Consider the following 57671-nt stretch of genomic DNA (forward strand, 5'->3'; position numbering starts at 1 on the left):
TTAAGTGGTTTGCATCATCCATAAGCAATAGCGCCGAATCGATAGTCAACAACAAAGGGATACTTGGCCAGTTCTACCTGCCCAAGTGGATATTTGCCTGCTCAATCAATCTATCGATGCTCTTGAGGTTTATATGCGTCCTACCAATACTTTTTGGTGCGCTATGGCTCTCAGGATTTGCTCCGACAGCAGCATGGATCGGGCTTATCCCTGTTATTTTTTCACAGCTCATCATCAATTTGGGCTTGAGCCTGCTAGCTGCAGCAACAATCCCGTTGATACCCGACCTACGACACCTTGTACCTTTATGCGTGACCGGAGTGCTTTTCACCTCTGGCATTTTCTTTGATATCAGTAGCCGCCCATCAGAAGTTCAGGAGCTACTTCTACTCAACCCTTATGCTGAAATTTTTGATAGTTACAGAAAGGTCCTTTTAGAAAATCAAATACCTGAAATTGGAGATCTAGCCTACCCATTTATCATTGGTGCTATATCGCTTTTCTCTTCATTGGTATTGATTAAGATACTTGATAGAACTTATCCAAGAGTACTGCTATGAGTTCGCCAATATTAACATTCTCGAAAGTGGGGCTTGCCTACCGTGGAAAGTTGAGTTTATTCACAAAGCAGAATTGGGTACTAAAGGATATCTCCTTTGAGCTTCTCACAGGCGAAACACTTGGTATTGTCGGACGAAACGGTGCCGGCAAATCAAGCTTGCTTAAATTGCTCGCAGATATTATTGCTCCAAATACAGGAAAAATTCACAGGCAACCCCGAGTTAAATCACAGCTGCTATCACTTGGGTTGGGCTTCAATAAAAACTTGAGCGGTATTGATAATGCCCTTATGGCTCTGGTAACTCAGGGCAGCGGCATCCGACATGCTAAAGCTATGATCCCCGTTATCACAGAGTTTTCAGGCCTTGGCGACATAATTAAAGAACCAGTCGGCACTTTCTCTGCAGGACAAAAAGCTCGTCTCGGCTTCGCCACGGCAATTCATGCAACGCCTGATGTACTGCTACTAGACGAGATCCTCGGAGTCGGTGACAGGGAGTTTAAGCAGAAATCTGCAAAGGCTCTAAAGAACAAGGTGCAATCTAACCAAACTGTAGTTTTAGTGTCTCACTCCATCCAAACACTAAGGAAGTTATGTGACAGGGTCTTATGGATAGAGAGCGGAACAGTTAAGTCGATTGGTGAGGCGCAAGAAGTCTTAAGCATGTATGAGGCCGGGTAACACCAACATGAAAATCTACATTCATATTGGCTCAGATAAAACTGGATCAACTGCTATTCAAGCAGCCCTAAGTGAAAATCAAGCTGTACTCAGATCACAGGGGATTGAGTACCCGGTGCTCCTAAAGCAAGAAAATCATCACGAATGCCTGTTTCGAGAGATTCGATCAGGCAAAAAAGGCAAATGCTGGGCCGAACTAGAAAGAGTAATCTCCTCTCAGCCAGAGCACCTCATAATAAGCGCTGAAGCCTTATGTAGCCTAAAGGCCTCAGAGGTTGCCCTCTTCAAAAAATGGCTAAACCATTCTGATACCTATGTAATTGCATATATCCGTAGAGCCGATGAATATCTAGAGTCAGGAACCATGCAAAGACTCAAGAGTGCAAAATCATATGCAGCATTCAGGTGGCAGTATCTAGCGGCAAAATATATTCCAACAATTTTTGACCCCTATGTTTATCATGCAGCTTTTAAAACACTTTTTATCAAGCGCTGGAAAAAAGAGTATCCCAACAACATCATCGTACGCCCATATGATAAAAGCCAGTGGGATAGCCAGAATCTAATCCTCGACTTTTTTAGCAGCTTAGGCCTAACTAAGACTCAAAACTCTATCCGAGCCAGTAAAATCACTCGCAATGTCACCCCAAGCATTGCAGGCATCTATGCTACTTCAATTCTGACACGAAACAAGTTTTTCGGACTTCGCTACCAACTCTCTCAGCGTCTTGCAGAGGCCCCTCAACATCAAAAGAAAGGTGCGTTTTTAAGCTGGAATAAGCGAGCATCTGCTCGCCTAATATCCCGAGTGTATAACTGTTTCACAATTAGCTCCCGACAGATCACCTTCTCAAGCGAAAGAACTCCCAGATCTCTCGGATTACCGAGACTATCCGATGTGATAACCACCTCTGAAGATATTGTTGCGAACCAATTAGCTGAAATAAATAAAAGATGCATTAACCTTAGACAAAAACTAAACAATAGCTCACCGGCACACAATTGAATTGCGCATGCAAGGTAAATTTTCACGAAGGAGTTTACTCGTTTGATCTTGAACACTTCAAACAAATCAGCCTCAGCGCCAATCATTGAGATTGTGATTGTAACTTACAATCGAAAAGCGGACCTGCTTGACCAACTGAGACTATTAATGCATTTAGACTACCCAAAAGAATCTTACGGCATTACGATCGTTAATAACTGCAGCAACGACGATACTGCGTCTGCTGTAGATGAGTTTATAGCGCACAACGAAGACTCCAAAATATCAATCAGGGCGCTCAACCTGCCGGAGAACATTGGAGGCTCTGGCGGCTTTAGTAAAGGTATTGGGGCCGCAATATCCCAAAATAGCGCAGATTACATATGGCTACTAGATGACGATGCAACACCGCAAGAAAATACACTAAAACGATTAGTTGGTGGTGCAGAAAGAGAGGCAAGCAAAAGTATTATTGGAGGAGTAATTCTAGACAAGTCAAATGTCGAAAAGGTAACAGAGGCTGGCGCCAAGGTACGCTGGTGGAAAGCCAGACAAGAGTTACTTTTTAGCGGAGAAAAAGTAAACAATCTCCCTGAAGAGCGCTTCGAAAGTGAATATGCATCTGCAGCATGCATGCTAATTCCTATGGCAGCCGCAAAAGAACTCCAAGGATTCGCCAATTTCTTCCTTCATTTCGATGATGTAGAGTGGTGTCTAAGAGCAAAAAAAGCTGGCTATAAGACACTTATTGAGCCACAGGCGCGCGTCGCCCATCCCACAAAAAAAGAATTATATCGACCCGGGATCAAGTACTACGATGTTAGAAATTTTCTATATGTCGCAGCAAGACACTACAGCATAGCAACTCCTTACCTCTTCATTAGATTCCTTGTAAAGGCGACTATTTGCAGCCTCTCTCATCGGAAAAGAAACGAGAGTCTAGAAACCTTTAAAGCATTATTTGATTTTATGACCAAAACTCAGGGAAAATTGCAATGACTTCAACAACTAACTCCATCGCCATTGTCGGTGCTGGATTCTCTGGGGCCGTCATCGGCCGAGAGCTTGCAGAAGCCGGATATAAAATTGAAATTTTTGAAGCGCGAGAGCACATAGCAGGAAACTGCCACACTGAACGCGATACCGAGACTGGCGTAATGGTCCATAAGTATGGGCCACACATTTTTCACACTGCAGATCAAGAGGTTTGGGACTACATTAACAAGTATGCCGAGATGATGCCCTACAAAAACCGTGTCAAGGCAATCTACAAAGGTAACGTATATAGCTTGCCTATTAATCTGCACACCATAAATCAATTCTTCGGGAAAACATTATCTCCTAGCGAGGCCAAATCCTGGATTGAATCTCAGGCAGACCTCTCCATCGAAAACCCTAAAACCTTTGAGGAGCAGGCACTCCGCTTTGTTGGAAAGGATCTGTATGAAGCCTTCTTTAAAGGCTATACCCTAAAGCAGTGGGGGCTCCCCCCTTCCGAACTACCTGCTTCCATTCTTAAGCGCCTTCCTGTGCGTTTTAATTATGACGACAATTATTTCAATCATCCCTATCAAGGCATGCCAAAGAATGGCTATACCGAGATCGTAGCCAAGATTCTTGAGCATGAAAATATCACTGTCCACCTGAACAGCCTCTTCAATCCAGATGAAAGAAAAAACTACAAACATACTTTCTGGTCAGGCCCTCTCGATGCATTCTTTAATTATGAACATGGTCGACTTGGTTATAGAACCCTAGATTTTGAACGAAGCACTCAAGATGGAGATGCGCAAGGGAATGCTGTAATTAATTACACAGAAGAAAAGGTGCCCTACACAAGAATCACTGAACACAAGCATTTCGCCCCCTGGGAAGAACACAAAAAAACTATAATTTATCACGAGTTCTCTAGAGCTTGCGAAGAAAACGATACACCCTATTACCCAATCAGACTCGCTCAAGAAGTTGGCATTTTAAAGAAGTACGAAGAAGCTGCAGATAGAACAGAAAACGTTACTTTTGTAGGAAGATTGGGCACCTATCAATACTTGGATATGGATGTAACTATCAGGCAAGCCTTAAACACGGCAAGAGCATTCAAAGAAAATGAAACCAATAATTAAAAAAATCAAAGCGAAAGTCTTAGAGAAAAAGGATAGCTTGCGCTTCGAGTTAGCTCCCTTATTCTTGCGCCGCTATCAAGACCACTTAAACTCATCTCCCAAATACTTTAGGAGACTCCCCGCTGCGAGCATCCCCACCCCAAGCTTTAACTCAAAGGGGAATATAACTACACTAGCCAAAAGCCGGGTTCTTCACCTTGTTCACTGGTTCGAACTTGGAGGAGCAGAAAAGTTTGCCCTTGAATGTGCAGACTTTGTTAAAAAAAATGGAGGCGTATCATTTGCAATCTCCACCGTCCCATCTAAAAACAAGGATAAACCTGCATTCGAGGAAACATGCAGCGAAGTTATTGAGTTTGACAAAATAGGAGGGAAACCTGAGTTCCTATCATTCTTATTCGAATTTCTTCGGAGCAGAGAGATAACAACCCTTCACATTCATCACTCATCCCTAGGGTATTATCACTTACCTCTCATAAGAGCAATTTTTCCAGAGCTGAAGATTGTAGATTCCGCGCATGTACTTGAACACTTTACTGGCGGCTACATTGAAACCAGCATCTATTACTCTAAATATATAGATACTCATCACGTAATATCTAACAGTCTTAGAGAATACTACCTGAAAGAAAATGTTGCCCCCGACAACCTTCAGCTCTTGTATCTCTCTGGAACATCTCAACCCTTGAGTTCCAAAGCGACCAAAAGAAGTGGGAGTTTTAAAGTTGCCTTTTATGGCCGCTTTGAATGGCAAAAACAGCTGCACGTCACATCTGCAATAATTAAGCAATGCCACAAAAATAAATCGGAAGGTATTGAATTCCATCTCACAGGGCAAGGCTCTATGGAGCAACCCTTTAAAGATTCCCTTAAGGGCCTAATTAAGCAAGGGTACGTTACTTTCTATGAAAGAAACGACAATAAAGATGAAGTATTTAGTGATATCGATTTACTGCTGATCAACTCGGTAAATGAAGGCTTAACACTAACGGCTTTTGAGGCTATTAGCAGAGGTATACCTGTACTTTCCACCGATGTTGGCGCCCAAAGAGAGCTTCTGACAACAGAGGGAGTCGTTGATTTTTTAGACAGGAATCTTATCTCTAAAATGTCAAAGAAAATTTTATCACTCTCTGATTCCTCATTAGAGACAGAAAAACTTCACTCAGCCCAGCTTGAAAACTTCCTTAAAATGCAAGAGCAATCCTTTTGCGAAACTACACTAGGACAGCTTTATGACCAGTAAGATATTTGCTGTTATCGTTACGTATAACCGAAAGGAGCTGCTGGAGAATACGCTTAAGGCAGTACAGAGCCAGACAGAAAATATTTACAAGATTGTTGTAGTCAACAACTGCTCAACAGATGGCACACACCAGCTTCTGGAAAATGCATCTCAGGCAGATCCCAAGCTTCAGGTTCTAAACCTGAAAGAAAATATTGGCGGCGCCGGAGGGTTTTCCGAAGGCATTAAATATGCTTACAAGGACGGAGCAGATTTTGTTTGGATAATGGACGACGACTGCGAACCAAAGCCTAATGCTCTTAAGTCACTTACCACCAATTGGGATCTCCTGACCACCCAAAATATCGAGCCAGGATTCATATGTTCCAAAGTTATATGGAAAGATGACAGCATTTGCGAGATGAATCAACCCAGCCCAACTTGGGACTGGGCTAGACACCAAGACATCAGCAAATCTATAACCAAAGTAGACTGCTGCTCTTTTGTCTCTGTTCTATTCAGTAGGAACGCCATTCAGTCTGTTGGCCTACCTATCAGTGACTTTTTTATCTGGTACGATGACGTTGAGTACACAAAAAGAATATCCAAAAAATATCCATGCTTTATTGACAGCAATAGTATTGTTGCTCACTTAACTCCCGAAAATAAAGGCGTATGGTTTGCGCTAGTTAACGACGCAAATAAATGGAAATATATGCATGGAGCAAGAAACCAAGGATGGCACATTTGGCACCATGATGGTGGAAAGTTATCATGGCTAAGCTTTGTCATTGGACGCCTTCGTGATATGCGCATAGGCAAAGTCCCACTCACACTCCAAGCTAGAATGCTTGTTACACTCCTGAAATCTCCTCTATTTCGCCCAAGAATAGATAGTGACTTACATAAACACTAGAATCTTCAATAGGAGAGAATCAAATGACAGCAGCATACATACATATCGGCGACTATAAATGTGGCTCCACATCCATCCAAACCTCTTTTTTTAGCAGCAATGAGTTGCTCCACAAATCTTCATACCATTACTCTATATCTGCAGGTGTCGACAATCACTTCTGGGCAGCCTATTGGGACGACGGGAGTAGATATGCAAGAGAGTGCGGGCTACCCAAGGAGCAGGCAAAAAATTTAGTTGATAAAGGAAAAGAGAACTTCGCAAGGGAGGTCAACGCACATAGAGACAAAAACTTCATTATCTCTTCTGAGTTCATTTCCTCAATGCCAATTTCAGAGCATTCGGAATTCCATGATTTCTTTTCCAAGCTATTTAGCAAAGTTTATATTATCGCATATATGAGACACCCTACAGAAAGGTATAAATCTCACATAGTAGAGCGAGTTAAAACCGGGCAATGCTCCCTGAAACAGGCTTTAACAGAGAAGTCTCACAATATAACTATACGAAAACTAGACTCTCTTGCAAATACGTTTGGCAAAGATAAGTTACGCATTAGAAAATTTGGGAGGGCTTTTTTTAAAAACAACTCTTTGCTCGAGGATTTTTGCTTCGCAATCAACCTAAACTGCACTGAATACCCAAAAGAAAACAGAAAAAATGAATCCATCAGCACTCAGGCATTATTGGTAGCTGACAAATTATTTGAGATCGCACCTCGCCACTCCAAACATAGAGCAAATGCCTCATATTTATACTCAATAGCTGGTGATACATACCACCCCCCGAAGGAAGAAGTTGATGACCTACTTCGCAAATCTCAAGAGTACCTCACTCTCTTGAGAGATAACTATCAGGTTGACTTTCTCTCTGATGAGATCACCACAAATGAAGAAGTCGATAATTATAAATTCCCAGAGCAATCAATCTATGATATTGCCCACCTACTAAACTCCAGGCATTTATTGGAGAGTGAAATTGATTCCATTAGAGATGCTTCATTAAGCATAGCAATGCTTAACCCTAAGATAGCTTTAGATCTAATGAAAATAGCAGAGAAGCTACGCCCTGAAGGACAGTTTATTAAGAACAAAATTAAAGAGCTTGAAAAACTAGCAAAACAAGGCAATGAAAGCTAAGCCAACCTCCTTACAGACTGAAGCTTACTTTTAATTAAATCCCCCCGGCAAAGCTGGGGGATTTAATTATCTCATTAGTTACCATAGCAAAATACGGCCACACCAGAAAAGTGATAGATTATAACCAAACATAAAGGGGAAAGACATATGAAAGCACTCAGAGCTTGACCCCGTAAAGTAACATAAAGAGCCACAAAATCACCAAGCAAGCTTGCTTAAAGGATGATGGGCCATTCAACTATAATGTAAATTGAGGCATTTATGAGATCAAGTTTTAAGTCTAAGCCGGTATGCATTATTCATTCAATGTACAAAACAGGTACAACCTCTGTTGGAAGAGCTCTCGACACACTGGGACTATTTCCAGGAAAAGAACAAGAGTACTCTCCAGGTATCATTTACAGTACATTCAAGCGATTAATAGATTGATGGCTAGCGTTCGCTCTGCTGATGACATTAATACTCACCTGGAAAATTCTATCCAACTCCTAATGGAGCCCATACTGAAGAGCGTCAATGATTTCTCTATATTTAGTGACAGCCCGATAGGTCATACCAGAATTAATATTTATGCGAAGAAGATAGCATTTCCAAATTCAAAATTTATATGGATTGATAGAGACTTAGAAAAGTGGGTAAAAAGCGTCGAAAACTGGGAGTTAAGTAGCCCTACCGTATATCCTAAAGCAAAAAAGGCTTGGCAAGACAGGGAAAAGACCGCCAATCATAGGAGAGCGGAATACAGAAAAGAGAGATCTCTTGCTGAGTCTTTCCATCGAGACTTTCCAGGAGATATTCTTTTTATGAAGCTGGACAAAGGGTGGCAACCTCTATGCAGTTTTTTCTCTGCACCAATCCCACCCGAACCCTTTCCAGTGTCAAATAAGTTCAATAAAAACCTATAATCTTAAACCTTCGGCCGCCCTCAGACCAATTTACAAAAAGGGAGAGGGCCCTTATTTTCAAGAGGAAGTGTCAGGTTTGGCCTGAACTAATTCAACTAAGGCCTACCCATATTAAATCACTTATCGCTATCAAAGAGGCAACATGAATACAAATGGCGCCAAAAGACTATGCTTATTTATTAAAATATCCTACTCCGCCCACCCCAACTTAGACCTGCAAGTCTCATAAAAATTATGATCAATAGGGTGAATCAAGGTAAGCCGATGTGGTTTTTTGTGGACTCGAATAACATCGCCAGGCTCCGTTACCACCTGATCATGTCCATCACAAGTAATATAAGGCTTAGCAATATTTTGATCCCCGACAATCAATTTAAATTCGCTACTACCCTCCACAACAATTGGACGACTGCTTAAGGTATGGGGGTTCATAGGAACTAAAACTATAGCATCCAACTTAGGATGCATAATGGGGCCTCCCCCGGAGAGCGCATAAGCGGTAGAGCCCGTTGGAGTTGAAATAATTAACCCATCTGACCGCTGTGTATACACAAACTGACCATCGATATAGAGATCAAACTCTATCATTCTTATAAATTCACCGGGATGAAGGACAACGTCATTTAATGCTGAGCCCTTTCCGACAGGCCTACCGTCACGAGTGACCGACATATCCAGTAAGAACCGGCTCTCTGCCATGTATTTGCCAGATAAAACTTCACCAACCTTCTGCTCTACCTGATCAGGCGTAATATCTGTAAGAAAACCTAAACGGCCACGATTAATACCTAGAAGAGGAACACTAAAGCGTGCCAGAGCTCTGGCCGCCCCAAGGAGACTACCATCCCCTCCAACAACAATAACAAGATCACACAACTCACCCAGCTTATCCCTTGAAGATATGCGAGCATTGTGGGACGAGACACTAGAAGCTGTGCCCTCCTCCAATACCACACTGTAACCTTCCTCCTCCAGGTAGGCCATCAAGCGCTTTAGAGAAGAAACTGCATTTTCACTTTCTGTTCGACCGATCAGCCCTATATTCTGAAATTCCGACACAGCTCCTCCCTTTCGGCACTTCAAACAGCCTTTTAGGCCAACACAACGATGAGTTCGCGCCTTCAGTACCGAGTAAGGCCTGGTAGCACAGAACTGACTATTATGCCGTAGGCCTATAGATGAGTCGAACGTCGTAGTTATATTGATCGCTAGCTTGCGTAAAATAGCACAGGCTCAAGCAAAGCCACGTCTCCCTTGCAACCCTCCCGAGTGAACAGCCAATATCTTACTGCCCTTCCGAAGCCGACTGCTTTCTGCACTTTTCGACAGCGCCAATAGCAACTTGGCCGTATATACAGGATCTAACGGAATACCTGTTCCAACTTCAAATTCATCCTGAAATCGCCGTAACTTCTCAGGGTATTTGCCATAACCTCCACAATGAAACCCCGCAAGCAACTGGCAGTTAGCACCACCTGCTTCACCTGTATGAATCGCACTAGCTGCATCAATCTGTGCAACCTCACCCTCAGCCCACTCAGGCGCCAACCACCGCGCCACATCTCTCGCTATACCGTCACCCGCCTTAAGCACCTCAACCCCTACTGTTGAAATACCCTTTAGGCCTAAAGCCAGCCCCGCAAAAGTCGCTCCAGTCCCGCAAGCCGTCCAAACTTGATCAAATTTGACCGGGGCACTTTTTAAAATTATCTCACCTAGAAGCCTTGCCCCCTCCACTCCAGCATAGTTAGCCCCCCCCTCCGGTATGAACAACGCCAATTCCTCTCTCAGCCCAACTTCATTAAGAAAGCTTACCTCCCCTCTTCTGCGATATTGATTCCTGGTCACAAAAATTAACCTCATCCCAAAACGCTCTGCATCTCGCAAAGTAGCACTTAAATTTTGCGCTCGCTCCCCACGGATAATGCCAACAGTATTAAAACCGTAGCGAGCCCCTGCAGCTGCAACGGCATGAACATGATTCGACCAGGCGCCACCGCAGGTTACAATGGTCCTTAATTGGTGAGCCTCTGCCTCCAACAGATTATAAAGAAGCTTATAGGCTTTATTGCCAGAGATCAGGGGATCGAGAAGGTCATCCCTTCGAACCCAAAGCTCTATACCAGGAAATAGATCGCTATCCACTGACTGGTAAGGGACCCTTAATGCAGTTTTTTTAAAGTCATCGATATTTAAACGAAGCAAGGAACCAGAATGCATAGATCAATCCCACAGCAGAGCTATTAACCAGATAAGATTGATTATTGTGTAACGCAAAACAATCCCAAACCTAAAGCTACCCCCCTCTTAAACAGCGAAAATTTTCACGAAAATGAGAGAAATGGTACCTACAACCAACTGAACAAATGAAAGAAAGGCTTGAGCTGGTAAGCTACCAACATAGAGAGCACCAATGAAGAACCTGGGCGAACTTCTAGGTATCAGAATCTGCAGTAATCATGAAACCCAACAATAACACTAAGTCCACAATGGCCAGATACAAAAAAGCCCTCACTGGTGAGGGCTTTTTTGTATCTGGCGGACCGGACGGGACTCGAACCCGCGACCTCCGGCGTGACAGGCCGGCATTCTAACCAACTGAACTACCGGTCCTCGGTAGTAAACTTCCCTTGGGGAAGTTGGTGGGTGGTACAGGGGTCGAACCTGTGACCTACGGCTTGTAAGGCCGTCGCTCTCCCAACTGAGCTAACCACCCGTTGCTCTTTTTCTTAGGGGCCTTGCCCCTTGAGCGAGGCGAATATTACTCGAATGTAATTTTCTGTCAACAATTTTCACGCCAAAAAATCACATCTGATCAATTCCCATCCGATTCGCCCGGTAAAGATACAGGAACACCCTTCACCTCCACCTCCTCGGTACTTGCTCCCTGCAGTACCTTTCCCTGCCGGTAGTCTGGGTCGAGTAGATGCCCCGCTATTTTCACCGGTATCTCTCTGGGAATAAGCTGCTCTTTGGGCTTAGCGAGGTCCTGCTCATTGTAATTACACACACCGGTTGGAAAGATTCTCTTTAAGTCCGCCACTCGGCTCGAGATTTCCTCCGTAAATGGGCCGTAGGTGCCTTTTGCCAAAGCCCGTTCCACCGGTTGCAGTGCGCACTTGAAGATATCATCGGTCACAGGCGCTCCTGCCACCTGCCTCGATGTACTGTGGATCGGATATACCCGCATACATTTACCTGGCGCCCGGCTGTTCCAGGGGCCATTCCAGACATCATCTCCAGAGGCCAATAAATTCCCTTCTTTATCGAAGCAGCGGTCATTGGCATCATCAGGCCGATTATCCACTACGCCTTTTGCTGGATTCCGCACAATGTTCTGCATCCAGCGATCGATCAGATCCAGGGCCTCATGCAACGGGTTATAGCCTTTATCACTCATCCATATCAATTGATTATCCGCATGCCCTCGAGCCCGCCGAATACGCTCGCGTGCTGAGAAAGAGGCAGAGCTGTGATGCATATCCGGCTGTTTGTCTAAGTAGTGCCGCAAGTCAACTATGGGAATCTCTACATCCCCCAGGAAAACATGCCCGGAACGATATATTCCATTGATCGCTTCGAGGCTTGCTCGACTGCGCTTTGCCGGGTTTTGCAATGTTCCCATATTGAGGTTTTGTTCACTCCAAAGAGAGAGGCGAACTGGAAACATACTCCCGTTCATAAACCAAAACTGCTCTTGGCTCTGATCTTCTGGTGCTTTCCAGCCACCTACAGCGGCATTGACTCGCAAAAATGTATCAATATTTATCTTGCCATTTACGAGTGCTTTTAACCCGTATTGCACGCCCTCATTATCCCAAGAGCTATTTGCGTACCCCAATGCATTTGCCCCATAAAACTGGCGAAGATCCTCCCAGTGCGTCCAATGCACTTTTGGAACAACTTCAGTAGCGAAACTCTTCGCAAAGTGAACGAAATTAGGGTTGTTGACCAACGGCACCAAGCCTCGCCACCCGTCAACGCACTCAGTAGTTCCTTGCATCCTATCTCGATAGCGACTATCAAAGATCCCAGCAAAAAAACTTAATACTCCAAATTTGCTTGATCCATTCTCACTGGCAGCCAATCCCTGGATAACCGTGCGCTCTTCTGCTTTTTTCCAGCGCTGATTGGCTTTATCCACGATGTCAAAGAAATACTCCAGGGGCTCACAATCGAAGGCGTAAATAGTTTGGGAGACCATATCCGGGTAGGAATAGAGGGGTATTGCCGCATCTAAAAGACCTGGAGCGTTCTGCGCAAATAAATACTGTTGAATCGCTCCGCCAGACCCCCCGATACCAACGGTGTACATAGGCTCCCCATACAGCGATACAAATTGCTTCTTTACTCTCCTGGCAGCGTCTTCTGCCAACCACATGTTGTAGTGGTTTCTCGTCTGATTGGCAGTCGAATAGACAATTGCGTAACCTCTGGCCAGCTCATCCATTCGCCGAGTGGTGATATCTCCTTTGTTGATCTTCCCCTGGCGGCCTCCAATACCTACACCGCCACGAAACTGGTAGATTAAACGCTTATTCCAGTTACTACCGCTTGGCTTAGCTGCTGACTCCCCTTCTCCTCTTAGTACCGCTATTGCATAAAAGTGACGATTAATGGTGCCGGTCTCTACACGAACAATAAAATCCACTTGCTTTCCGTTTACCGTCACTTTGTCGATGTCATTTCTGGCCTCATGCATGTAGTGAAACTGTCCATCGGTAGTACTTCGGTAAAAGTAGGTAACTTCTGTAGCGTGACTACAGTCACGGCTATACCCAATAACTTCCTTCGTTCTTCGGCCCTTTTCATTCAAGGCGAAGACCGGCACCCCCTCCCCTTCCTGGTTATCGACCAGGGGCTGCTTATTCGTGATGTTGTTTTTCCCGCAATAGAGAGGGTATCTTGATGGGCCGCTGAATAACGTCTCTACGGGCCCTACCTCACCTATCCCTATAGGAAAAGGAAAGTACTCTGGCGGGCGTGACATCATTCTGGGGTGGGGGCCAGAATAAGCCGGCTCAGGCTTGTAGTCCAAAACGCCCTCTGGAACCCCCAATACTGGAGCCTCTACACTCCCATGAACTTTTGGCAGCTGGGTATACCCATACCAGGCTGATGCTCCCAGGCCTATTAGCACCAAGAGCAAAATAGAGAGTATCCAGCCTCTCCTAACGGACATAAGCGCCTCCACAGGCAAACATCACTATCTGTACAGCTTGAGTATATGAACGGATATGCCGGGCGACCGATAGTTGGCGTCGATAGAGACTTGAAGAGAAAGAGGAATGGCTGAGCATCGCGCAGAAGCGCAAATATGGGTGGGAAAATAAAAAAGGGAGATCTATTGATCCCCCTGTTTTTTGTTAGCAGTACCGCTTAGTCTTTGGCGATAATACCTTTCTCCTGAAGCGTGGAAAGAATCACTTCCACCTCCTGCTCAAGAGTCATCTCTGCAGTATTCAGGTGAAGTTCTGGTGAAACTGGTGCCTCATAGGGGTCATCAATACCTGTGAACCCTTTAATCTCACCTGCACGGGCTTTCTTATACAGGCCTTTAGGATCACGTGCCTCGGCTTCCTGCAGAGGGCAGTCGACAAACACCTCCATATAAGGAAGGTCGCCAGCTTCGTGCATCTTTCTTACCATGTCGCGATCTTCGAGATATGGGCTAATAAAACTGGATAGAACAACTACACCGGTATCTGCGAACAACTTGGAAATCTCGCCTACACGGCGGATGTTTTCCTGACGGTCCTCAGCCGAAAAGCCAAGGTTAGAGTTGATGCCCAAACGAATGTTATCGCCATCAAGGCGGTAGCTCAGCACGCCACGAGCAGCCAGCGCTTTTTCCACAGCAACTGCTACGGTACTCTTACCAGAGCCTGAAAGACCAGTGAACCAAAGGGTCACACCTTTGTGGCCCAGGATGCTGGCCCGATTCTCACGGGTGACATCACCCTCATGCCAATGAACATTGGTCGCTTTTTGCTCAACTGTAGTCGTCACTGATCACTCCAAGTCTTGAATACAATTCCTAATGCCACAGGTAAAGGCACTTCAATTCAGCAAGCACCAACATCAACCTGTAATCTGGGCGCCAATTATCAAATATTTAAGTGGTAAGCGTAAAGTCCCTTGTTATAACGTGTCTACTCAGCCCGGTGCCTTAAGTGCATAAGCTGCAATGAACTATTGCCCTCAAATTAAAGGGGATTTTGAAAAAGTAATTCCAAATAGACCCACGCTTTGGAACCTTGTCCGGGAACACCATTCAGCGCAACACCACTCAAATCAGACCTTTACGTCCAGGCCCGCACAGTAAGACTGGGTGATATGTTAACGCTCTTTAAACTGACTTCACTTAGGGATTCTCCATTCCAATAAGCACATTCAATATTTTAATTATTGGTCCTTCACTGAAATGCAAATGAATATGAAGTCGCTATTCTTCACACAGTATCAATAGTCTCCAAAAGTGTGCTTTGTATAAGTAAATATAATGTTATTATTCGGCTGCTAAGTTTTTACCAAAAGCGCTTTTGATTCATATCAACCCGTTGGGTTGTAGTCAACTAAAAACACAGCCAGATACCACTATTAAACTTTAATGAGAAAAAACTAATGCTGTAACACAGGCCTCCCTGAACACAAATTGAAATTGAGAGGCGCACGGTGTAATAGATCAGCAACAAGGCGCTCCCAAAAGAACAGAAGTGCTCCAGTAAACTACACAGGCCTATAGACAATCATCTATCACAGCTAAAGAAAAAAACTATAGCCATTCAAAGCCCTGACCAATATTACTAATGCCCAAAACATACTCACTGACACCACTTGGCAATAAAAGCGTACTATCTACATGTTTGGCAGACAAAACTGCTTCTAAATTCAAAATACCAGCACTCAAACCCGCCAGACTTTTTAAAATGAAGTTCCCACCAGCTGTAAAAACTTTATTATTCAACACTCTTCAGACCAATCATTGAATGACACGCTTAAATCTAGTTAAAAATACAAATTCCATGATAATCTTCCAATTCAAAGTGAGAAGAAACAGCCTTATATTTCATAGGGTTAAGTCTAGAATGGAGGATACTCGCCGATGAGCCAAGGGGTTTTAAATAGGTTTAAAATTCGCAAGGGAAAAATTTTTGAAGCCCCTCTAGAAGAGGCATTTGGTCGCCTGGTCACCCCTTTTGAGGAATTTATTCATCGACAAAGCAGCAGCGGTATTTTATTGATGCTGTCTGCGCTTATAGCTCTCATTGTGGCCAACTCCCCCCTGCAAGAGGCCTATAAACATCTACTTCATATGCCTATTGCAATCAGTGCAGGAGACTGGGCCCTTTCCCTCTCTCTCCATCACTGGATCAATGACGGCCTAATGGCGATCTTTTTCTTTCTCGTAGGTTTGGAGCTAAAGCGAGAGTTTCTCGTAGGAGAACTCTCAGATCTTCGCCAAGCAGTACTACCCGTGATGGCTGCTATCGGCGGTATGGTAGTGCCAGCTCTATTTTACATCTCTCTTAATTCTGGTACCGAAGGTGCTCCGGGCTGGGGTATCCCAATGGCAACAGATATTGCCTTTGCTGTGGGATGTATTGCGCTGCTAGGTAATCGAGTACCACGTGCAGTAGTAACCTTCCTGGTTGCACTAGCCATTGTGGATGATTTAGGTGCAATTCTTGTTATTGCAATCTGGTACACCGAGCAAGTAAATATGACTGCACTCATCGTATCAGGCGGCTTGGTTGTGGTATTGGGCCTGCTAAATGCCGCAGGTATTCGTCGCTCCGCAGCCTACGTCTTCGTTGGTGGGCTCTTGTGGTATGGACTCTATTCCGCCGGTGTTCACGCTACGCTTGCAGGCGTCATTACCGCTATGGCCCTACCAGCCAAACCCAAATACGACCCCGTAGCATTTAGCACCTTCGTAAAAGATATTATTCGCAGCTTCGACCGCTGCTTCCGCCCGGGTGACAAGATTATCGCTAATGACGCCCTCCGAGCCCGCGTTATGGGCCTGGGGAATGGTGTAAATCTTGCCCAATCTCCACTCCAGCGCATGGAGACACGGCTACATATTCCTGTAGGCTTTGTAGTAATCCCAATCTTTGCTCTGGCTAATGCGGGCATCCCTGTCGACAGCTTCAGTAGCTCTGAGGCCATACTTAACCCGGTAACCCTTGGAGTTATTTTCGGCCTGGTAGTTGGAAAATTATTAGGAATTGTAGGGGCTACATGGATAGGTTGGAAATTGGGTTGGGGCCAGTTGCCAAAATCGGCAAATTTCCAGCACATTATCGGTGTTGCACTACTCGCCGGTATTGGCTTCACCATGTCCATTTTCATTGCTGAACTAGCATTCAGCTCACAAAATGAACTGCTTATCCAAGCGAAAGCAGGTATCTTACTTGCATCAGTCATTGCAGGAACTGCAGGTTTCCTTGTACTGCGTAGCGCTCCAGTTTCAGAGGAGGTCAGCGCAGATAGCAAAGATTCAGAATATCCAAAACAAGCTATTTCCAGCTAATTTGAAGCCATAAAAAAGGAAGAGCAGCTCACAGTTGCTCTTCCTTCTCCCAATATATTCAATTTGTTCAGACTAAAAGATCTATAGGGACCTATAAGCTAAACTCTTACCAAAGTTACATCACAGTGAGCATAATTCACAATGCTGTTCGCTGTAGAACCAATAAGGGAACTCAACCCTTTTTTTGAATGTGTTCCCAATACTATTAAATCCACTTTTCTTTTTTCAGCTTCCTTACAAATAACCTCATACGGCTTACCGACTTTGAGGGCTCGATACCTTTTAGTAATACCAAAGTCTTCGGTAATCTCCTCAAACTTCGGAATTGCACTCTCCTTAAGCTCTTTTTGATAATCCTTGGGCAAGAAACTATAAGGCAAAACATTTAAAACTATGAGTTTACTATCAAATTTCTTAGATAGCTCTACCGCCTTAGACAGTACTAATCTGCCCTCCTGAGATGCTTCTATAGCACATAAGATAGTCTTGTACATATATCCCCCTTGCAACACACTTACTAGAAATTTAAATATTGACTTAGAACCAAAAAATTCCTAACGTAACTTTAACTAATAGTTTTACCATCTTATTAAAGAGTTCGAAAGTGTTAACTATTAAAATCCTGCTAAAGGAGTCTCACTTTATCAAATTTAAGCTCTAAGCCTATGGTACACTTTATAAAAATTCTAATAGATAACATTCAAGTAAAAAAGACCAGCGATCAACTGGTCTCGAAGATCCACACTTAACTATATACTTAGAAAATCCGCCCTTACCACACTAACCTTTGTATAGTTATAACATCCTATTTAACTATTAGCTTTTCAGGAACTAGCGTTCTCCAACCTCCTCAAGCGCCTGATAAATTCGACCAGGATAGTCGCCAATAATACCGTCCACACCCAATGATATACTGCGCTTAATATCATCCATATCATTGACCGTCCAAAGATCTACCGCTACACCTTTACTTTGGAAGAAGCGGACATAAGGCTTTGTAGTAATACTGTATGGTAATTGGGCAACGTCAAAGTCAGGGTTGAAGGCCCAACCAAAACCAGAGCTCCAGGCAAGACTAGCTTCTACAAGTTCGCCGATAGTTGCACTGGTTCTTACTTTGCCTTGACTAATATCACGAAAATGATTCATGGCCCTATTGTGCTGACTCGCAACAGTAACTTGCTGCTCCATTCGATAATCTACGATCACCTGCCAAAGGGTTTCTGAAAGTAATTTATCATTAGGCTTAATCTCTATATTAAACAGAGCATTAGGATAGCGTTCAAATAATTCGTTTAGAGTCAGCAATGCAAGCCCTTGATTGCGATAGGGGTAAGTTTCACCGTTATCAAGGGTAAATACATATCCTGCATCCATGGTTTTTATTTCACCAATGGTCAAATCTTCAATTTTATCTGATATACCTACATTATCCTTTAAATCTGCATCGTGATTAATAATAATAAAATGATCTTTCGAAAGATGAATATCCAGTTCCAAAATATCCGCGCCCTGGTCCAATGCCATATCGAAAGCCAGTGAAGTCCCTTGAGGATATTCACCTGAAGCACCTCTATGAGCGAGGATATCTATAGCCCAGACCTGATCACCAACAACCATCGAGAAAAGACAAAATGTAATAACCTTAATTATTTTCTTCATTTTAAAATTTCCTTTGCTAATAATATATAACCGAATACTTAAATACCTCTAAAACATCAATCAAACCCGATCCCTCAGAAATTACATGCATCAATACTTTTGTGAGTTAGAAATCACAACTTTCTCTTCTGGCGTTTAAGGTAACATCCACAGGTTATAAATTTCTCGAAACGTATATTTCACTATTTTGAGCAAAACTGAAATTATTCATATTATTTTTATTTAAAAAATATATGAATATAGAATCTATCAACCCACTTCCACCCCCAATTGAAGAGAAATTAAATTCGTGATTTATTTAACCAGGCTCAAATCGACATCTAACTCTAACGTCCCGCACTAAAACAGTGCAATATCGAGCAAGCGCAATATCAGTACAAATACACAAATTTAGTCAATATCGTCTTCAAATTCATTTATTAGACCGGTCGTACGGGCTCGTGAAACCATGTAGCAAATTTTAAATTAAGCCAAAATACAACTGCAAAGAAAATCGCGCCATTAGCTTTACTTTAGGACAAAATACTGAAACTAAATTCATCTCTGTTAAGGTTCTGTACATGAAAGCTGGAGTTAAATTAAAACGTATAATCAGGGTTCGAGAAATAGTAAAAAGATGATCTACATCTCAGCTCAGATTACAGCTTAAACCGCGTTTCGGCGCATTTGGTCAGCAGTTGCCACTTAGGCTGCCTGTACGGAGCTCAGTTAAAATTGGAGAATCCCATGGAAAGATTCGCAATATTTTCCGGCACTTATAACCTGCTAATGGGTGGAGTAAAAGACTTTAAGCAATCTTTTTATACACAGGAGGAAGCATTAAAGGAGGCAAAGAGGATTGCTAAAAGAGAGTTATTCATCCACTGGGTGCAGATCTTCGACAAAAAGACAGACAAAGCAAAAATATATCGTATTGTTGGTAAAGAACTGGTTGAAGATAGCACCAACCCCTGTAAAGTTAGACTATAAAAAGTAATGACTGGAACAACATCATTACTCCTCTAACAAATTCACCAGCCACCTAGCCCGCATAATGCGGGCTATTTTCGGTGATACTACTTAGACTCACCCCCCTGATTTAGATAAGAAAGTAGTGGCAGGCAACATGCTAATTAAAATGAGAGTAGCTTTCCTCATTAAAAACTAATTAGCACAAGAGCCCAGGAGCAGCTTCAATATAGCAGTTGAGCTTTCCGATCAGTTCCAAATCATTATATACAAACTATTATCGACACATATAACTTTCAACTTATCGACTCCCGCGCGACATACGAATGGACTAGCATCCAACAACATAATTGTCAGCATAAATTCAAGATAAAGAAAAAGGATTCACTTTAAAAAAGGAAAATTATTATTGAATCCGAAAAATAGCTAGAGCTCAAATATCAAGATAGTAGATTAAAAAATAATTCAATTCTAAAACTTCTTTCTAGAAACAGATCCTGAAGCCTAAAAAATATACTCAAAAATAAAACCCAATGAAATAACAACTATCCTTAAAATCAAGCATATAATACTATATTGATATAGTAACCAAGACTAAAAACTTCAAACCTGCCCAATTAAAGATATGTAATATGGATGTTAAACAACCTGACATGAAAAAGCCTGCATTCGCAGGCTTCTGGGTCATTCAGAATATACTCAAACTTCAAATATATATTAAGGTTCAACAACAGCAAACTGTCCCATCATTCCTTGATCTTCGTGAAGCAAAATATGACAGTGATACATATATGGAACATCTGGATCAGCAAAATCATCAAACTGGGTAATAAAGCGAACAGTTTCTCCAGCATCCACTAACACTGTATCTTTTTTACCTGCATGATGAATCTCTGGAGCAGCCCCATTCCTATCAAGAATAAAAAACTGCACATCATGTATATGAAATGGGTGTGCAATATTTGTTGTATTTTCAATTTCCCAGATTTCTATATCCCCAAGCGACACTACTTGATCGATTCTTGCATGATCAAACAACTGATTGTCAAGGGTAAATGGTTGCCCTCGCCTACCTCCCGTCATTTGGATAGTGCGAGTCACTGCTGTATCTGCTTCAGAGAGTCGCTCTAGGACTAAAATTGATGATGGTAAATCAGTAACTGCATCCGCGGTTGGAGCTACACCCCTGAATTCCAGCATAGAAAAGTTTACTGCATCCAGCGGCGTCCCCCCTCCAGGGGTTACTCTACCGCCGGATATTGTCGGACTTAATTCAGATGCATAGCTAACTAGCTCTACTGTTGTGCCTTGTAAGCTATTGAAGTCAACAACGACATCAGCCCGTTCTCCTGGAGCCAGCACAATTCTCTTAATAGAGACCGGTGATTCCAACAGCCCGCCATCGGCACCTATAGCAAAAAAACTTCGATCATCACTAAAGCCAATATTGTAGGCACGCTCGTTAGAGCCATTTAAAATTCTGAGGCGTACCATCTGTGCTGGAACTTCTAAAAAGGGGTCCAAGGTACCATTAATAAGCATCGTGTCACCAAATGGTGAAAGCAGAAATTGCCCATCAGTATCAAAGCTGCGATCTTGAAGGATTATAGGAAATTCATCGACACCATAAGTTTGAGGAAAGCCAGCGGTAACTTCTGTATCATCCCGCACCAGGATCATGCCTGCCAATCCCATGTTAACTTGCTCCATGGTATTCTCATGCAAATGTGGGTGATACCACATAGTCGCCGCCGTATCTAAAACAGGGAAATTTATTGACCAGGTTTCTCCTGCATTGATAATTGAATGAGGACCGCCATCATTTGTTGGCGCCACATGCATACCATGCCAGTGTGTAGTAGTATCTGTACCAAGGTTATTTTTTACATCAATAGAAATTACGTCGCCCGAGTTAAAAATTAGAGTCGGCCCCAAATATGCTCCATTATAACCGGCTGTAGCTGTAGTTATGCCAGGCGAAAATTCTTTAGAGGATGCCTCCATCGACAGATCAAATGTTGTTCCTGTTAATACAGGTGGTATAGTCAGCGCGGTTTGTGCGCTCAGCGATAGAGAAAACAACGAACTGAAAATAGATACTAGAAATACGCGTTTCATATTATTAACTCTCCCAAATTATTAACAGTGACTGAATGCAGATACACTTCTATATCAAATCGGCATCGGTACTTTTACTATTTATGTAGTAAGGCGATCAGACATACCATCCAGACACATCCGTAGATATCTGTACCGTATCATTAATTGAAATTAAGCCTTATAATAAGCCATTTTTGATTACTTAAAAGCTTTAAGCATCAACTCTCCATTTGCAATGAAAACTGATTATCAGATAGCAGAGCGTCTGCCGCTATTTAACTTAGCAACTGTGACTGAAAGGAACTGAACTTTTAACAGTTTTTAACATTTATTAACAATTTCAAAATAGAAACATTTAACCAAGACTAAAAAACCAGCTCTTCGATCAGTATTCTTAGTGGATTTTTTTCATATATTCCAATTTTCTTCGATCATTTCACCCTTATATTCTCGAACTTAAAACGGATAAGGTTCAATCGTTGCCCTCTTATAAGACAGAAACTACAACAGTGAAAGTAGAACTACCCTATTAGATACTGAAAAGACTATACCCTTGAAGTATTAATCCTGGCTAATTACTAGCGATAATCGTAAAACAATCCTAATTCGGTTAATCTAATGTTCAACACTTTATCAGAGTGTATCTAAGATCAAAACCATCTATCAATACGGCTCATTCACTCACATACGTTTGCACTCTCTGGAACACCGTACTGCTCCAATAGCTTGACATATTCCCCCTTGGAGCAAAGTAGCGCTAAACCTTTATTAAAGTCGTCTCTAGGCTTTTTATCCTTAAATGCCATTTTAAACTTTGTAACAGGGAAAAATATCTTATGAAACTCTACTTTATCCATTGAATGCCCCTCTATAATGGAAAAGTTCATAAAAATACTTTTATCTGCGATGATTACCGAATTAGGATTTCTCCAAAAGTCTAGAACTTGATCATGTGAATTCTGTGCTTCAATATAATTTTTCCTGCCAGGTGCTCCTGGAGAGAAAAGACGCTCGAATTCTGGACCCAGTGTAAGATGTGCACCACTCCAAACAATAAGATTATGTCCAACAAGGTCGTCAATACTATTTATTTTATAACCCTTATTTTTATGACTCATCGCATAATTTACAAAACCAATGTAATATTTAGAGTAATAATATTTCTCCGGCTCATCATGCTTAATAGCGTTAGCTTCAGCATTTGCGAGCCCCCTCATAATAGCCTTAGGAATATCCCCCCAACTCATCTGCAAAAACTTTATTGAATATTCAGGGAGAGATTTCAATATTACATCCACCTCAAGCCCGCTTTCGGCATTACTTCCAACATAAGGTGGCGCATCTTCCTCTATTGCAACTATTAACTCCAGCGGGCTAGACGGCTTCTCAGCAAATGAAAATAACGTATGGCTAAATAGGAGTGGGAGCAGAAATAGCTGCACTAAGCTTTTGTTTTGCATAACTATACTCAGCAATGATACGAAAACGTGTAAATATCTAAATAGTAGATTAGGTCATGATATCGGGCCTTATACAGTTATGGGCTAGGCACTAGCACTAAACTCGACCATGATAATAACTTACGTGACAGCAAGTCGAACTTACTAATCAAATTATAAAGAAATCCCAGGCTTTTAGGTGACAAATCAAATGTCTATCTAGTGGAAACTTATGTCATTCACTTATACAGACAAAACTTAATTATCTTGAGAGCCCATTTGAACTTAATTATACGTTGTCAAATAGCAAGAGTCTGGCTCAACTGGGGCTCTTATGTTATAGCGCATTACTAGTAAATATGATGGTGCTGCGCTCTCTCATAGCTACATAACATTCTTCGGCCATGCACTGATCACCTTTATTTCTTTATGGGCGAATATTTACTAGCTTTGAAAAGAACCTAACTGAGTAATATTTTTTTCAGATATATTTCTATATGTATCTCCACTCATACCTGGATGCCTTCAACTTTTACTTCAGGATCATTCTTTAACCTTAATTGACACCATATCAACTGAACCATGTAACTCTTTGGAAGGGTCAAGGCTTAATGTACCAGCTTCCCATGAATACAAACTACCATCATCACTACGAGTGATATTTAGATCTATAAACTTGTACCATAGTTATGGCCTCATTGGTCTACTCAGTTAAGAACTTGAGGTTTCAATGTAATAATGGGCGCTATAAGCCTGACGGGATTCTACCAGGCTGGACAGATCCAACTCAGCACTTACATCATCGCGATACTTAAAAATCTCATCCAATGTCAGATCCATATATGGCTGACACCTCCTATTCAACATTTATTAATAAATAACCAAAAATTTTATCGGGGAAAGTAGCGAAAATGAGAAACCATTAAATTCAAGATTTCATTTAGCAGAACGCCTGCGCATGAAAATAAGTCGGATTATGATCCTTTCCTAGAAATTTTTAGCATAAAAAATCACAATCGAGACTTTAGGCCAATCTACCTGACTACCAAAGATAGCTCTATCGCTTGAACCTTAGAGATAGGCAATCAAGCCACACTCTCCCGGATAAATTCTAAATCAAATATATCAAACCTTAGGCACAGTACTACTATAGCGAGTACTTCTTAATAATTGTTGATAAAAATGGAGGCAGATTAGAATACCTCACCGCTGATACAGATATTTTTTATGGGTACCGTAGTTTATCTATTCCTATAGCGTATAGAGGCCGATAAACATCAATAGCAACTGAAAAAAGGACAGCTGGAGCACGAAAGCGCCCCAGCCTGCCAGCAGCCTAAAACTTAGTCAGCACTCTTTGTAAAATGCAGACTATCTTTCACTCGATTCCCGGTGCTTGGATCAGTTACATACCAAATTAGCTCATAATCTCCAACTTCAAACCAAGCAGGTATGTTTAGATAATTTCTAGTGTAATCTTTCGCCTCAGAGTAATTTAATACCACATCCCGTGACTTATGAATTGGATAACTATCCCCATTGGGGAACTTGAGTACACTCCACTGTTCGAATGTAACCAATGACTGCGTAGAGTCTAAATTACGAATACTTGCATCATAATTGACCCTACCTCCGTAGGAAGGAACTGAGAACTCAGCAGATTCATCAATCTCAATCGCCAGCTGAATGTCGGAAACAGCACCCTCAATAACCAGCTCAATATCCCAGAACTCTACAAAGCCACCAGACACAAAGAGTTTAAACTCGCCCTCCCCATCAAGAAAGTTATTTGCAAAAACACTATTCCCATTTTCACAAAAATCGATATCTCCTATTTGGGGTGCGGGATCAGGATTTTCTGGTGTTGGAAGGTCGACTGAATAACTGAGAAGCCTCATTACCATAAACTTATTAATGATATCGTCAGGCCCGACTAATTCATCTGTAAACCTATAACCTGCTGCTGTGGCATCACCATTTTTAGGCTCAGTATTGATACAAATTTTTTCAATAGAATCGAACTTATAGCCGACATCTAACTCCACCCTGTATTCAATCCCACTCTCCATTATGAAAGGGTATGGTTCACCTAGATCTATTTTAGTGCTTATAGTCTCTGCCTGAACCAGTGCCGATGCACAGCTTAAAGTGATACTAGCAATAGCATTCTTCAATACAACCCCGCACCCGGGGTATTTATTTAACAATTTTTTCAAAGTCACATTCCATTACATACATTGTGAGGTACAACAATACTTCGGACAGTTTTTTAGAGCTAAATCCTGACATAGCGAGACCTGTTCCTTGACAATAGGTATTATTCGAGCGTCTTGGTAATTACAATCTGAGAAAAATACCTTTGTAGGTTTATTGGACTAAAACTGCTCGAAGCATTGTATTTCACTCTTTCCTACTCCTACAAAATTTTTTCCTCTTTAACCGTACCAGATAAAACAGAAATAAAGACAACACTACTAATTAATCTATTTATCTCAGTAAATATTATTTAACACGAGTAAAAATTGCTGCCCGTATCCCAAATAATCATCTGCAATGTCCCCGGCCGGCCACCCGTTGTTTTAATCGCTCGCTAGGAACCGTAATCGCGCTATGCATAGCATCACCGGAACTATCAATTTGCATGGTGTTCTGGTCGTCCATAACCGCAATGGTACTTTTCCGCCACCGTAATTACCGTCTCAGTGACCATCGTCGATGCTGTACGCAACAAGATGCAGACTTAGAAAAGCTACTACCGCTATAGCCGACAGGTCTTGGCTGTGTTTAGGGGAATGACACCTGACTCAATCACTTCGTCACTGGTTCAAATGTTAATAGATGCCCATGGAACAGAGCACCCTCCCGCAGTAAACCGCGATAGAACCTTTCTAGAAGTTGCGATGAAGCAAGGTAAATCCAAAAGCTTTGTGACAACCGAAGCCCCAATCGCATTAATTAAAACATTCATGGAAAAAGCTGACGGTCGCTATTTAGAAGACTGAGAGTATGAAGCCTTTTGGCAATGGCTTGGTGAGCGCGGCCACATCATGCACCGGTGCGCCATGGAGAGCAGTTATCTGTGTGCAGCCCGACAGCAGGATGTATTGGCCCTTACGCGTGCAGATATGAAAGAAGATGGTCTACTTATTATTCAAAGAAAGACCGGAAAAGCACAGGTAAAACTCTGGAGCCCAGCGCTAAAGGAAGCTGAGGAGCGTGCACTTGCGAGCAATGTTGATGCACAAATTCAAACAGCTCATATTATTCGCAGCCGCATCGGGCGCCCCTTCACCCGCATGGGATTTAATGCCACTTGGCTAAGAGAGAAGCGAACAACGCTTGAAGCGGGAGTTATTAAGGAGCGGTTTCGGTTTCACGATTTGAAAATTAAAGCCGCCAGTGATTTTGACGGTGACGTGCAGAAATTTACCGGACACAAAACCCGCTCAATGGCAGAACGATACAATCGAACAGCAGATAAAGTTGTCAGCCTAGACCGGAAGCGCCCAAAGAAAGGCAAATAATTTAGTTTGCCTTTTGCTTTACATTCTCTTTGGTTTCTACAACTTCAATATGAGCATCTCTTTCAAGCTCAAGTCTCAGTACAACTCTCAAGCCTTCGATTGATTCAGGCGATAAAGTGACCTGCTCACCTTTTGCTTTAGATAACTCGACTGCAAATGCATGAGTTAGATTGCTTATTGATTCATCAGAGAGAGCGACTGGTTGTAGAGCCACAGGGGAGTTTAGATTTACAGAAAGATCTTTATTTTGAGACCAGATCTGCCAAGAAAGAGCCAAGGCAGCTATAGAAGCCGAGACAGCAGCAACCCAAACCCCTACTTTAGTATGTGCCGCACCTGTACGGGCAATTTCAGCGCTAGCCTCTGCCGCAGCGGCACTTTTTTGGGCTGCTTTTGTACTCTCAGCAGCAACCTCCATACCCTCTTCAGCAACCTTTACCCCCTCTTTAGCTACTTCAACTCCGGTTTCAGCAGCACGAACACCTCGTTTAGAGATCTCGATATGCTCATTTTTCTGCCAATCAAGCAGCCAATCTTTCAAGATATCAATTTCAATATCTACGAAACTGATCTGACACTCTGTAAAGGCTCTTACCCCCTCTGACCTCCAGGTTAACTCACGGTACAGACCTTCATTTAGCGAGCTTAAACTTTCACTATTCTTAAGTCGGCAATCTACCCTATCAAGCTGGCTCAGCTGCCCTTCCAGAGTCGCTTTCCAGCACCTCCACTCAGTTAGAAGAAGCCCAACATCCTGAAAGCTTGATCTCGGCTTTGAGCTTAATTGATCGTAGGTTCTCCTCTGCTCATCTGGCCCCGGCATCTGCTCCAACACTTTATGCGCGAAATCCAATGCATCGATAACCACTTCCCACCCCCTGGGAAAAAGCAAACTAAGCAAACCTCAACATAGATTGAGGCCAAAATTACCACACCAAATTACCACACTGGACCCCAAAACGAAAAAACCCCGCACTAGGCGGGGTTTTAAGTCCTTGATAAACAAGGAAGAATCTGGGGTGGCCGACGGGGATCGAACCCGCGACCTCAGGAGCCACAATCCTGTGCTCTACCAACTGAGCTACGGCCACCATAAAAGTGATATACTTCAGCACCTTGTGGCAGTACTGATTGCCGGATACCTCTTGCAGCCAATCTGGCTTCAGACTAAGTCCTTTTTGCCAAACCAGCACCACCTCGTGAAGATGGCACGCCCGGCAGGACTCGAACCTGCGACCATCCGCTTAGAAGGCGGATGCTCTATCCAGCTGAGCTACGGGCGCAAGGTGAACCCGGAAAATTGGTCGGGGCAGAGGGATTCGAACCCCCGACATCCTGCTCCCAAAGCAGGCGCGCTACCAGACTGCGCTATGCCCCGTTTTTCCAATCATTCGCACCTCTTTGACCCTGTTAACCGCCCCGTAGGTGGTTGTGTAAGTCGCTGTAGCTGCGAAGTGCGTGCATAGTAATGATACCCCCGGCCCATGTCAACGCTTCTAAGCTATTATTTTTAAAGAAGTTTATCCTTTTGCCTATCTAGGCCTAGAAGTGGCGAAATTATTTCCAACCTGTGCGAAAATGGCGCACTTCGCGAATCCGACCGGATAAAAAGTAAGCGTTTTTAAAAATCGCCGGCTTCCGCCCTTCTATATAAAGTAGGTGCTGAAGCAGATTCCGGTCTATTAGCCATCGATTTTTTACTGTTAGAGATAGTATCTATGTCTGCACTGGTTCTGGACGGCAAGGCCCTGGCACAGAAAACTGAAGAGGAACTCTCGGCTCGGGTAGCCGTACTAAAGGAAAAGAGTGGTGGCCAAACGCCAATCCTGGCGACCATTCTGGTAGGTGATGACCCCGCCTCCGCCACTTACGTAAAGATGAAGGGCAATGCCTGCCGCCGCATCGGCATGGACTCCCTCCAGGTGGAACTGCCCTCCTCCACCACCACTGAGCAGCTGCTCGCCAAGATCGAAGAACTCAACACCAACCCCAACGTCCACGGCATCCTGCTCCAGCACCCGGTACCGGCGCAGATCGATGAGCGCGCTTGTTTCGATGCGATCAGCCTGGAGAAAGATGTAGACGGTGTAACCTGCCTGGGCTTTGGCCGTATGGCAATGGGTGAAGAGGCTTACGGCTGCGCGACTCCTAAAGGAATTATGCGCCTGTTGGAAGCCTACAATATTGAATTGGAAGGCAAGCACGCCGTGGTTGTGGGTCGCAGCCCCATTTTGGGTAAGCCGATGGCGGCCATGTTGTTGAATGCCAATGCCACCGTGACTATCTGCCACTCCCGCACCCAAGATCTGGCCGAGCATATCCGTCGCGCCGATATCGTAGTGGGCGCCGTGGGCAAGCCTGAGTTTATCAAGGCCGAGTGGATTAAGGATGGCGCTGTGGTTGTGGATGCCGGTTACCACCCCGGTGGTGTCGGCGATATCGAGCTGGGCCCGCTGACCGAGCGCGCTGCCGCTTACACCCCGGTACCCGGTGGCGTTGGTCCCATGACCATCAATACCCTGATCTATCAATCTGTCGATTCCGGTGAGCGTAAAATTGGCTAACCTGATTCGTCTGGATAAAGCGGTCAGCCAGGTCACCGACCTCTCCCGCACTGATGTAAAGCGCGCCGCCTGGGCGGGGCGCATTACCGTCAATGGTGAGGTGGTCACCAATGCGGCCACCAAAATACAAGTCAGTGATGAGTTGTGCCTGGATGATGAGCCCCTGCACGAGCCGGGGCCCCGCTACATTATGCTGAACAAGCCCCTGGGCTATGTCAGTGCCACCAAAGATGGCGAGCACCCTACGGTGCTGGACCTGATTGATGAGCCTAACAAGGAAAAGTTGCATATTGCCGGGCGCCTGGATATTGATACCACCGGCCTGGTGCTGCTTACCGATGACGGCCAGTGGTCCCACAAGGTGACCTCCCCCAACCACCATTGCGACAAGACCTATTACGCTCTGTTGGCCGAGAAAATTGAGGAAGATGCCGTGGCCAAGTTTGCCAAGGGTGTCTGGCTCAATAATGAAAAGAAGAGAACCAAGCCCGCCAAGCTGGAGATCCTCTTTGCCAACGAAGTGCGCATCACCATCGGTGAGGGGCGCTATCATCAGGTGAAGCGTATGTTTGCGGCCCTGGGCAACAAGGTATTGGAGTTGCACCGGGAGAAGATCGGCGAAATCATCTTGGATGAAGAACTTCAGGAAGGTGATTACCGCCTCCTGACCCCTGAAGAAATTGCCTCTATCAATTAAAAAAAGATATGTCACCCCTTCTACATCAGGAACTTATCCAGGCCCCAGAGGAAACCCTGTGGATCGCCGATGAAAACAGCAAGCCCCTCTTACATCAGGAGGGGTTTCATTTTGCCGGGGATTTAATCAGTAACCGCTGGGATATTGCCGAACTCGCCGAAAATACGGTGAAGCGGAGCTTCTTCAACGATTTCCACTTTGAAGAACTGGACCGCAAATACCGCCGTATTGTCTACGCCGTTTCGAAAGAGAAGGCCGTAGTTCACCATATTATTGATTGTGCGCCCAACTTCCTCGGTGAAGGTGGCGAATTGGTTCTGCTGGGCGAAAAGCAAAGCGGGATCAAAAGCTACGCCGCGAAAGTGGCCGAACGCCTGGGCACTACCAAGCAATTGCAAAAAAACGGCAACGACTACCTGAGCAGTAATATTGTCGCTCACGAGGACACCGGCAATCCAATCAGTGAGCTTCAGTACGCCCAGTTACAAAAGCTGCCCGAGCTTAGCGACCTCTACTCCAAGCCTGGATTGTTCGGCTGGAACAAAATCGATAAAGGCAGTGCTCTCCTCGCCCAGCAATTAACGACTGAATTGCCACAGGACGGTTCTCGTATTGTTGATCTCGGTTGTGGTTATGGCTACCTGAGTATGCAATTGGCCGCTTTGGGTAAATATCACTTTACCGCTACGGATAATAACGCCGCTGCCCTATTGGCCTGCCGCAAGAACTTTATCGAACAGGGTATCGAAGGCATCGTTGTGCCCTCTGATGCAGGCTCTGAACTGGAGAGTGAAATCGCCGATCTGGTGCTGTGCAACCCGCCTTTCCACCAGGGGTTTCAGGTTGAAGGGGATTTGACCGATCGCTTTTTGCAACAGAGTGCGCGGATTCTCAAAGATTCCGGCGCTGCGATTTTTGTGGTGAATGAATTTATTCCCCTGGCGAAAAAAGGGCCCCGCTATTTTTCCCAGGTGGATTTGATCACCAAAGAGCAAGGATTTTGCGTATACCGTCTGCGCCCCTAAGAGCTAGGGACGCAGGCAGGCAGCAGTCGCCTGGAAACAGGATTAAGGGCTAGTAATCGCGCAGATTAAACAAGTTCATCGACAGCGTATGCTCTTCCAACTCTTCGAGTTGTCGCAATCGCTCAAATGCATCCCTGGCTGATGGAGTTTCAGCACCCTGGGCAAGATCCCGATATTGATCGGCCAAATAGATTTCAATATCCATGGCCAACTTGGCAATTTGCTCCAAGTCTTCAATATCAATACCCCTCAAGCGCTGCAAGAACTCTTTCTCGCGCCCCTCCGGGGCAAATTGCACCCAGGTATGCAAGGCCCCAGGTGGCAGGTCTGCATGGAAGTTATCCAGTGAATGCTTCATGGAATCTTCCCGTCGTCGCAGCTGGTCCAGCAGCAACTCGACCCGTTTATTGGTGGCAAGCTGCTCGTACTGTTCGTATTGCAGCGCCAGCTTGGCGTGAAAATCCCTTCCTTCCTGAATCACTTCCTCAACCGTTTTGTACCGCATCAATCGATCCCGGCAGAACACTTCGCTCCTTCTGAGTATAGTCACGGGGTGACAAAGGGCGCCAATGAATATCACTATTAAAGTGACAGGGATTTTAGGAGCCAGCCTCTGTGGGGACAGTCGAGATTAGCGCAGCTGGCTCATGTGGAGATCCAGGCGCCGGTTGGGGTTGGCGGGATTGATCTTTTCTGGGGCCCTGGCCGCCAACTCGCCTTTGCGCAGGGCTCCTCTGCTCACTGCCAGGATATGATTCTCATACTGGGGCATATAGGCCATCCAGGCACCACCGAGTCGCTCGCGCATAGCTTTGTCACGCCAAGCGCTGTTCTGTAGCTCGGGCCTATCCCCGAAGTTACTGACCAGCACACCATCCTTATGAAGCAGGCGCATCAGGCTGGAGCACCAGGACTTATCGGCGGGTACCGCTCGCTGCGCTACGCCGTCGTAGTGCCCAAACAAGTCGTCGATCACCAGGTCGAAAGTGCTGTGAGAGGGTTTATTCAAGTGGTCGCGCACAAAGTCACAGGCATCGGCACACACCAGTTCAACATCGCGCACGTCAAAGAAGCGACGGGCAATATCCAGGTGCACCGGGTCCAAATCTACGCCGACAATACGCTTGGCGGAGGTGAACGCCTGCAGAAGGCGAATCAGGGCACCACCACCGACGCCGAGCACCAATACCGAATTCAAGCGCTCTTCAGGGAGGAAAAATGCCGGTAGCAGCAACAGCTCCCATAGGGAGCCCTTGAGGGGATCGCGGGAATTCCACTGAGAGTGAAAAACCCCGTTACTGTAGAGGCGCACACTGGCGCCATGGTTGCGCACCTGATAACAGGTGTCGCCAACCTGCTTTTGCCAAAGCAGCGCCATCAGCTCGCCGGGAGGTCTGAGGACTTGAGCAATACCCGGGCAAAGTCCTGTAGGCCTGCCAGGTCTTCCTCACTAAAACGCGCCACACTGGGACTATCGACATCCAGCACTCCCAGGCAACGACCCGCTTCGTCGTACAGTGGCACCACCACCTCTGAGGCCGACACCGCATCGCAGGCGATATGGCCGGGGAACTGATGCACATCGTCTACCAATTGGGATTCACCGGTCGAAACAGCTGCGCCGCAAACACCGGCCCCCACTGGAATCCGGGTACAGGCGGGCTTGCCCTGGAAGGGCCCCAAACGCAGTTCATCACCGTAGAGGAAATAGAAGCCGGCCCAGTTGATATCCTCCAGCTCCATAAACAACAGCGCACTGGCGTTGGCGGTGTTGGCCAGCCAGTCTCGCTCCGCAGAAAGCAATCCTTCCAGTTGCCCATTTAAGGTGTTGTAAAACTTGTTCAGCGACATACCTAGCGCCCCTTGCCCACTTATAATTTCAAATCGTGTCAGCCAGGGGGCCCCTGGATAATTCCGTGATGCCTCTGGCTTACAGAGCGGTTCACAATCAAGGCGCGGCTTCGCAGGAATGTCTAGACCTTTCAAGAAGTCGCAACGCGGAGTGTGAATAGCTCTGCAAGCCCCGAAGGGCGGGCATTGAAGGCCCGCAGAGATATTACGGAGTTATTCAGAGGCTCCCTAAAACAGACAATCCCGCAAAACAGTATCCTGCGGGAGGCAGGTATTTTGCGGGCTTTGGCGAGGGAATCAATATGCAGAGTGCAAAATTACTGGTAGGGATCGACCACTGCAGGCTCTTCACCGGTCTCACCGCGATACTCATCGGCATCTACAGTTGGGCGAGACCACTCGCTTTCATCATTGTTGCTACGAGTGTTCGACTGGATAGCCGGCGGCGCGCTGGTAACGTCTGATTGCATCAGGTTGCGCGACTTTTCGAAGCGGTCTTCCACTTTCGGCTTGGGCGCAACTTGTGCGGAGTTGCCGCTACCTTCGCGGCGAATGCGGTTGGCCATAGCACTCAGATTAGGGCGGCGGCGCTCCGCAAGCTTCACGGCTTCCAACTCACTGTTCAGGCGGTTGATCTCCGCCTGTAAATCACCCATCTGCGCCTGAAGTTCAGTAATTTGGGTCAACACGCCTTTTACTTTACGGCTTTCCTTTTCATACATCACGGCGGCGCCGCCAAAGGCCAACGCAAAAATGACCAGGATGGAAAACTGACGCATAGCAAACTCCGGAAACTGCACTTGTTATTCTGGGTGGCATTTTTACAGCATATCTTTTCTATCTTCCGAGAAATTGCGCATAAAAAACAAGTTCAAACGCCTACTGACGCCTTGAAAGTCACCATTCCATAAAAACAAACAATTAAAATTTATCGAATAGCGACAAATTTAGACGGGTGTCCCTACCTCTCTCTAAACTCCCACAATAACTGACAAACTTGGCGATAGTGGAGATGAAGGCTAGCTACCCCCAAAACCATACCAGATTGAAATCCCAACAGGCAGGTCTATCCAGCCCGAGCGATTGAGCAACGGCTCAGTCATTCCAATAATAGGTCCACCTCAAACTAAGGATCCTATATTTTGTCACGACCCTTATAGCGCTGAGCTCGTTCACTAGCTGGCGCTGCATAGCAAATAAGCAGATCAACCCACAAGGGCCAAGCAAATTGATAGATCCATGCGGACTGAGAAGCGTGAAAAATAACCTGCCATCCAACCGTTTACTGTCTGATTAGCAGTTCAAATAACGACCACCTGCCCATCTAATCACAAATACAAGAACCCTGAGCGAGGCAGAAATTCACTCCAGGAAACAGTAACTAAACAAACATCAACGGCTATTGAAACGTTTCTTCTCGTGTGGGGTTCAAATTATAAATCTGCCGAAACACCAGGTTGATAATGCAGTATTCCGTATCAATAAAATTTTAAATTACTGACGCCTGCAGAAACTCTTAGTCGGCAGGCGCGTGTCACTTATCTAGGCAATCTAAACTTATAGCCAACTGGCCTTCTCCGCTATCGCAAGTGTGTTGGTTATCGCGGGAATTTAGAAACCACCTCACAACTATAATGGATTGAATCTAATGAAATAAGGTATATTTTTTGGATGATTCTTACCCCCCATGTATGTTTTACAATAAAATAAATTAAGAGGTCTCTGAATAATTTCACGATATCTCTGCAGGCCTTTCAGAAGCCCCTTAAATGTTTTCTTCAAATTTAAATATTTTTGCTCCCAGGCACTAAGAATGGGCATTAATCAGGAAATCAATTAGATTCCATTAAAGCAGGCCAAATAATAATCTACAAAAATAACCTTTAGACCATAATATAAAAAAGTATGACCAATATTGATATCAACCCTTAAAAAAAATATTAAAGTTAACACCGAAAACCAAATTTAGCTTTGCTGACTTCTCACTAGACCGCAAGTTTAGTAAGTGCATAGTGAATTTATTTCAAAACATATCGCTGTACTTGTCACAAACATAGAAAGGTGTACTAAATCATGAGAAATTTAAAAAATAGGCTAAGGTTTTGCTTATTGACCTTAGCCATCTCTCATTTATCTTTTGCAGATGAAGTTCACACAAAAAATAATGTGTTAATATATCAAGGAGCAAAGCAACTATATGCATTTTGTCGCCTAGATATATATCCAAACACCTCCCAAGATGAGTGTAAAGAGCTATTTACAAAAAAGCAGGGGTATTTTGGTCAATACCATGGCAACTATGAATTTGTGGTAAATGCTGCCCCATTTAAAGTTGATGGCTATGTGCATAGTTGGGCCTATCCGCATGGTGGCTGGGTGCCTAAATATAATGACAATTTGGTAGTTTTACCTGCAAAATCCTGTGTAATATTTAGTCATGATCAGGATGCATCTAGATTGTGTAGCCATAAGCCCTGGTGGGGAAGCGCCACTAGTGCAGTAGGGTATTATAGAGACATTGACCGTCTTGATTATTACAAAAATCTAGCCACACAAAAATTGCTACCTTACTTAGAGGATGAGCAATGGATGAGCGCAGTCTTTGGCGAAAACTATGATAAAAACATTGCTCAATCATTAGCAAATAATTTTAATTCCGGAAGTATGGATTGGTTTCCTGAGGTTGTCATTTTCGACCCATCAAAATCCAGTGCGAGTGTAAAAGGTGTACCTATAAAAGATATATCCACCGGTCAACCAGTAGAGCTTAGGGGAGCATACAAAGAAGGTACGATCTATTTTAGTAATAAATATATAAATAGCAAAGACCCAATAATAGAAGGAGAAATCATTTTTATTCAGGAACTCGCGCATCATATTGACGCCCTCGTAAATCCATACGGAAAGCATACAGGATCAGAGGGTGTACTTGCTGCGCAACTAATATATGAAGCTGCGCATGGCAATCCAGATCAGGAGCCTTATGTTACACCACTGAGTGACGAAGAGTATTCCAAGCTTAGGCAATATAGAGATCATTTCGATATAACCCTGGATGGAAAAATGATCTACGGTGCCGAACTCGGATTTTCGTATTCAGGCATAGCTATAGGGGCCGCTGCAGCAGTCGCATCGGTAGTAGTAATCGTTGCAACCGGGGGCGCAGCAACACCCGCCGTGTTAGAGGCCGATAGTGCATTGATCAGTGGTGAAATAGTAGTTACGGAAGGCATCGCTGAAGGTACGGCGATAGCGACTGAGGAGGGCTTAGCGGCACTGGAAGAAGCTGGCGCAGCAGCAACTGCTTCTGAAATAGCCCCAGCTGCTTCGGAGCTACTCGGCCAAACATTCACAGGTGCAGCAGCGGGTACTGAAGGAGCCCTTTCTTCTGAATTGATAGAGTCTGCACATGCCGCATTGGAAAGAGCTGGTTATCGGTTTGTTGGGTACCACGGAACAACAGCAAGTAATGCCGTCAGTATAGTCAACCAAGGAATAGAAGCTATTAGCGGTTTCCCCGAGGGGCAAGCGTGGCGAGGATTCTACTTTGCTGACAGTCCCGAGGTCGCAGCAGGCTATACCATAGATCAAGAAACAGCCTCTCTTAGCGGCGGGCAATTGCTTAGAGTCTACCTGCCCACAGCGGAAGCTAATGCTATGCAGAATATCGGTATTGCACTAGATCAAGGCGAAGCCATTACTGAAGTTGTCAACCTGTATGGGGAAGACGTTTGGGACGCTGGTAACTTTTTGATAAGAGGGGTCGAAACCACAGGGGAAGCAAGCACAGAAAGCATCATGGGGTTCAATCTGGCGAAGAGAGCGGTGGTAATCCCATCCAGTATTGAGGTATTCCAATCCGGGGTTCAGGCCGGAATCAAGCAGCTTATAGAGTGGGAAATGGGAATTGCAGCCCCTGTCGGTGAAGGAAGCCTGCCATTGCCATAAGACAACCCACTTTAAGATATAGGGCTTGACCAGCAGGCTTTACCATAGCCTGCTGGTCTCTGTTAAATTATCTTTAATTCACTGGTCATCAGGCCTGTTTAGCCAAATTACACCCTAAAAGTAAACTACGCTCAGGCTACCCAACTCAGGCAAGCCAAGTGCCACTTACGCATAAAGCACTCACCCTCCGCTGCTGAATATACCGGAGGGAGCGGGGAGCGAATAACAAGGCTACCGCCTTATTTCATCAGAACCCGTGAGCACGGGCCCTTCATAACCCCTCCTCCTGAATTTCAGTTGGCAGTATGGAGAAGCCTTGTAAATGCCAGGAAGCAGGAAAAACCTGGCTCAAGAATTTGCAACCTTTTAAATTAATAGCGGCGCAGTCCTTGGGATGGGCGATTAAGCCACAGACGCAGCTGCTCCTCACTGGCATCCCGGAAAATTAACTGGGCCCCCTGCCACTCAGCAATACCGGGCCGTCTTTTCGGGTTGGGCTTTACCGTAAAGCACTGGTATTCCCGAGCAAAATGCTGCAGCTGGTCCCACAGCTCCCTCTCATCTTGGGTGGGGTCCCTGAGGGGCTCCAACACTTCCAACCAGCGCTTACTGCCAGCGCGCAAGTCCAGCCTGAAACTAATGCGGGCTTCCTTGCCGCGTTCCAGCTGGCTGTCCCGCCGATCCAGAATAAAATTCAGGATGCCGATTAACAGCGGGTTTTCCTCTACCCAATAGGGCAATGCCTTTTCCATCGGTTGCCTCCCTGCCAATGGAGGGGTTTCCCCCGAAAATACCTATCCCTCTACTTCTACCAGGTCCATAAAATCCAGCGACGCCTGCTGGCGAATCGTGCGGCGGTGATTGGCCCAGAGTTCGGCGATACGCTCCTGGTTGCACACCTTGCGATCGACATACACCCGGGTATTCAGCTGGCCGATGGGCTTGGCACTGGGGCACTTGCTGAATACAAACTGATTCGAGATCAGGTCCATAAAAGGCCCGGATTTACTACTGGGCATAATAAACAGCAGCTGTAAGCCCAGGGTTTCGGTCAGGTACCGGATCACTTCCTTGGAGCGGGACTCATCCATTTTGGAGAAGGCCTCATCCACCAGCACCATCTGCAAATGGCTGCCGCTTTCACCAAAGCGGAAAGCCGAAGTGACCGCTGCGGAGCGGATAATATAAGCCGGAGTTTCCAGCTGGCCGCCGGAACCGGTGCCGTACTGGCTGAGCGCAATCGGCTCCTTGCCTTCCGGTTCTTTGTAGATTTCATAGCTGCGGTAGTTGCGATAATCGCTGATGCGATCCAGCTCGCGCCGCGCTACCTGCTCGTCCTCACTCAGCAGCATACTTAACAGGCGATCCCGCACCTTGCGGTGCTTGGGGGCCAAGTCCGTGTCGAACAAGCTCTGCTCTTCGCCCAGGTTCGGCAGTTCAATTACCGCCTTAAAGAAGCTCCAGTACTCCTTAAATTCCGCCACCCACTGGTAGTCGAAACGGAAGCGCTCGCGGTCGGCGCCAAAGCGGTGGTGTTCCAGCTCTTTGTTCAGATCATCCAACACGCGCTTACCATCGTTAATGGACTGGTAAATAGCGTGGCACAAGTGGGTTACAAAAGTGGTGTTAAAGGATTTTTTCAATCCCAGCAATTGATCGTGGCGCTCCACCAGCAGGTTGTTCTTCAGGCGGTTGCGCAGGGTCTCTACCTGATCGCCGAGACCGCTGATCAACTTGAACAGACCATCTTTATGGCCGCCACTCAAGTCTGGCTCAAACACCAGGGTATCGACGCTGGCACAGGTGGCGTTGTACTCCATCACCGCGCGATCCAACTGGCGACTGTATTTCTCCAGCTGTCCCTGCCAACTTTCGATATCCGCTGAGAAGTCAAAGTTGTCGGCGGCGCGCTCTACCTGCTCGTCGGCAGTAACTAGTACTTGCTCGGCATCGAAAGTGGGATCGATGGCGGTAATACGCCTTACCATTTCCTCGCTGTCACTGGCGGCATCGTCCAGGGACTCCAGCTCGCCAGACAGGGCGTATAAGAGTTTTTCGTTGCTTCTTAGCTTGGTCTCCAGAGAGCCATGCTTGCGCTGGAGGTCCGACAGCTGCTTCTGCTGGTCTTTAAGCTGGGCCTTAAGTTCATCAACCTGCTGCTCGAACTGCTCGAAGTCCTTCAGGTCCAGGTTTTCCAGGGCCCGCTCAGCGCTGCGCCATTCCCGCTGGGCCGCCAGTGCGGAATCCACAATGGACAACAGCTTGATATTCGCCAGTCCGCGCACCGCGTTGGTGACTCGGCGGTAGAGCTGGTGGCGCTCGTTGACGTGGGCAGCCTCTTCCAGAAACTGCTCCATAGCGCGCTGCTGCGCCGCCAGTGCGCGGGCGCGGGCGCCCTGGCCGAAGACCAGCTCGGCATCGTCCATATCGCAGCGCCACATGCTGTAGTTGCCACTGGCCATACCGTCGGCAGTCAGGCCCCGGCGGGTGCCGCGCAGCTCGTGTTCATCCTCCACCTGCACCACAGCACCGTAGGAGGCGCGCAGATAGTGCTCGGCAGTTTTATGGGTGAACTCCATCAGTTCGATAATGGAGCCAGACGGCGTATCCAGGCGCTCCGCATCGCGACGGGCTTTATCCCCCTGGATCACGCGGGCGCGGTTGTTGCGACCGGGCAGGCTGCGCACGATACGAATCGCGCGGGCCTCGTGTTCCGGCTCCACAATAATCGAGAAGCGCGCGCCGCCCAGATAGCCTTCAATCGCCATCTGCCAGCGCTCATCCAGCACTTCCACATAATCACACAGGACGCGGGGCTCCGCCTCAAGGCACTGCTTGCGAATTGCGGCCAGGGCCGCTTCCACCGATTGGGGGTAGCGCACGCGGTTGGCCTGGAGATGCTGAATGCGGCTCTCCTGGGTGCGCAGCTGCTTTTGCAGCTGCTGCACTTTTTGCTCCCAGCGGGAGGCCTGCTGGGCAATCTGCTCTTTGGGGGAAACCTCATCACTGGCGCCGGCTTTGCCACTGCTATCCAGCAGGTCGAAGAGGCGGTTCTGTAGAGCTTCGCTGCTGGCAGCGCGCTCCCGCAGTGGCTCCAATGCAGCCAGGTCAATCCAGTCCTTACCCAACAACTTGTGCAGATCCGGCAGGTCTTCCTCGCGGGCTACCTGCTTGATCGCCTGCACCAGTGCTTTATCGGAGAAGGCGGGAATTTCCAGCTCGGCGGAGGTGGAGTTGAGCAGGTTTAATAATTCTTCGGCGGCCTCGCGGTTCTCGCGCCAGCGGGCCTCTTCGGCAGACATCGGAGTGTGCTGCTGGGACAGAAGGCTCAGGGCATTGTTAATACGCTGTTCCAGTTCGTCCTTATTGCGCAGCGCATCGATACCCAGGCGCTGGGCTTGAAGCTCTACCAGCTGGCCATTGAGCTGCTCGACGCGCTCGGAGGCGACGCGCACTTCGCGCTCATTGTTGTCCAGATCGCTGCGCAGTTTTTTCTGGTCGTTCTTGCCGCTCAGATAACTCTTTTGTACCCGCTGCTGGTGGTGGCGTGCGCACAAATATTCCTGCACCCGCAACTGCAACCACTGCTCCCTGTAGAGCTCTACCGACTGGGCGATGGCCTCCAGGGAACTGACCCGCTCCACAATCTGGCGGGCTTCCTGCTCCATGCTGTGAATGGTTTTCATCAGCTCGGATACGGAGCGGATGGCATCACCCAGATCACGTTTTTCCAACACTTCCTGGGCGACAAAATCGTTGATGCTTTTTACCGGCTTGTAGGCCATAAAATTGGCAAAGGTGCGCGCGGCGTGCATGGCCTCGCGATCGGAGACCGCATCGCGGCGTCCGCGCAGGGCGCCGTAAAGGCGGCGCAGGTAGGCCTTTTTCTTGTCGTACTGCTCTACTTTTTCGAACTGCTTGCTTAGGACCTGGTTGAATTTATCCAGCGGCAGCAGGTGTTTGCCGTCGGTGTAATCCCGGACAAAATCCCCCATCACCAACTGTTCGCCGGGGAATACGAAAAAGCGCAAATCACTCTGGCGGGCCTGGGCGGGTTTGCTGCTGTTATCCAGGTGCGCGCGAATCCCCATCACTGCGGTAAAGGGCTCAGCATCGTCTTCACCGCTGGTGGGGTGAAAAATACCGGCGATGTAACAGTCGGTGGGCTCTACACGGGCGTAACTGCCGTCGTCACAACCCAGTACATAGGAAGCTAGCGTCCGCACCTGCTTGCCACCGCGCCCGCGCTGGGTGGTTTCATCCTGCCCCGGGTTAAAGGTAAACAGGGTGTCGTGGGCGGCGGTCATCAATGTCTGGATAGCATCGGCCGCCGTGGTTTTACCGGAACCGTTGCCACCGGAAAACAGGTTGATCGGGCCGAAATCATATTCCAACTGCGGGATATTGCCCCAGTTAATCAGGATCAGTTTTTTTAGGAACATAGTCTTTTCAAAAAAACGGTCTTTTCAAAAGCAGGGGCTTTTTTGCAGGCGGGAAGCCGACACCCCTCTCCGAGGCTACCGGGCACAATTTACGCAAACCCGGGCGGTCGAATGTTTTCGATTTTTTATAGCCGCTACTGCGGCCTCTATTTTCAACTAGGAAGCGGCTTCACTCTCAAACAGGCTGTTATCTTCGACTTCAGGAGTGATGCGTTCGAGCGCTTGCTCTTGTTCCGTCTCTTCAGCCTGATCAATTTCATCAGCTTGAGTGGCCTCGCTCTCCACTGCGGGCGGGGCTTCGCTGTCGATCAGCTGGTGCAATACCGACTCGCTGACAAAGTGGGCGATGGTCGGGCGTACGCGCAACCAGACTTCCGCACTGGTCTCCACTTCTTCGCTGCTGAACTGCACCAGGCGCAGCTGGCGCAATTTCTTCAGCAGGTTTTTACGCTCGGCGTGTTTATCCGGCAGGGACATTTTCAGCAGGTTGCGCATGCCCAGTTCCAGGGCTTCCATCGACAGCGCGGCACAACCGCTCTCATCCACTTGCCCTTCCCGCAGCGCTTTATCGTATTCCACTCGTAAGGCGAGAATCGCGGCCACCTCCTGCTGGCTGAGGCGGGCGCGGAAGCCGCCATGGTGCGGCTCTTCCTGATCCGGCAGACCTGGCACTTCGGCGCCGGGCGGATACACGCGGATAAACTGGAAACGGCTGTCGTGCTGCAAACGCAACCCCAGCGGGGCCAACCACTCGCGCACTAGCTGCTCACAGCGCTGGAAGCGATCATAAAGCGTGGTCTCAATTACGCTTTCATCCCGGCAGATAACGCCGTAATCCAACAGGCGCACCAGCAGCTCGGAAAATTCGCTGCGGTTCAGGCGACACTGCGCCAGGGCCTCTTCCAAAGCCTGTTCAATCACTGTTTTTCAGCTCCAGGATATATTCGTCAAATTCGGTGAAATAGTCATTGCTGGCGATTTCACCGGTAAATTTCACCTGCAGGTCGGCGGCGCCGCTCTGGTTCACCGCCGCCGCTTCGATCACATGGCTCATAGCGAGCAGATCACGCGCATCGCGCAATGGCAGGTTGCGGCTGTTGATCTGGCAGCCGGTGCCGAGGGCATCGCTCAGATAATCGCGCAGGTTACTGTTATTGAAGTTAAACGCCTGGTCGAGCAGTTGTTGCAGCTCGATCTCGCGGCGGTTTTCTTCACCGATGGGGGTTTCATCTTCGACCCGGGTATTCACCGGCTGGCGGCGGTTGCGCTGCCACAGCTGGGTTTGCTTGGGGTCAAACAGGCGCAGCTGGAAGCCGCCCAGCTGTTCGCCCAGCCGCTCGAGAATTTGTGTTTTTTGCTGGCTCTCACCGAGACGCTGGCACAGGTCCGCAAACTCGCCCTCGGCCTGGCTGTGCAAGTAACTGAGCTGGCGAATAATAATATCGGCACGCTTGGTAAAGCCCTGTAGCGCGCGGCGCAAAGCGGGCAACTTCACCTCGCAGGCGCGGCGCATGCGGTCCTCGATGGTATCGAGCATCAGCCACAGCAGGGAGTGGCCCGGTTGCACCAACTCCGGCAGCAGTTGGCGCAGGCGCTTCTCCCACTCCGCTTTCTGCATATCCTCCTTGCGGCGAATGCAGTCAATCACCCGGTTGATGGAATCGCGGTGCTTCTCCACGCTGTCCGCAGACAGACGGATAGCCAGGTCCGGCTGGAAACGGCTCTCCATAAAGGAGAAAAACTCATCGGTGGCCTGCTGCACCAGCAATTGGGCCTCCACTTCCCGCACCATTTCCCGCTTGCGCTCTTCCAGCTCGGCGATCATATCGGTGAAATCCGCCACGATACGCTCGGAGTATTCCCAAGCATCGATCAAGTCGTGGATTTCACCTCGGCTGGCAAAGGCTTCCAGGGCATTTAAGGTGTTGCGGGTATTGCGGTGGCGGGTGCGCACGCGAGTGCCGTTCACTTCCACTAGCGGCTGAGTGAAAAGGCGGCCCCGGCGGCTAAACGGATAGGTGGCGGTGAGCGTGGCGCTGTCCACCTGCTTCTCCAGCCAACCGAACTCCACCAGGCTATTCAGTACCCAGACGGCCTGATCGCGCAGGTTGCGGAAGCGGCCCTCGGGGTCCTGCACACCATCTTCACTATCGAGTTGGGGCGCGCGGGTCAGGGCCTCGGCAAAAATTTCCAGGATCTGCTCGCGCAGCAAAGACTCACCGTAGTCGGCCTTGGCGGTGTACAGACGCTCATACAAAAGACGCAAGCACTCAACCACCTGTTCGCGGTATTTACCGGTCAGCGGGCGGAAGAAGTGCTGGTAGGAATCGACGAAGAACAACGACTATAGGCCCGCTTATTCCTCTTCCGGCTTTTGGTTGAAGACACAATATTTTGTGTAGTCGCGGGTATCGTCAAAAGTCCACTGCCCTTTGGGAATGCCATCCATTTTTTCGCACCAGGCATCGGAACCCCGTTTGGGCTCACAGCCGGTCAGTGCGATAAGGGCGATCACAGCGCTGGTCAGGACAAATACTTTTTTCATGGTTCGCTTCTACAAATGAAATTCGAATTTCACTTCCCCGGCGGCCGCAATGTGCCAAGCCGGGAAAAATCTATCGGTGTCTCAAGTCTATCCGTATCTCGGGGTGGGACCGCGCTATTCGCGGCGCCACTTGGTCCCTTCGCGGCTATCCTCAAGCACCACACCTTTGGATTTTAACTCTTCGCGAATCTCATCGGCGCGGGCAAAGTCACGGTTCTTCTTGCTCTGTGCGCGCTCTTCGATCAGTGCTTCAACTTCTTCGGCAGAAATACCTTCATCTCCACCACGGGCCTGTTTGAACCAGGCTTCCGGGTCTTGCTGGAGAATGCCCAGCATATCTGCAGCGGCCAGCAGCAAACCTTTCAGGCGTGCTTTATCCGCCTCATCGGCTTTGTTCAGGTCGCGGGCAATCTGGTGCAACTCGCTGATGGCGATCGGCGTATTCAGATCGTCTTCCAACGCCTTGATAAAGGCACTGTCGTTAAGATCTGCCGCTTCAGCCTCAACCGCTTCCGTTTCACGCAGGGCACCGTAGAGAGTATCCAGGGTGCGCCATGCCTGATCCAGCAAATCAGCACTGAAATTCAGTTCTGAACGGTAGTGGGCAGACAGCAGTGCGAAACGCAGCACTTCACCGGGGTATTGGCTCAGCAGGTCTTTGACCATGCGGAAGTTGCCCAGGGACTTGGACATTTTTTCGCCATTGATATTCACGTAGCCGTTGTGCATCCAGTAGCGCACAAAATCCACACCATTGGCGCAGCAGCTCTGGGCGCGCTCGTTTTCGTGGTGGGGGAAGGTCAGGTCGCGACCGCCGCCATGGATATCGATAGTGTCACCCAGGTGCTTCTTGATCATGGCCGAGCACTCCAAGTGCCAACCCGGGCGCCCACGGCCCCAGGGGCTGTCCCAGCCGGGCTCGTCATCGGCGGACGGCTTCCACAGTACGAAGTCGCCGGCGTACTTTTTGTAAGGCGCTACTTCCACCCGCGCACCGGCGAGCATATCGTCGAGGGAGCGCTTGGACAGCTGACCGTACTCCTGCATGGATTCCACGGCGAACAGCACATGGCCTTCGGCGGCGTAGGCGTGGCCTTTCTCCAGCAGGCTTTCGATCATCGCGATCATTTCCGGCAAGTGCTGAGTGGCGTAGGGGACAATATCCGGCTCCAGGTTATTGAGCGCGGCCATATCCTCGTAGTAAGCCTGGGCATAGCGCGCTGACAGCACGCCGATTTCCTCGCCGTTATCCCGCGCGGTCTTCATGATTTTGTCGTCAATATCGGTGATATTGCGCGCGTAAATCACATCGCTGAAATTTCTTTTCAGTACCCGGTACAGGGTGTCAAACACCACCACAGGGCGGGCATTGCCAATATGCACGCGGTTGTACACGGTGGGGCCACACACATACATGCGCACCTGATCTTCCACCAGTGGTACGAAGGGTTCTTTCTTCCCGGAAAACGTGTTGTAGACCTGTAGAGACATCTTTTCTCTCGAATTCTTTTTGCTGTGTGGCTGGGCCAGTCATTGACCCAGCCGCGAAAACTGCCGCTCGGGCAGCTCTCCGCTTTGCTATTTGTTTTGCTCTTTGGCCCAGCTGTCGCGCAGACCAATGGTGCGGTTAAACACCGGCGCTTCTGCGCTGCCGTACTTGCTGTCGCGACAGAAGTAGCCGTTGCGCTCGAACTGGTAGCCCTGCTCCGGCTCCGCTTTGGCCAGGCCGATTTCCGCCTTACAGCCTTTTAGGATTTGCAGGTTGTCCGGGTTTACGCAGTCGAGGAAGTTCTTACCGCCGGCATCCGGCGCCGCATCATTGAACAGGCGATCGTACAGACGCACTTCGCAATCGACATTGTTGTCCGCAGATACCCAGTGAATAACGCCTTTCGGTTTAACGCCGTCGGCCGGGTCTTTGCCCAGGGTGTCCAGATCAACTGAGCAGATCACCTCAATAATTTCACCGGCATCGTTCTTCACGACTTCTTCAGCAAAGATCACATAGGCGTTGCGGAGGCGAACTTTTTTGCCCAGCACCAGACGCTTGTACTTCTTGTTGGCCTCTTCGCGAAAATCCTCTTTCTCAATATAGAGAGTGCGGCCAAAAGGAAGTTCACGGGCCGGCAGATCATCGCGCACCGGGTGGCCGGGTGCCGACAGCATCTCTTCCTGGCCTTCCGGGTAATTTTTCAGGGTGACCTTCAAAGGCTCCATCACACACATGGCGCGCGGTGCATTTTTATCCAGATCGTCGCGAATGCTGTATTCCAGCATGCCCACATCGACAACTGAGTCGGAGCGGGTTACACCGATCATCTCGCAGAAGTTGCGAATGGAAGCCGGGGTAAAGCCGCGACGGCGCATACCGGACAGGGTCGGCATGCGGGGATCATCCCAGCCGTCTACATGGCCTTCGTCTACCAGTTGCTTGAGCTTGCGCTTGGACACCACGGTGTAGTTGAGGTGCAGACGGGCAAATTCATACTGACGCGGACGCGAAGGCACCGGCAGGTTCTCGATCAGCCAGTCGTACAGCGGCTTGTGATCTTCAAACTCCAGGGTACAGATGGAGTGGCTGATACCCTCAATCGCATCACACTGTCCGTGAGCGAAATCATAGCTGGGGTAAATGCACCACTTATCACCAGTCTGGTGGTGAGCCATCTTTTTGATGCGGTAGATGATCGGATCACGCAGGTTGATATTCGGTGCGGCCATATCGATCTTGGCGCGCAAGCTGCACTGGCCCTCTTCCATTTCACCGTTGCGCATCTTTTCAAACAGCGCCAGGTTTTCCTCGACAGAGCGATCCCGGAAGGGGCTGTTCTTGCCCGGCTCTTTCAGCGTGCCACGATAGTGACGAGCTTCTTCTGCGGACAGGTCGCAGACATAGGCCTTGCCATCTTTAATCAGGTGCAGAGCCCACTCGTACAATTGATCAAAATTATCCGAGGAGTACTTCGCCTCGCCATTCCACTCAAAACCGAGCCAGGAGACATCGCGCTTAATCGCATCGACAAACTCTTCTTCTTCCTTGGCCGGGTTGGTGTCGTCAAAGCGTAAATTACAGGTGCCACCGAATTCCTGCGCCAGACCAAAATTCAGACAGATGGACTTGGCGTGGCCAATATGCAGGTAGCCGTTGGGCTCCGGCGGGAAGCGGGTCGCGATCTGCGTAACCCGGCCCTCAGTCAGATCTTCACGGATAAGGTTCTGTAAAAAGTGAGCTGGCTTGCTCTCGGATGTCATAGGATTCTCTTAATTTACAGCTGTGCGAACGTAAACGGCGAATTATAACCTACTTGAGAGACAGAATATCGAATTTGAAGGAACGCTTTTCATAGAAATTCACTGCAAGCGTTTGATTTTTGTGCAATTGACACAGATATTCCGACACAGCATTTTACAGCTACAGACTACAAGGTATCATGCCGCCCCAAATCAACCCTCATAGGACATTTTATGATCACCCTTCACACAACCCATGGAGATATAGCCATCGAATTGGATTTCGAAAAGGCACCCAAGACTGCTGCCAACTTTTTGCAGTACTGCCGTGACGATTTCTATACCGGCACTGTCTTCCACCGGGTGATCAACAACTTTATGATCCAAGGTGGCGGCATGACTCCGGACATGCAGCAGAAGGAAACCCGCGACTCCATCGAAAACGAAGCCAACAATGGCTTGAAGAACGACACTGGCACCCTGGCCATGGCCCGCACCATGGATCCGCATTCCGCCAGCTCCCAGTTCTTTATCAATGTTAAGGACAACGATTTCCTGAACTTCCGCAGCGAAGACTCTCAGGGTTGGGGTTACTGCGTATTTGGTAAGGTTGTCGACGGCATGGACGTGGTCAACAAAATCAAAGACGTTAAAACCGGCAGCAAAGGCTTCCACCAGGACGTACCCCTGGAGACTATCGAAATCACCGGTATCAGCATCTCTGACGCCTACGCCGATAAGTAATTCCACGGGTCAGTACCGACTCTAAGGCGGGGACATTGTCTACTTATTTTATTTCTGACTTGCACCTCGACGAAAAACGCCCGGATATTACCCGGGCGTTTTTTGATTTCCTGCACGGGCGAGCTGCCGGTGCTGAGGCGCTATATATTCTCGGCGACTTTTTTGAGGCGTGGGTTGGCGACGACGACGATGCCCCGCTGGCCCGCGAAGTGATTGGCGAGCTAAGCCGCTATAGCGGTACCGGCGTAGAGTTGTACCTGATGCACGGCAATCGGGATTTCCTGTTGGGTAGCGACTTCGCCCAGCGCGCGGGAGCCACTTTACTTCAGGACCCGACTGCGTTGTCCCTCGGTAATGAGCGCGTGCTGCTTATGCACGGCGACAGCCTTTGCACCCTCGACAAAGAGTATATGGCGTTCCGCCGCCAGGCCCGGGACCCCAAGTGGCAACAAGAGCTATTGGCCAAGTCCCTACAGGAACGCCGCTCTATTGCCGCGCAGATTCGTATGGCATCCAAGAGTATGAACAGCCGCAAGGCCGAAGACATCATGGATGTAACCCAGGAAGAAGTGGAGCGGGTGATGCTTGAGCACAATGTGCTTCGACTGATCCACGGCCACACCCACCGGCCCGCCCGCCACGCGTTGACGATCAACGGTGAACAGGCGGAGCGTATTGTGCTGGGAGACTGGGATAAGAATGCCTGGTGCCTGAAAGCGGACAAAGACTCACTGGAGTTGATTCACTGGCCGATCGGCTAGGAACCGGCGTTTTGGTAGAGGCTCTGCTGTTGCTGCACAGCCTCTACCAATTCCTCAAGCGTCTCCCGCAAATGCTGCACGCCCCCAAATTGAAAACCTTTCCCCTGTAAATAAGCACAATCCATCATTGCTGGCGCCAGTAGTCCCTACTCTCACATTTCCTCCTAACAATTATATTTTCTAGGCACGGGATAGCTCATCCAGATCAACAGCGATATCCCGCCCCTCGTAAACAGCCGACTACAAGTCGATCAGGGGCTTAAACTTTCAACTTTTGAGTGCTGCTTTTGCCAGGGTTTTTCATATTGGTAGTGGATGACATAAATACTGTCCCACTGCCACAGTTGCGGTAAATTCAGGTGGAGGTATAGCAGGGCGTTATAGATATCAGGCAGGCCGTTCCAACGAGAGAAAAAGGTCTGGTCTGTACACCGCCAGAAAACACCCAGCCAATCCAGCTACTCGAGTATTTTCTGGTAGATCACTTCACTTGGCACCGCAGTAAATAATCCCGAATTCGTACGATGAAATCCATCCCACTCTTCGTAAAGATTGGGCGCCTCACAAGATTCCGGATAGTTCATCAGGTGATCAATATTGAATGATACCAGTGTGTCCACATCCAGGAAGACAAGCTTGTCGAACTGAATCAATTGCCGCAGTACCAGCTTGCAAAAATTATTCAGCGGGTCATGAAAGACAGGCTTGTAACCCCTATCAAAGGGCGCACACAGGTGTAGCGCTTCGCGCTCATAATGGCGGGTAAATTCATCAGAAAAACGCGGCGTATAGGCTTCTTTTATTACACAACCAGCCTATTCCAAAGTAGCAGTATCACAACAATTAGCCGACACATACAAACTAGGGGATCGGGACAGAACTTCGGACCAGAGGAGCGATAAACTGATTCCATCACTAATGATATGGTGGCATTTGGTTAGGAATATAAATTCACCCTCTCCGGTGCGAAGAAGGCTGAGGCTCAGCAACTGATCCTCAAGCAGATCATTTAGTGCACTCCCAAACTGGCGCAGAAAACTCGCTACATGCGCATCGCTCAGATGGCGAATACCCATAGAGTCGAATTAGATATCAACAAAGGAGCGCATGGTGTGCTGTCCTCGATAGCGACACAAAAAAATCGGATATAGATTTACCACCTCAGAGATGGATTTTTTAAAACGTCTAAATATCGAGGCGTCCTTTAATAATCATGGCGCGCGCAATCAAGTCTGCCAGAGTCCTGCGGTGATTCAGATCATAAATTCGCTACTCAATGATGGACAAAGGCACTTGAACTAATAAGTTCCAACTCGCCATGGCGGCCTCCTGAAATACTCCACCCAATAGGGAACCCGGTGAAAACAGGCGAGATCCCCGAGTGGGTCACTTTTAGCATATACAAAACAACAGAATGACAACGGCCATGACCCAGAGATAAAGCCAAATCAGCGTTGCGGATTATTGAAAGGACTAGACGTACATGTGAAGCCGCACTTTGATAATGAGCCTCTCTGAGCGCCAGAAGCATTACGAAATTATTCAGAGGCCCCCAAGATTTTCTTGATTTAATCTGCAGGCACAATGCATGATCTCTACAGACCACAAGGGACAGGAGTTCCATCCAGGTGATCAACAACCTGAATAAACGCGTATTGATTCTCGGCGGCTACGGCAATTTCGGCGCACGTATAGCGCAGATGCTGAAATCGGAGCCTGATATCCAGCTGATAATTGCCGGCCACAACAAGAAATTGGCAGACCGCTGCGCCCAATCACTCGGCGGCCTGGCCGAAGGGCTCAGACTGGAACGGGACTCCATTAACCTCGCCGCCCAACTAAAAGCCCTGCATCTGGATCTACTGATTCACTGTGCCGGCCCCTACCAGAGGGAAACCGACTACCGTGTGGCTAAGGCCTGTATAGAAGCGCGTACGCCCTATATTGATATCTCAGATGCTCGCCGCTTTGTGTGTGATTTCCACCGCCTTTCCCCCGCTGCCAAAGCCGCTGGTATTACATTGGTATCCGGTGCCAGCAGCCTGCCCGGGCTCAGCTCGGCGGCCCTGGCGGAGATCCAAAAGGAGTTGCCGGTTATCCACTCTGTAGAAGCGGCAATCGCACCAGCGCACAAAGTTGAACGCGGTCTCGCTACTGTGCGCTCAGGTTTTGAATCCCTGGGGGAGAGTTTTCCCCAGCTGCGCAACGGCCGCTGGAGAGAGTCCTTTGCCGGCAACCACCTGCGCTCAATTACCCTGGCCCACCCAGTGGGAAAGCGCTGGCTATGCGATTTTGAAGTGCCCGATCTGGAATTGTGTCCCAGGTACCTGCCCGACTTAAACACTGCATTGTTTTCCACCGGCACAGAACCGCTGATACTCCAGGCCGGTCTGTCGCTGTGCGCCCAGCTCTCGCGCCTGAACTTACCAGCCACCAGTTCCCGTGTTGCACGTATCGCCCATAAACTCAGCGCCCACTGGCCCGGCGGCAGCTCTCACGGCGGAATGATTGTTCGCGCATTGGGTGAAGATGCCGAGGGTAAAAAGTCTGGCATGCAGTGGCAAATTCTGGGACTGGATGGCGATGGCCCCTGGATTCCAGCAGCCCCCGCTGTTGCACTGGCGAGAAAATTCCTGCGCAATGAGATTTTGGAAAATGGTGCCCTCGCCTGCTGGCAGTTACTGAAACTGGAAGAAATACTACTTGAGCTGAAGGATTACTCTATCGTCACCGCGATCGAGTTTTTACCGAGCGAGCAAAACGCCCTGCCCGCCCTAATGGTCAGCTAGCAAGCTAATACTGAGTCATTTCGAGGCAGAACCCGCTCAAATGATCTAGGTTCAGTATCGGAACTTTATGTAACGATGCTGAACCTGATTTTATGAGTACGCCCAACCCCTGGTGCGCCTATTCCGGTCGGAATGGTATAAAGCGCGCAATTATCCCTGTTACCGCACTCATCCTGACACCTTTCTTCCTGGTGCTCACTTTTACGGACAGCGCCTGGTGGTTGATTGCTCTGCTGATCAGCGTCTTCCTGGTCCTGCTGGGGATTTACGATATGCTCCAAACTCACTGGAGCATTACACGGAATTTTCCGGTTGCCGGGCGTATTCGCTGGTTATTCCTGAATCTACGCCCCTATTTTCGCGCTTATATGGTCGAGGGTGATGAAGAGGGGCGCCCCTATAGCATTGAGGCCCGACGCTTGGTCTACGCCCGCTCCGAAGGCTTTTCAGATATGCATCCGTTCGGGACCGAAAAGGATGTTCAGAACGAGGAGTATACCTGGCTCACCCACTCAGTGAAGCCTGAGAAAAATGCCAACACTGCCTGCCGCACAGAAGTGGGCACAGGCCGTTGCAAGCAACCCTACTCTGCCGCCCTACTAAACATTTCTGCTATGAGCTTTGGCGCCCTGTCCGCTGCCGCAATAGAAGCCTTGAATAAGGGAGCCTCAATTGGCGGTTTTTACCACGATACAGGTGAGGGCGGCATCAGCCCCTATCACCGCAAGCACGGCGGCGACCTGGTCTGGGAGTTAGGCACCGGATATTTCGGTGCCCGCAACGACGACGGCAGCTTTAATCCCGACCTGTTCCGTGAGGCCTGTAATGACCAGGTAAAAATGACGGAGATTAAATTGAGCCAAGGGGCCAAGCCCGGACACGGCGGGGTACTGCCCGGTGCCAAGGTCACTCAGGAAATCGCTTCCACCCGCAAGGTACCTCCCGGCCAGAACTGTGTCTCCCCCCGCTCACATTCTATGTTCTCCACCCCCATCGAAATGCTGGAATTCGCCGAGCAAATGCGAGATCTGTCCGGCGGTAAACCGGTTGGGATAAAACTCTGCGTAGGGCATATCTACGAAGTGATGGCCATTATGAAAGCCATGCACGAGACCGGAAAGCTGGTGGATTTTATTGTGGTGGACGGTGCCGAAGGTGGCACTGGCGCAGCACCACTGGAACTCTCCAATCATGTGGGAATGCCACTGTTGGAGGGCCTGATTATCGTGCGTAATGCCCTGGTGGGAGCGGGCCTGAAGGACAAGGTCAAACTGGCTGCCAGCGGTAAGGTTTACTCCGCCTCCGGCCTGGCCCAATGCCTAGCCATCGGAGCCGACTGGTGCAATGCCGCACGGGCATTTATGTTTTCCGTAGGCTGTATCCAATCCCAACGCTGCCACACGGATACCTGTCCCACTGGCGTTACCACCCAGGACCCACGGAGACAACGCGGGCTGGTGGTAGATGTACAGAGCAAAAGAGCAGCTGCGTTCCAGGCAAAAACTCTCGAAGCACTGGGGGATATCGTGGCCGGCGCGGGGCTTACCGATCCCCGGGACCTGAAGCCCTACCACCTGATCCACCGAATCAATGCCGCCGAATCCAGGCCAATAGACCGCATCTGGCATTTCCTCGACAAAAATTCATTAATCGAAGCACCGGAAGACACCCCCTATTGGCACTGGTGGCTGGCCGCACGGGCTGACAGTTTTCTACCTGCGATCAAGCTCGAAGAAGGCAAGTACGCATCGATCCGCCGCTCCATTAATCGCTAGCCTCACCCAATCTTTGGAGACCGCTATGCAGACTGTTTCAGAAATTATCGTCGATACACTGGTTAAGGCCGGTGCCAAGCGGTGTTACGGCATTGTCGGCGATACCATCAATCACTTCACCTCTGCAGTGCGCACCTCTGATCTGGAGTGGGTACATGTACGCCACGAGGAAGTGGGCGCTTTTGCAGCTGGGGGTGAGTCCTACCTTACCGGTGAATTGAGCGTCTGCGCAGGAACCGCAGGGCCCGGCAGCCTGCACTTTATCAACGGTATTTTTGAGAGCCACCGCAATGGCGCCCCGGTGCTACTGATAGCCTCCCGCATCGATCGGGCGGAACAGGGTTTAGGCTTCCCCCAGGAAGTAGACCAACAAAGGCTCTACGAACAATGTTCGGTGTTCTGTGAAACACTGACAGATCCAGATCAAGCCCGCCGAATGATTTCTCTGGCCGTACAAACCGCGCTCAACCGCCGGGGGGTGGCAGTAGTGCAAATCAGTGGCGACATCTTCAAGGAAAAAAGTAAAGACAGCCTGCCCTGGTCTGTACACCGCCCAAACTGGATAGCGCGCCCGTCTGACAGTGAGCTCGACGCGCTAGCTAAGAAAATCAACGCAGCAAAGAACATTACTATTTACGGTGGTATCGGCTGTCGCTACGCCCACGATGAAGTAGTAAAGCTGGGACAACACCTGGCTGCTCCTATCGCTCATACAACCAAGTCGAAAGAGTTTCTCGAATACGACAACCCCTGCCATGTGGGCATGACCGGGATTCTCGGCAATCCGGCCGGGTACCGGGCAACGATGACTTGCGACTTGCTACTGTGCCTGGGCACCGACTTTGCCTACACCCAGTTCTACCCGGAAAAAGCCACCATTGTTCAAATTGATGCAGAAGCGCCACACCTTGGAAGGCGCACCCCTGTGGATATGGGCCTGGTAGGACATATAGGCCCCACTATTGAGGCACTTTTGCCCAGGTTAAAAGCGCGTACCGACAGCAGCTTTCTCAATGACCTGCTCGAGCGATACAAAAAGGACCGAGAAGAGATGGAGAGCCGAGGCAAGGAGAAGGATCCGAGTCTAATCCACCCGCAATTTGTCTCCCAGACACTCAATAAGCTGGCCGATGACGATGCCGTATTCACCGCCGACGGCGGCGCCTGTATGGTTTGGTTGCTCCGCGACCTGACTGCCAACGGTAAACGCTCATTTCTCACCAGCCTTTCCCACGGCACCATGGCCAACGCCTACCCCCAGGCCCTGGGTATGGCGAAAGCCTATCCAGAGCGCCAGGTGATCGCTATGTGCGGCGATGGTGGTATGACCATGTTAATGGGAGACCTGCTTACGCTGGTACAAGAGAAAATCCCGGTAAAAGTCCTGGTTTTCAACAATCACTCGCTCGGCTTTGTAGAGATGGAGCAGCGTATCGAGGGGCTGCTCGACAGCTATACCGATTTACAGAACCCCGACTTTGGCCGTGTCGCCGAGGCCTGCGGCATCAGCGGTGCCAGTATCGAGAGTGCAGATCAGCTGGAGGAAAGCATGAAGCGCTGGCTCGCCACGGACGGACCGGCATTACTCAGCGTGCCGACAAACCGTGTGGAACTGGTGATGCCACCGGAAGTTACGGCGCAACAAGTCACCTCCACCGCACTGTTCGGACTCAAGGCAATACTCAACGGCCGCGCCGATGAGGTGGTGGATTTGCTACGAGATAATTTCCTGCGCTGAGCCTACTTAAAGGGTGTGCCGGATTGGCACCTTGAGGCGGAAAAAACTCCATGCACCACCTCGGACAGCAACGCCACAACCGCATGCTGGCCCTGATGGCCAGCGCAGAGTTCGACGACAACAGTGCTCCGGGGCGTGCTGCCACTCGGCTTCGCAACGAATTGTCCGAACGCAATATCGACCTGGTGACAACCACCAGCAGCAGTGATGCCGGAGTTATCCTCAGCACCAACCCAGCGATACAGTGCTTGTTAATCAACTGGGCTCTACCCGGTGAAGGGGCGTGCCCCGCCCTGGATGTGCTGGAACAACTGCGCGCCCGCAATCTCAAAATGCCCGTTTTTCTGCTCGCCGACCAGCAGACCGTCAGCACCATGCCGCGCCGGGCACTGGAGCTGGCCAATGACTTTATCTGGATGCTGGAGGACACCCCCACTTTTATCGGGGGACGAATCCAGGGGGCCATTGAGCGATACCGCCACACAGTCCTTCCGCCGATGTTTCGCGCCCTCACCCACTTTGCACGAGTACATGAATACTCGTGGCACACACCTGGCCATACTGGCGGCACCGCCTTTCTGAAATCTCCAGCGGGACGCGCGTTTTACGACTTTTTTGGGGAAAATATGCTGCGTTCCGATTTGTCGGTATCGGTGACAGAGCTGGGCTCCCTACTCGACCACGCGGGCCCCATTGCCGAGGGCGAGCGCTATGCGGCAAAGGTATTTGGCGCGGACAGGACTTACTATGTCACCAACGGCTCCTCCACTTCTAACAGGGTAATCCTGATGGCGTCCGTTACCCGTGGACAGCTGGCTCTGTGTGACCGCAACTGCCATAAATCCGTAGAGCACGCCATCACCATGTCCGGTGCGGTACCCACTTACCTGGTACCACTGCGCAATCACTATGGCCTTATCGGCCCGGTGCCACCACAGCAGCTCAGCGCCACAGCTATAACTGAAGCCATCCGACAGAACCCTTTGGCGAAACAGGCAAAAAACTCCCGCGCCATTCACGCGGTTATTACCAACTCCACCTATGACGGCCTTTGCTACAACGTGCGCAGGGTTGAGGAGCTTCTCGGCGAGTCTGTCGACCGATTGCACTTTGACGAGGCCTGGTATTCCTATGCGCGCTTCAACCCTATCTACCGGGATCGTTTCGCTATGTACGACCAAGGGGAGGCTGAGGCGAGAGAGGGGCCAAGCAAATTTGCCACACAATCAACCCACAAACTGCTGGCCGCCCTTTCCCAAGCCTCCATGATCCACATTCGCGACGGACGTAAACCTATCGAACACGGGCGCTTTAATGAAGCTTTTATGATGCATGCATCAACCTCGCCGCTCTATTCCATCATGGCATCCAACGATGTCAGCGCGGCCATGATGGACGGCCCCGGGGGCACTGCACTAACCGATGAAGCCATCGCCGAAGCAGTGGCCTTCCGTCAGGTTTTGGCACGTCTGCGGCAGGAGTACCGCGACAAGGAGGAGTGGTTTTTTGATGGCTGGCAACCGGACCATGTCACCGACCCGGATAACGGACACAACTATGCCTTTCACAGTGCGCCGGCGGACTTGTTATGTCACCAACCGGACTGCTGGCTATTAAACCCCGGTGATTCCTGGCACGGTTTTGGGGATATTGAACCCGGATACTGTATGTTGGACCCCATCAAAGTCTCGATCACCACCCCCGGTATGCAGCGCGATGGTCTGCTTGCAGAAAAGGGGATACCGGCGGGGATTGTCAGTAAATACCTGGACAACCTCGGAATTATTGTGGAGAAAACTACTGACTTCACCATCCTGTTCCTGTTTTCCATCGGTATCACCAAGGGCAAATGGGGCACCCTTATCAACGCACTGCTGGCTTTTAAACGGGACTATGATAAGAACCGCCCCCTGAGCCAGTGCCTGCCAAATCTATTACAGCAATATCCCGCATACCGGGATATCGGTTTACGCGACCTTGCCGGAGACATGTTTTCCACCATGAAAAAACTGCGTACTACCGCGCAAATGTCCGCAGGATTTTCGGCGCTGCCCAAGGCCGACTGCAGTCCGGTCCAAGCCTATGAAACCCTGGTGCGCGGCGATGTGGAAAGACTGCCCTTAAACCGCCTGGCGGGGCGCACTGCCGCTAACGGCGTTGTCCCCTACCCCCCGGGAATTCCACTGCTGATGCCCGGAGAGAATTTTGGAGATTCCAATAGCCCGGCTTTGAGTTACCTCAAAGTCCTTGAGTCCTTCGATCGACAGTTTCCCGGCTTTGTCCACGATAACCACGGAGTAGAGGTGCGGGACGGCCACTATCATATTTACGCCCTGCGGGGAGACTCGCCATAGGCTCACCTATCAAAGAGGAGCATAAAATAGGCCTGGTACCCGCGACCCTGATGGTTGCGGGCAATATGATGGGCTCCGGGGTTTTCATGCTCCCCGCCAATCTCGCCGCAGTCGGTAGTATTTCTCTGATCGGCTGGCTGATAACCATCGTCGGCGCTATCTCCCTGGCCCTGGTATTTGCCAAGCTCGCGGCTATCTATCCCGCAGCCGGCGGCCCCTATGCCTACGCGCGCCGCGCTTTTGGTGATTACATCGGCTACCAAACCAACCTGGTTTACTGGCTGGCCAATGTAATCGGCAATGTTGCGCTGATTACTGCTGGCCTGGGCTATCTGACCCATTTTTTTCCACCGTTAAAAGACCCACTGACTTTTGCCATGGCCCAGATTGCTATGGTCTGGCTACTGACTTACGCCAATGTACTGGGCCCGCGCACCGTCGGTCGCATCCAATCCCTCACCA

At 48.5% G+C, this 57671-nt stretch carries 50 protein-coding genes and 5 tRNA genes (2 of these 55 only partly in view); 24 read left to right on the forward strand and 31 right to left on the reverse strand.

What is annotated here, in order from left to right; translation table 11 throughout:
* The 9 genes from BTJ40_RS14090 to BTJ40_RS14130 all read left to right on the forward strand — a co-directional run.
* On the forward strand, positions 1-560 hold the 3' portion of the coding sequence (locus tag BTJ40_RS14090; RefSeq protein ID WP_108733690.1) for an ABC transporter permease. The gene continues 208 nt to the left of window position 1, outside the view; 560 of the gene's 768 nt are visible here — the last part of the coding sequence; the start codon falls outside the window, past its left edge; the stop codon is at positions 558-560.
* Entirely contained in the window at positions 557-1243 is a 687-nt protein-coding gene (locus BTJ40_RS14095; RefSeq protein WP_108733691.1) for an ABC transporter ATP-binding protein, read from the forward strand. Before BTJ40_RS14090 ends, BTJ40_RS14095 begins: the two co-directional genes overlap by 4 nt.
* 7 nt (positions 1244-1250) lie before the next feature.
* The gene (locus BTJ40_RS14100; RefSeq protein WP_157954076.1) at positions 1251-2249 is read left to right on the forward strand and encodes a hypothetical protein; all 999 of its coding nucleotides are present in this window, start codon (positions 1251-1253) and stop codon (positions 2247-2249) included.
* A 42-nt stretch (positions 2250-2291) separates the two neighbouring features.
* Positions 2292-3227: a glycosyltransferase family 2 protein gene (locus BTJ40_RS14105; RefSeq protein WP_157954077.1), complete on the forward strand. Its 936-nt coding sequence runs from the start codon at positions 2292-2294 to the stop codon at positions 3225-3227.
* Positions 3224-4351: a UDP-galactopyranose mutase gene (glf, locus tag BTJ40_RS14110; protein ID WP_108733694.1), complete on the forward strand. Its 1128-nt coding sequence runs from the start codon at positions 3224-3226 to the stop codon at positions 4349-4351. Before BTJ40_RS14105 ends, glf begins: the two co-directional genes overlap by 4 nt.
* Positions 4335-5597: a glycosyltransferase gene (locus tag BTJ40_RS14115; protein WP_108733695.1), complete on the forward strand. Its 1263-nt coding sequence runs from the start codon at positions 4335-4337 to the stop codon at positions 5595-5597. Before glf ends, BTJ40_RS14115 begins: the two co-directional genes overlap by 17 nt.
* The gene (locus BTJ40_RS14120) at positions 5587-6492 is read left to right on the forward strand and encodes a glycosyltransferase family 2 protein (protein ID WP_108733696.1); all 906 of its coding nucleotides are present in this window, start codon (positions 5587-5589) and stop codon (positions 6490-6492) included. Before BTJ40_RS14115 ends, BTJ40_RS14120 begins: the two co-directional genes overlap by 11 nt.
* 23 nt (positions 6493-6515) lie before the next feature.
* Complete coding sequence (locus BTJ40_RS14125; protein ID WP_108733697.1) at positions 6516-7631, forward strand: hypothetical protein; 1116 nt, start codon at positions 6516-6518, stop codon at positions 7629-7631.
* Positions 7632-8059: 428 nt separating this feature from the next.
* Complete coding sequence (locus tag BTJ40_RS14130) at positions 8060-8536, forward strand: sulfotransferase (protein ID WP_108733698.1); 477 nt, start codon at positions 8060-8062, stop codon at positions 8534-8536.
* Positions 8537-8725: 189 nt separating this feature from the next.
* On the opposite strand, the gene BTJ40_RS14135 is transcribed toward BTJ40_RS14130, so the two are convergent.
* The 7 genes from BTJ40_RS14135 to BTJ40_RS14165 form a co-directional block, all read right to left on the reverse strand.
* Positions 8726-9595, reverse strand: a complete 870-nt coding sequence (locus BTJ40_RS14135) for an NAD(+) kinase (protein ID WP_108733699.1) — start codon at positions 9593-9595, stop codon at positions 8726-8728.
* Between the two features lie 174 nt (positions 9596-9769).
* Complete coding sequence (locus BTJ40_RS14140; protein WP_108733700.1) at positions 9770-10756, reverse strand: 1-aminocyclopropane-1-carboxylate deaminase/D-cysteine desulfhydrase; 987 nt, start codon at positions 10754-10756, stop codon at positions 9770-9772.
* Between the two features lie 316 nt (positions 10757-11072).
* Positions 11073-11149 (reverse strand) — tRNA-Asp (locus BTJ40_RS14145).
* Between the two features lie 27 nt (positions 11150-11176).
* Positions 11177-11252 (reverse strand) — tRNA-Val (locus BTJ40_RS14150).
* A 99-nt stretch (positions 11253-11351) separates the two neighbouring features.
* The gene (locus BTJ40_RS14155; RefSeq protein WP_108733701.1) at positions 11352-13718 is read right to left on the reverse strand and encodes a DUF6351 family protein; all 2367 of its coding nucleotides are present in this window, start codon (positions 13716-13718) and stop codon (positions 11352-11354) included.
* Between the two features lie 197 nt (positions 13719-13915).
* Positions 13916-14545 (reverse strand): adenylyl-sulfate kinase, encoded by a 630-nt coding sequence (gene cysC, locus BTJ40_RS14160; RefSeq protein WP_108733702.1) that lies wholly within the window; start codon positions 14543-14545, stop codon positions 13916-13918.
* Between the two features lie 766 nt (positions 14546-15311).
* Positions 15312-15506, reverse strand: coding sequence for a hypothetical protein (locus BTJ40_RS14165; RefSeq protein ID WP_157954078.1), 195 nt, complete (start codon positions 15504-15506; stop codon positions 15312-15314).
* Between the two features lie 135 nt (positions 15507-15641).
* On the opposite strand from BTJ40_RS14165, the gene nhaA reads away from it, so the two are divergent.
* Positions 15642-17072: a Na+/H+ antiporter NhaA gene (gene nhaA / locus BTJ40_RS14170; protein WP_108733704.1), complete on the forward strand. Its 1431-nt coding sequence runs from the start codon at positions 15642-15644 to the stop codon at positions 17070-17072.
* Positions 17073-17170: 98 nt separating this feature from the next.
* Here the strand turns inward: nhaA and BTJ40_RS14175 are convergent, their stop codons facing one another.
* Both BTJ40_RS14175 and BTJ40_RS14180 read right to left on the reverse strand, forming a co-directional pair.
* Positions 17171-17566 carry a universal stress protein gene (locus BTJ40_RS14175; protein ID WP_108733705.1) on the reverse strand — a complete coding sequence of 132 codons (396 nt, stop codon included), beginning with the start codon at positions 17564-17566 and terminating at the stop codon, positions 17171-17173.
* Between the two features lie 337 nt (positions 17567-17903).
* The gene (locus tag BTJ40_RS14180) at positions 17904-18734 is read right to left on the reverse strand and encodes a glycerophosphodiester phosphodiesterase (RefSeq protein WP_108733706.1); all 831 of its coding nucleotides are present in this window, start codon (positions 18732-18734) and stop codon (positions 17904-17906) included.
* A 726-nt stretch (positions 18735-19460) separates the two neighbouring features.
* On the opposite strand from BTJ40_RS14180, the gene BTJ40_RS14185 reads away from it, so the two are divergent.
* Entirely contained in the window at positions 19461-19703 is a 243-nt protein-coding gene (locus tag BTJ40_RS14185; protein WP_108733707.1) for a DUF2188 domain-containing protein, read from the forward strand.
* Between the two features lie 696 nt (positions 19704-20399).
* Here BTJ40_RS14185 and BTJ40_RS14190 read toward each other — a convergent pair.
* The 4 genes from BTJ40_RS14190 to BTJ40_RS14200 all read right to left on the reverse strand — a co-directional run bounded on the left by BTJ40_RS14190 (position 20400) and on the right by BTJ40_RS14200 (position 25437).
* Positions 20400-21800 carry a multicopper oxidase family protein gene (locus tag BTJ40_RS14190; RefSeq protein ID WP_108733708.1) on the reverse strand — a complete coding sequence of 467 codons (1401 nt, stop codon included), beginning with the start codon at positions 21798-21800 and terminating at the stop codon, positions 20400-20402.
* A gap of 659 nt (positions 21801-22459) precedes the next feature.
* Positions 22460-23242, reverse strand: coding sequence for an ABC transporter substrate-binding protein (locus tag BTJ40_RS14195; RefSeq protein WP_108733709.1), 783 nt, complete (start codon positions 23240-23242; stop codon positions 22460-22462).
* A 690-nt stretch (positions 23243-23932) separates the two neighbouring features.
* Positions 23933-24061, reverse strand: coding sequence for a hypothetical protein (locus BTJ40_RS22940; RefSeq protein ID WP_255422612.1), 129 nt, complete (start codon positions 24059-24061; stop codon positions 23933-23935).
* A 503-nt stretch (positions 24062-24564) separates the two neighbouring features.
* On the reverse strand, positions 24565-25437 hold the full coding sequence (locus BTJ40_RS14200; protein ID WP_238152009.1) for a hypothetical protein: 873 nt from the start codon (positions 25435-25437) through the stop codon (positions 24565-24567).
* Between the two features lie 576 nt (positions 25438-26013).
* On the opposite strand from BTJ40_RS14200, the gene BTJ40_RS22510 reads away from it, so the two are divergent.
* Both BTJ40_RS22510 and BTJ40_RS14205 read left to right on the forward strand, forming a co-directional pair.
* The gene (locus BTJ40_RS22510) at positions 26014-26223 is read left to right on the forward strand and encodes a hypothetical protein (RefSeq protein WP_192879336.1); all 210 of its coding nucleotides are present in this window, start codon (positions 26014-26016) and stop codon (positions 26221-26223) included.
* 45 nt (positions 26224-26268) lie between these two features.
* Entirely contained in the window at positions 26269-26745 is a 477-nt protein-coding gene (locus BTJ40_RS14205) for a tyrosine-type recombinase/integrase (RefSeq protein ID WP_108733710.1), read from the forward strand.
* A gap of 1 nt (position 26746) precedes the next feature.
* Here BTJ40_RS14205 and BTJ40_RS22360 read toward each other — a convergent pair whose 3' ends face one another.
* The 4 genes from BTJ40_RS22360 to BTJ40_RS14225 form a co-directional block, all read right to left on the reverse strand.
* A complete protein-coding gene (locus tag BTJ40_RS22360; RefSeq protein ID WP_157954079.1) occupies positions 26747-27286 on the reverse strand; it encodes a hypothetical protein in 540 nt (179 codons plus the stop codon).
* A 474-nt stretch (positions 27287-27760) separates the two neighbouring features.
* Positions 27761-27836: transfer RNA gene (locus tag BTJ40_RS14215), tRNA-His, on the reverse strand.
* A gap of 115 nt (positions 27837-27951) precedes the next feature.
* A tRNA-Arg gene (locus BTJ40_RS14220) sits at positions 27952-28028 on the reverse strand.
* Positions 28029-28046: 18 nt separating this feature from the next.
* Positions 28047-28123: transfer RNA gene (locus tag BTJ40_RS14225), tRNA-Pro, on the reverse strand.
* A 340-nt stretch (positions 28124-28463) separates the two neighbouring features.
* Here BTJ40_RS14225 and folD point away from each other — a divergent pair.
* The 3 genes from folD to BTJ40_RS14240 are packed head-to-tail and all read left to right on the forward strand — an operon-like array spanning position 28464 to position 31031.
* Positions 28464-29309 carry a bifunctional methylenetetrahydrofolate dehydrogenase/methenyltetrahydrofolate cyclohydrolase FolD gene (gene folD / locus BTJ40_RS14230; protein WP_108733712.1) on the forward strand — a complete coding sequence of 282 codons (846 nt, stop codon included), beginning with the start codon at positions 28464-28466 and terminating at the stop codon, positions 29307-29309.
* On the forward strand, positions 29302-30006 hold the full coding sequence (rsuA, locus tag BTJ40_RS14235; RefSeq protein WP_108733713.1) for a 16S rRNA pseudouridine(516) synthase RsuA: 705 nt from the start codon (positions 29302-29304) through the stop codon (positions 30004-30006). The genes folD and rsuA overlap by 8 nt, the downstream gene beginning before the upstream one ends.
* An 8-nt stretch (positions 30007-30014) precedes the next feature.
* On the forward strand, positions 30015-31031 hold the full coding sequence (locus BTJ40_RS14240; protein ID WP_108733714.1) for a class I SAM-dependent methyltransferase: 1017 nt from the start codon (positions 30015-30017) through the stop codon (positions 31029-31031).
* Positions 31032-31080: 49 nt separating this feature from the next.
* Here the strand turns inward: BTJ40_RS14240 and BTJ40_RS14245 are convergent, their stop codons facing one another.
* The 4 genes from BTJ40_RS14245 to BTJ40_RS14260 form a co-directional block, all read right to left on the reverse strand.
* Positions 31081-31536, reverse strand: a complete 456-nt coding sequence (locus BTJ40_RS14245) for a hypothetical protein (protein ID WP_108733715.1) — start codon at positions 31534-31536, stop codon at positions 31081-31083.
* 126 nt (positions 31537-31662) lie between these two features.
* Complete coding sequence (locus tag BTJ40_RS14250; protein WP_108733716.1) at positions 31663-32409, reverse strand: spermidine synthase; 747 nt, start codon at positions 32407-32409, stop codon at positions 31663-31665.
* Positions 32409-32882: a GAF domain-containing protein gene (locus BTJ40_RS14255; RefSeq protein WP_108733717.1), complete on the reverse strand. Its 474-nt coding sequence runs from the start codon at positions 32880-32882 to the stop codon at positions 32409-32411. Before BTJ40_RS14255 ends, BTJ40_RS14250 begins: the two co-directional genes overlap by 1 nt.
* Positions 32883-33199: 317 nt before the next feature.
* Complete coding sequence (locus tag BTJ40_RS14260) at positions 33200-33661, reverse strand: hypothetical protein (RefSeq protein ID WP_108735279.1); 462 nt, start codon at positions 33659-33661, stop codon at positions 33200-33202.
* A 1294-nt stretch (positions 33662-34955) separates the two neighbouring features.
* Between BTJ40_RS14260 and BTJ40_RS14265 the strand changes: the two genes are divergently transcribed.
* Entirely contained in the window at positions 34956-36830 is a 1875-nt protein-coding gene (locus BTJ40_RS14265) for a hypothetical protein (protein WP_108733718.1), read from the forward strand.
* A gap of 371 nt (positions 36831-37201) precedes the next feature.
* On the opposite strand, the gene BTJ40_RS14270 is transcribed toward BTJ40_RS14265, so the two are convergent.
* From BTJ40_RS14270 to BTJ40_RS14300, 7 genes are all read right to left on the reverse strand, one after another.
* Entirely contained in the window at positions 37202-37582 is a 381-nt protein-coding gene (locus BTJ40_RS14270) for a hypothetical protein (protein ID WP_108733719.1), read from the reverse strand.
* A 42-nt stretch (positions 37583-37624) separates the two neighbouring features.
* Entirely contained in the window at positions 37625-41272 is a 3648-nt protein-coding gene (locus BTJ40_RS14275; RefSeq protein ID WP_108733720.1) for an ATP-binding protein, read from the reverse strand.
* 156 nt (positions 41273-41428) lie between these two features.
* Positions 41429-42193 (reverse strand): DUF4194 domain-containing protein, encoded by a 765-nt coding sequence (locus BTJ40_RS14280; protein ID WP_108733721.1) that lies wholly within the window; start codon positions 42191-42193, stop codon positions 41429-41431.
* Positions 42186-43613: a Wadjet anti-phage system protein JetA family protein gene (locus BTJ40_RS14285; protein WP_108733722.1), complete on the reverse strand. Its 1428-nt coding sequence runs from the start codon at positions 43611-43613 to the stop codon at positions 42186-42188. Before BTJ40_RS14285 ends, BTJ40_RS14280 begins: the two co-directional genes overlap by 8 nt.
* A 15-nt stretch (positions 43614-43628) precedes the next feature.
* Positions 43629-43817: a DUF3012 domain-containing protein gene (locus tag BTJ40_RS14290; RefSeq protein WP_108733723.1), complete on the reverse strand. Its 189-nt coding sequence runs from the start codon at positions 43815-43817 to the stop codon at positions 43629-43631.
* Positions 43818-43931: 114 nt separating this feature from the next.
* Positions 43932-45308: a cysteine--tRNA ligase gene (gene cysS / locus BTJ40_RS14295; RefSeq protein WP_108733724.1), complete on the reverse strand. Its 1377-nt coding sequence runs from the start codon at positions 45306-45308 to the stop codon at positions 43932-43934.
* Positions 45309-45395: 87 nt separating this feature from the next.
* Positions 45396-47069, reverse strand: coding sequence for a glutamine--tRNA ligase/YqeY domain fusion protein (locus BTJ40_RS14300; RefSeq protein ID WP_108733725.1), 1674 nt, complete (start codon positions 47067-47069; stop codon positions 45396-45398).
* Between the two features lie 213 nt (positions 47070-47282).
* Between BTJ40_RS14300 and BTJ40_RS14305 the strand changes: the two genes are divergently transcribed.
* On the forward strand, positions 47283-47792 hold the full coding sequence (locus BTJ40_RS14305) for a peptidylprolyl isomerase (RefSeq protein WP_108733726.1): 510 nt from the start codon (positions 47283-47285) through the stop codon (positions 47790-47792).
* A gap of 35 nt (positions 47793-47827) precedes the next feature.
* The gene (locus BTJ40_RS14310; protein WP_108733727.1) at positions 47828-48553 is read left to right on the forward strand and encodes a UDP-2,3-diacylglucosamine diphosphatase; all 726 of its coding nucleotides are present in this window, start codon (positions 47828-47830) and stop codon (positions 48551-48553) included.
* Here BTJ40_RS14310 and BTJ40_RS22945 read toward each other — a convergent pair.
* From BTJ40_RS22945 to BTJ40_RS23195, 3 genes are all read right to left on the reverse strand, one after another.
* On the reverse strand, positions 48550-48681 hold the full coding sequence (locus tag BTJ40_RS22945) for a hypothetical protein (protein ID WP_255422615.1): 132 nt from the start codon (positions 48679-48681) through the stop codon (positions 48550-48552). The two genes, BTJ40_RS14310 and BTJ40_RS22945, sit on opposite strands and share 4 nt — an antisense overlap.
* A 330-nt stretch (positions 48682-49011) precedes the next feature.
* Positions 49012-49206, reverse strand: coding sequence for a hypothetical protein (locus BTJ40_RS14315; protein WP_108733728.1), 195 nt, complete (start codon positions 49204-49206; stop codon positions 49012-49014).
* Positions 49207-49368: 162 nt separating this feature from the next.
* Positions 49369-49629: a condensation domain-containing protein gene (locus BTJ40_RS23195; protein WP_108733729.1), complete on the reverse strand. Its 261-nt coding sequence runs from the start codon at positions 49627-49629 to the stop codon at positions 49369-49371.
* Positions 49630-50181: 552 nt separating this feature from the next.
* Between BTJ40_RS23195 and BTJ40_RS14325 the strand changes: the two genes are divergently transcribed.
* The 5 genes from BTJ40_RS14325 to adiC all read left to right on the forward strand — a co-directional run.
* On the forward strand, positions 50182-51342 hold the full coding sequence (locus tag BTJ40_RS14325; RefSeq protein ID WP_157954080.1) for a saccharopine dehydrogenase family protein: 1161 nt from the start codon (positions 50182-50184) through the stop codon (positions 51340-51342).
* Between the two features lie 92 nt (positions 51343-51434).
* Positions 51435-53117, forward strand: coding sequence for an FMN-binding glutamate synthase family protein (locus BTJ40_RS14330; protein ID WP_108733731.1), 1683 nt, complete (start codon positions 51435-51437; stop codon positions 53115-53117).
* Between the two features lie 25 nt (positions 53118-53142).
* Entirely contained in the window at positions 53143-54855 is a 1713-nt protein-coding gene (locus BTJ40_RS14335; protein ID WP_108733732.1) for a thiamine pyrophosphate-dependent enzyme, read from the forward strand.
* A 50-nt stretch (positions 54856-54905) separates the two neighbouring features.
* Positions 54906-57209 carry an Orn/Lys/Arg decarboxylase N-terminal domain-containing protein gene (locus tag BTJ40_RS14340; protein ID WP_108733733.1) on the forward strand — a complete coding sequence of 768 codons (2304 nt, stop codon included), beginning with the start codon at positions 54906-54908 and terminating at the stop codon, positions 57207-57209.
* An 8-nt stretch (positions 57210-57217) separates the two neighbouring features.
* Positions 57218-57671: the 5' portion of an arginine/agmatine antiporter gene (gene adiC, locus BTJ40_RS14345; RefSeq protein WP_255422914.1), read on the forward strand. Its footprint extends 1028 nt past the window's final position; 454 of the gene's 1482 nt are visible here — the first part of the coding sequence; the start codon lies at positions 57218-57220; its stop codon lies off the right edge, out of view.

The organism is Microbulbifer sp. A4B17, assembly GCF_003076275.1.
Classification (GTDB): Bacteria; Pseudomonadota; Gammaproteobacteria; order Pseudomonadales; family Cellvibrionaceae; genus Microbulbifer.

Bases quoted from the DNA above. Each gene is read 5' to 3' on its own strand.
- BTJ40_RS14095 (WP_108733691.1), top strand. From the start codon at position 557: ATGAGTTCGCCAATATTAACATTCTCGAAAGTGGGGCTTGCCTACCGT.
- BTJ40_RS14100 (WP_157954076.1), top strand. From the start codon at position 1,251: ATGAAAATCTACATTCATATTGGCTCAGATAAAACTGGATCAACTGCT.
- glf (WP_108733694.1), top strand. From the start codon at position 3,224: ATGACTTCAACAACTAACTCCATCGCCATTGTCGGTGCTGGATTCTCT.
- BTJ40_RS14115 (WP_108733695.1), top strand. From the start codon at position 4,335: ATGAAACCAATAATTAAAAAAATCAAAGCGAAAGTCTTAGAGAAAAAG.
- BTJ40_RS14120 (WP_108733696.1), top strand. From the start codon at position 5,587: ATGACCAGTAAGATATTTGCTGTTATCGTTACGTATAACCGAAAGGAG.
- BTJ40_RS14125 (WP_108733697.1), top strand. From the start codon at position 6,516: ATGACAGCAGCATACATACATATCGGCGACTATAAATGTGGCTCCACA.
- BTJ40_RS14130 (WP_108733698.1), top strand. From the start codon at position 8,060: ATGGCTAGCGTTCGCTCTGCTGATGACATTAATACTCACCTGGAAAAT.
- BTJ40_RS14140 (WP_108733700.1), bottom strand. From the start codon at position 10,756: ATGCATTCTGGTTCCTTGCTTCGTTTAAATATCGATGACTTTAAAAAA.
- BTJ40_RS14155 (WP_108733701.1), bottom strand. From the start codon at position 13,718: ATGTCCGTTAGGAGAGGCTGGATACTCTCTATTTTGCTCTTGGTGCTA.
- nhaA (WP_108733704.1), top strand. From the start codon at position 15,642: ATGAGCCAAGGGGTTTTAAATAGGTTTAAAATTCGCAAGGGAAAAATT.
- BTJ40_RS14175 (WP_108733705.1), bottom strand. From the start codon at position 17,566: ATGTACAAGACTATCTTATGTGCTATAGAAGCATCTCAGGAGGGCAGA.
- BTJ40_RS14180 (WP_108733706.1), bottom strand. From the start codon at position 18,734: ATGAAGAAAATAATTAAGGTTATTACATTTTGTCTTTTCTCGATGGTT.
- BTJ40_RS14185 (WP_108733707.1), top strand. From the start codon at position 19,461: ATGGAAAGATTCGCAATATTTTCCGGCACTTATAACCTGCTAATGGGT.
- BTJ40_RS14190 (WP_108733708.1), bottom strand. From the start codon at position 21,800: ATGAAACGCGTATTTCTAGTATCTATTTTCAGTTCGTTGTTTTCTCTA.
- BTJ40_RS14195 (WP_108733709.1), bottom strand. From the start codon at position 23,242: ATGCAAAACAAAAGCTTAGTGCAGCTATTTCTGCTCCCACTCCTATTT.
- BTJ40_RS22940 (WP_255422612.1), bottom strand. From the start codon at position 24,061: ATGGATCTGACATTGGATGAGATTTTTAAGTATCGCGATGATGTAAGT.
- BTJ40_RS22510 (WP_192879336.1), top strand. From the start codon at position 26,014: ATGACACCTGACTCAATCACTTCGTCACTGGTTCAAATGTTAATAGAT.
- BTJ40_RS14205 (WP_108733710.1), top strand. From the start codon at position 26,269: ATGCACCGGTGCGCCATGGAGAGCAGTTATCTGTGTGCAGCCCGACAG.
- folD (WP_108733712.1), top strand. From the start codon at position 28,464: ATGTCTGCACTGGTTCTGGACGGCAAGGCCCTGGCACAGAAAACTGAA.
- BTJ40_RS14240 (WP_108733714.1), top strand. From the start codon at position 30,015: ATGTCACCCCTTCTACATCAGGAACTTATCCAGGCCCCAGAGGAAACC.
- BTJ40_RS14245 (WP_108733715.1), bottom strand. From the start codon at position 31,536: ATGCGGTACAAAACGGTTGAGGAAGTGATTCAGGAAGGAAGGGATTTT.
- BTJ40_RS14250 (WP_108733716.1), bottom strand. From the start codon at position 32,409: ATGGCGCTGCTTTGGCAAAAGCAGGTTGGCGACACCTGTTATCAGGTG.
- BTJ40_RS14255 (WP_108733717.1), bottom strand. From the start codon at position 32,882: ATGTCGCTGAACAAGTTTTACAACACCTTAAATGGGCAACTGGAAGGA.
- BTJ40_RS14260 (WP_108735279.1), bottom strand. From the start codon at position 33,661: ATGCGTCAGTTTTCCATCCTGGTCATTTTTGCGTTGGCCTTTGGCGGC.
- BTJ40_RS14265 (WP_108733718.1), top strand. From the start codon at position 34,956: ATGAGAAATTTAAAAAATAGGCTAAGGTTTTGCTTATTGACCTTAGCC.
- BTJ40_RS14270 (WP_108733719.1), bottom strand. From the start codon at position 37,582: ATGGAAAAGGCATTGCCCTATTGGGTAGAGGAAAACCCGCTGTTAATC.
- BTJ40_RS14275 (WP_108733720.1), bottom strand. From the start codon at position 41,272: ATGTTCCTAAAAAAACTGATCCTGATTAACTGGGGCAATATCCCGCAG.
- BTJ40_RS14290 (WP_108733723.1), bottom strand. From the start codon at position 43,817: ATGAAAAAAGTATTTGTCCTGACCAGCGCTGTGATCGCCCTTATCGCA.
- cysS (WP_108733724.1), bottom strand. From the start codon at position 45,308: ATGTCTCTACAGGTCTACAACACGTTTTCCGGGAAGAAAGAACCCTTC.
- BTJ40_RS14300 (WP_108733725.1), bottom strand. From the start codon at position 47,069: ATGACATCCGAGAGCAAGCCAGCTCACTTTTTACAGAACCTTATCCGT.
- BTJ40_RS14305 (WP_108733726.1), top strand. From the start codon at position 47,283: ATGATCACCCTTCACACAACCCATGGAGATATAGCCATCGAATTGGAT.
- BTJ40_RS22945 (WP_255422615.1), bottom strand. From the start codon at position 48,681: ATGATGGATTGTGCTTATTTACAGGGGAAAGGTTTTCAATTTGGGGGC.
- BTJ40_RS23195 (WP_108733729.1), bottom strand. From the start codon at position 49,629: ATGGGTATTCGCCATCTGAGCGATGCGCATGTAGCGAGTTTTCTGCGC.
- BTJ40_RS14330 (WP_108733731.1), top strand. From the start codon at position 51,435: ATGAGTACGCCCAACCCCTGGTGCGCCTATTCCGGTCGGAATGGTATA.
- BTJ40_RS14335 (WP_108733732.1), top strand. From the start codon at position 53,143: ATGCAGACTGTTTCAGAAATTATCGTCGATACACTGGTTAAGGCCGGT.
- BTJ40_RS14340 (WP_108733733.1), top strand. From the start codon at position 54,906: ATGCACCACCTCGGACAGCAACGCCACAACCGCATGCTGGCCCTGATG.